The organism is Rhizobium sp. WSM1274, assembly GCF_025200775.1.
Classification (GTDB): domain Bacteria; phylum Pseudomonadota; class Alphaproteobacteria; order Rhizobiales; family Rhizobiaceae; genus Rhizobium; species Rhizobium leguminosarum_I.
Window position 1 is genome coordinate 344,482 of sequence record NZ_CP104139.1, and the last position, 56,445, is coordinate 400,926.

Sequence of the window (56,445 nt, forward strand, 5' to 3'; positions counted from 1 at the left end):
CGAGAATCTCATCTTCCTGATAGCCAAAAATACGGCAAGCCCCGGTGTTCCAGCTGATGATCCGCCCATCTTGATCAAAGGCGAAGATCGCATAATCGATTGCACTTTTGAGAATAAGCTGGAGGCGTTCCTCGCTGGCGCGCAACGCTTCGTCCTGCTGAAGCGTCAGGGTCCGGTCCCGGACGATTTTGATCAAGCCGTAAATCCCGCCCACGTCGTTGCGAAGCGGCATCATCAACCCTGACGCCCAGAACATGCTGCCGTCTTTTCTGACGTGCCACCGATTGTCGTCGGCGCGACCGTTAGCTAGCGCAAGCCGCCTCTCTTTGAGCGGTGCTCCGGCGAGCTGATCCTCGAACGAAAAGACGATGATCCCATTTTGCCCGATCATCTCGGATGCCGAATAGCCGAAGAGTTGTTCCGCACCAGCACTCCAGGTCGCCACAGTGCCATCGAGATCCATGGCAAAGATTGCGTAGTCCAGCGCGCTCTCGACAATGTGGCGATAGATTTCAGCTTCGTCGCTCGGGAAGGAATATTGATCCATACCAGTGCCCCCCAGCCGGATTACCTTAGGTGAAACTTTAGCACCTGCTAAAGGAATTTCTCGACGCGTCCGATTGCGTACCAAACCCGGTCGGCGACCCGCGTGCTGAAGAGGCGCCGTAGGTCAAATGTATAGCAATTGGCCATCCTTCGGGGTTCGTCATCGCCCAGCAGACTTCATGGCGCTCGCGGCTGGGAGACCGCGTGCTCTTGCCAAACAAGGCGGGCAGAGCGATGCAACCTTTCAAAAGCGAAAATCTCATCCTATTGCGGTTGGCGGATCCGGTACTTCCGGTTCTAGAGAGCATTCTCGAGTCAGTCTCTCTCCCGCGCGATTTTGGCCTTGTCGGTTTCAGGAAGCCGGTAAGCCACTATTTCCTGGGCAGCGGTATCTGTTCCATGGTCGCGACGACAGAAAGGCGGGGATCGAGGTCGTTCTCGGCCCGCGAGTAAACTCTCCTTTTTCAGTTTGTGCGGCGGATTGACCTACAACCAAGCGATGTTACCTGTGTTGGTCAGGCAGTTGACGAGCTTGCGGCTTGAGAGAAGCTGGCTAGCGAGGCCACGATGTTTTCGCGCCGATTTCCTCGTCGGGGCAAGGTCGGTCTCGGACAGGGGAAGTTGATTGGTCATGCCGAACCTAGACCTTCGCCGTCTCGCCCACCTGTCGCAGCGAGAGAAACTTTTCCGTGACAGCGACCAGATTGTCATTGAGCCATTCAGCCATTGCCAACTCCTCGTTCAGATTTGCCCGAAGCCCAGTCATGGCGGCGCCATATCCACCTGACTCGGCAACCACCAGCAGCGACTTGTAAGCTGCCGCTTCGTAATTTTCGAAGGCGAAATTGGCGAACGAATTCTTCAGGATTTCGTCGCCTGCAACCGTATGGCCGAGGGCTGCCATGGACCCTGTGAAGGATAGCGCCATATCTTTCAGCGTCGACTTGTCCTCGTTCAGACTATCAAGGATCTCCTCCAGACGGACGATCTGCCCGTCGGTTTCCCGGATATGCGCGTCGAGCCGTTGGGCAACCTCCGGGTAATTCTCTATGCGTTTGAGCTGCGGTTTCATGATGCTGAGCGCCTGGTTTTCCATGGCGTGGGCATTTTTCAAACCGGCGATGAAGACTTCCCTAATCTCGGTTCCTGGCAAGTCCTCCTTGTTGGTTGACGCCTAACCACGATTAACCGCCCTGGTTCCGCACCTCGGCCCGAAACACGGTATCCAATTCCCGGATATTTCCGAACGGCGGGAACTGCCTCTCAGATTTGTTGTTGGGGCAGCTTCTGAATGTCAGGTCCACTCGTCGGATGTGGCGAGCGCCCCTCAAGAAGGAGAGTTGAATGTTTTACACTGATGGAAAGCTGCAGTTCCCGGTGCGGGTCGAGACGCCCGATCCCCATTTCGCCCGCGCGCTGCAACAGGCGATCGGCGGGGTCGAGGGCGAGATCAGGGTTGCCATGCAATATTTCTTTCAAGCGTGCGGCGCCCGCGGCAACCCGAAGTTTCGGGACCTGTTGATGAACACGGCGGCGGAAGAACTCGGGCATATCGAGATGCTGGCGACCGCGGTGGCGCTGAACCTCGAAGGTGCGCCTGTCTCGGTTAAGGAAGAAGTTGCGGCAGACCCCGTGGCAAGCGCGGTTCTCGGTGGACTGAACATGAAAAGCCTTCTTTCGTCCGGTCTTTCGGCCATGCCCGTCGATTCGGACGGCGTCCCGTTCGACATGTCGCACATCTATGCCAGCGGCAATATCGCAGCCGATATGACCGCGAATGTCGCTGCGGAATCCACCGGTCGTGTGTTGGCGACGCGACTGTTCAACCTCACCAATGATCCCGGGATGAAGGAAATGCTTTCCTACCTCATCGCCCGCGATACCATGCACCAAAACCAATGGATGGCGGCACTCGAGGAGCTTGGCGGGCCATCGAAGGTCTTCCCGATCCCCAACAGCTTCCCTCAGGAGAAAGAGCTGCAGGAGTTCAGCTACGCCTATCTTGGATTTCAGCAGGATGGCAGCGAGCCGGTACCGGGACGATGGTCCAACGGCAAGTCGATCGACGGCAGGGGAAGCTTCAAGACGATGGTGCCGCAGCCCATGGGACAGAAGCCCGTTCTTGGGCCGGCAAAGCCTGATAGCGGCGCACAAGCCGAGCAGAGTTGAGCCGGAAAGTGGGCGGGCGATTGGTCCTTCGCCCGCCTTCGCCCTGCGCACTTGGAGAATAACGATGAAGCTCAAATTCAATCTTTGCTTTCTTTTGCTGATCGCAACGCCCGCCTTGGCTGCCGATGACGCTGCCCGTCAAAAGGCAGTGGATTTCGCCACCCGCGCCGCGATGTCAAACATGTTCGAACTCAAAACCGCCGAGATTGAAGTCGCCAGGGGCGCGGCCGAAGATGCAAAGCAGTTCGCCGGCGATATGTTGAAAGATCATGGGCGAGCCGGCCCTATTCTGGCGGACGCCGCCAACGAAGATGGAGTCCAACTGCCAGCTGCCCTCGACGATGAGCACAAGAAGAAGCTCGAAGCGCTGCAGCAAAGCGACCGGGAAAACCTGGACCAAGCCTATCTTTCGACGCAGGTGACTGCGCATCAGGAGGCCGTGGGGCTCTTTTCAGATTATTCGAAAAATGGCCCGGATGGGGCATTGAAGCGGGCCTCGCAGAAGATTCTGCCCGATCTCAGAATGCACCTGACGAGAATAGAAGGGCTGACCTCGAAGTGAGAGGAGCGACGATCCGGGACGAAGCAGGTGAGGGGACACTGTCCTTCACCACGCAAGAACTTAGCCGCGCCCGAATGTTTAATGCCGTCCTCGGAATTCTTCCCCGTTATCACGTTGATCGGCGCTGGAACGCTAAATGCGTTCAAGCGATGACCAAGGCGGTGCAGTCGCTGGTGCCCGATCGAGCGATCCGCCACGGCGAAGCGGTCAGCCGCTTCGCTGCCGCCAACGGCAGGAAAATCGGCTTAAGGCTGATCGTGCCGAAGGGGGCCCCTCATGGCCTCTATGTCCATTTCCATGGTGGTGCCTGGGTGATGGGTAATGCCCGTCTCGACGACGGCATTACCCGCCCGATCGCAGGGCGCTGCCAGACTCTGGTGGCCGCCGTCGATTTTCATAACGCCGTCGATGATCGGCTCGACGACACTGTGCACGACTGCAGGACGGCAGTCGATTGGCTCGTCGAGCATCTCGCCGAGCTTCAGGTCGAGCGCATCATCCTCGGTGGAGAGTCGTCCGGCGCGCATCTTGCGGCCGAAGCGCTGCTTCATCTGCGCCAACGCGGCAAGGCGGAAGCCGTTGCTGGATTCATTTCCATGTGCGGCGGCTTTGATCTGACGGGCTCGGAAAGTCTGCGACGGTCAACGGGAAGAAGCCTTGTCATCGACGGGCCATCGGCGCTTCGAAACCTTCAGCGTTTGACGCCGAGCCTTTCCGGACGTGAGGCTCGCGGCCCCCGGTTCGCCGATCTGTCCAAGCTTCCACCCGCATTGTTCATCGCTGGGGCACTTGATCCGATCATTGATGACAGCCTGTCAATGAGCCACCAGTGGCAACAGCAAAACGGTAACGCCGGCTGCGTCGTTTTCCCGGAGGCGCCGCATGGTTTTAATCGATTTCCCACAAAGTTGGCGGCAAAGGCAAATGGCCTTGTCAGGGAGTGGATATCGCGCCGCCTTGACAATGGTCAGGCTAAATCTCCCCGAGCGGGTTAGGCATCAATCCCCGTGGCGCCGGTCTTTCGAGGTCGGGCTCCTGCATCAAACCGTATTCGTCCGCGGGGAAGAGTTAGCCGCCGCTTCGTCTCTGCCGCCTTCGGCGGCATGGTTTCTCCGCCGAGCGCACCGGACGTGGCCATGACTCGTCCCAAGGAGCCTTTTTGCGCGGCGCATTGACGCACCCCTCGGTGAATGATACCGGTAGATCAATTGGTCAGGCCAGTTGACCAGCTGCGGGATTTGAGGAGAAGTCCGCCGGGGAGGCTATCATGTTTTCGCCTGTTGAATCACGCCGCCTTTACCGGCAGGTCGCAGATCAGATCCGGTTGATGATCGCGAGCGGCGAACTTGCTGTCGGTCAACGGCTGCCGGCCGAGCGCGACCTGGCAGAGCAACTCTCGGTTTCACGTCCCACCGTCCGCGAGGCATTGATCGTCCTGGAGGTCGAAGGTCTTGTCAACATCCGCATGGGATCCGGGATCTATGTGATACGCCAGAATGCCGCAATCGTCGCAGGCGCCGAACGTGAGCCTGTAGAGGGACCATTCGAGCTGCTGCAGGCGCGCGCCCTCATCGAATGCGCCATCGCCGAAGAAGCTGCAGGCCGCGCCAAACCGGATGACATCGCTCTGCTCGATGAAGCTCTGACGCGTATGAGTGGCGTGGTCAACGATGCAATCGCGGTGCTCGATGCCGATCGCGCTTTCCACACCGGAATTGCTGCCATCGTCGGAAATGCGACATTGATCCGGGTGACGGGCGAGATGTTCGACATGCGCATGACCCCCTATTTCGCAAGGCTTGCTAGCCACTTCGAGGGGCCGACGACCTGGCGCAGGGCATTGGACGAGCATCGGGCCATTCGCGACGCGATCGCAGCCGGCGATGCCGCTGGCGCCAAGGCGGCCATGCGCGCCCATCTCACCATGTCGCAGAAGAGGTTTTCCGAGAGCTTCGGGGAGGAGTTCTCGGAGGAAGAGGAGCGCGGACGCAACAAGCGGCCGCCGAAAGGAACTGCCAAGACTTAACCCAAGCTCGGGAGGAGAGAGCAATGAAAAGCAGACTCGCAACGATACTTTGCACTGCAGCCGCGATCATGGCGAGCAGCGCGATCGCCCATGCCCAGACAGTGCTGAAATGGGCGCATGTCTATGAAACGTCAGAGCCCTTCCACACGGATTCCGTCTGGGCCGCGGAAGAGATCAACAAGCGCACCGACGGGCGCTACAAGATCGAGGTCTATCCGGCCTCGCAGCTCGGCAAGGAAGCCGACATCAACCAAGGCCTCAAGCTCGGGACGGTCGACATCATCATCTCGGGATCGAGCTTTGCGGCACGCGACTACAAGCCGATCGGCGTAACTTACTTCCCTTATATCTTCCGCGGTCCCGATCACCTGATCGCCTACACAAAGAGCGATGTCTTCAAGCGTCTTGCCAAAGGCTATGAAGACAAGACCGGCAACCACATCGCTGCCGTCAGCTATTACGGCACGCGCCATACGACATCGAACAAGCCGATTGCCAAATGCGCCGATATGCAGGGCCTGAAGATCCGGGTGCCTGACGTTCCGGCCTATCTCGCCATGCCGCGCGCCTGCGGTGCCAACACAACGCCGATCGCCTTTGCCGAAGTCTATCTCGCTTTGCAGAACGGTACGGTCGAGGCGCAGGAAAACCCGCTGACGACAATCGAGGCGAAGAAGTTCTACGAAGTCCAGAAGAACATCATCCTCACCGGCCACATCGTCGACCACCTCAATACCGTGATCTCGAAGACGCGGTGGGCGAGCCTTTCCGACGAGGACAAGAAGATATTCGGCGAGGTCATGCAGGAGGCCGCCGAGCGCACGAGCAAGACGATCGCCGGCAAGGAAAGCAGCCTGATTGCGACCTTCAAGGAAAAGGGCCTGAATGTCACTGAAGTCGACAAAGCCGATTTCGAAAAGACCGTGATGGAAAAGGTCAAATTCGAGGATTTCGGTTACGAGAAGGCCGATTGGGAAGCAATTCGCGCGATCCAGTAAAGCCCGTAAGCCACCTTTTCGTGATGCCCTCACCCTAACCCTCTCGCCGTTTAGACGGGGAGAGGGGACGTGCCAAATGTCAGCGCTGAGGCTTGAAGACCGGCGCGGCATGTCCCTTCTCCCCGCTGGCGGGGAGAAGGTTGCGGCAGCCGGATGAGGGCAGGAATGGCGCTCACCGAGCCGAGGTCACGCCGAGCAAAGGACGATGTTTGTCGACAACTGAAGGGCGCGGCCACGCGCGCTCCTTCTTCCCCAACCGGAACAGGCCGATCATGTCGCAAGAAATTCATACGCAAATCACGGCCGAAGAAATCGGTCACGAGTTCGAAGGGCAGGCGCCGACCGCAAACGTCTCGGATTACGCCATCGAGGACTGGATCACGCTGCTGGTCTTCTGGCTGATGGCCGGCTGCGTCTTCCTGCAGTTCTTTACGCGCTATGTCCTGAACGACAGCTACGCATGGACCGAGGAGATCGCGATCAACTGCCTGATCGGTGTCGTCTTTCTCGGTTCCGTCATGTGCGTACGCACGTCGCGGCATATCCAGGTGGATGTATTCTATCACTATATGCCGGCAGGTCTGGCGCGCGTGCTCGCCACTTTCGTCGATATCGTCCGCATCGGCTTCTTCGCCTATGGCTGCCACCTGATGTGGCGTTACGTCGACATCGTCGCGGACGAGCAGATGGTCACCGTCGACCTGCCGCGCAACATCGTTTTCTACAGCGTTCTCGTCGCTTTCGTGTTGATGCTGATCCGTGCGGTCATCGTCTTCATCGCCAACATGCGCCGCGGCTACTCCGTTCTGGAGCGCCCCGAAGAATTCCAGACGATCGAGGGTTGAACCGATGCTGCTGCTTCTTGGCTCGTTTCTAGTTCTGATGCTGATCGGGGTGCCCGTCGCCATTTCGATGGCTGTCGCATCGGTGCTCTACATCGTCCTTTACGGCGTTGCCCCCGACATCATCGTTGCCCAGCGGATGATTGCCGGCGTCGAAAGCTTCCCGCTGCTCGCTGTGCCGTTCTTTATCCTCGCGGGCAATCTGATGAACTCGGCCGGTGTCACCGGCCGCATCTATTCCTTTGCGGTGGCTCTCGTAGGCTGGATGAAGGGTGGTCTCGCGCAAGTCAACATCATCGGTTCGGTCATCTTCTCCGGCATGTCAGGCACTGCGCTCGCCGATGCGGCCGGTATCGGCACGATCGAGATCAAGGCGATGAAGGACCACGGCTATCCGGTTGAGGCGGCGGTCGGCGTAACGGCGGCGTCTGCCACGCTCGGCCCGATCTTCCCGCCGTCGCTGCCTTTCGTGATCTACGGCATGATGGCGAACGTCTCGATCGGCGCTCTCTTCATGGCGGGCATCTTGCCCGGCATCGTTATGACGCTGCTAATGATGATCACCGTCGCCGCCTTTGCTTATAAGAAGCGCTGGGGCTCGGACGCGCCGTTTAATGTTAGAGAACTCCTGTCGGCGGGAATGGAAATCGTCGTCGTCCTGGCGGTGCCGCTTGCCATCTATCTGCTGATGCAGGCGGGCGTATCGATGAATGTTGCGGCGGGCATTGCCCTTGTCCTGCTTCTTGCCCTCGACTGGTATTTCCGCTTTTCCGCGGTCATGGCGCTGATGACGCCCGTCATCCTGATCGGCGGCATGACGATGGGCTGGTTCACGCCGACGGAGGCCGCCGTCGCTGCCGTCCTCTGGTCCCTGTTCCTCGGTCTGGTGCGTTACCGTACGATGACGCCCTCGACGCTCGCCAAGGCAAGCTTCGATACGATCGAGACGACGGCATCCGTTCTCTTCATCGTCACTGCGGCTTCGGTCTTCGCATGGTTGCTCACGGTGAGCCAGGCGGCACAGCTGCTGTCCGATGCGATCCTGTCGATCACCGACAACAAATGGGTTTTCCTGATCCTCGTGAACCTCTTGATGCTCTTCGTCGGCTGCTTCCTGGATACGATCGCGGCCATCACCATCCTCGTGCCGATCCTTCTGCCGATCGTCCTGAAATTCGGGATCGATCCCGTCCAGTTCGGTCTCATCATGACGTTGAACCTGATGATCGGCCTGTTGCACCCGCCGCTCGGCATGGTGCTTTTCGTGTTGTCGAGGGTTGCGAAACTCTCCGTCGAACGCACCACGATGGCGATCTTGCCCTGGCTGGTGCCGCTCTTCCTGGCGCTGATCCTGATCACCTTCGTGCCCGCAGTATCGCTGTGGCTGCCGCAGCAGCTTGGACTGTTGAGATAGGATGGACACGATGCGGACACGTCTGGCACGGCTTTACCAAAAGGGCGATCTCAGGATCGAGACCGAAACGGTTGCGGCCCCTGGTCCCGGCGAGGTGCTTCTCAAAATGGCCGCGGCAGGAATTTGCGGCTCCGACCTGCATTATTATCAGGATGGCGGCTTCGGGCCGGTCAGGGTTCGCGAGCCGATCATACCCGGCCACGAGGCATCGGGAACCGTGAGCCAGGCGGGCGAGCGGGTCGACCTGAAGGCCGGGACGCTGGTGGCGGTCAATCCCAGCCAACCCTGCGGACATTGCGAATACTGTCAGAAAAACATGCCGATCCACTGCCTGGAAATGCGCTTCATGGGCAGCGCGATGCGCCTGCCGCATGAGCAGGGCATGTTCCGGGAATGGCTGGTGGTGCCGGCCAAACAGTGCTTTGCGGTCGGAGCAGCGACAACTGCTGCGGAAGCGGCTTGCAGCGAGCCGCTATCCGTCTGCCTGCACGCGGCATCGCGCGCTGGAGATATCACCGGCAAACGGGTGCTGGTCACCGGCGCCGGCCCGATCGGCGCCCTAATGGTTGCCGCCGCCTCCTATCATGGCGCCAGCGAGATCATGGTGACCGATCTCGCTGATGCGGCGCTGGACCGGGCAAAAGCGATGGGCGCCACCCGCACGATCAATGTTTCCAAGGATGCCCCCGCGCTTGGGGAATTCGAGGCGGGAAAGGGCTATTTCGATCTCGTCTTCGAATGCTCGGCCGCCGCCCCGGCCATCCGTGGCGCGATTGCCGCCATCAGGCCGCGCGGAACCATCGTGCAGGTCGGCGTCACAGGAGACGTGCCGATCCCTCTCAACGCGATCGTCGGCAAGGAGCTTCAACTCCACGGAACGCAGCGCTTCCACGAGGAGTTCGGTACTGCCGTCGCGCTGATCTCCAGCCGCAAGATCGACGTGCGGCCGATCATCAGCCACAGCCTGCCGCTCGAAGAAGCCACCGCAGCCTTCGCTCTCGCGGGGGACCGTACGGCCGCCTGCAAGGTGCAACTGACTTTTTAGAGCGCCGCACCGGGCCGGTCCGTCGGCGGAGCGGATCAGAAGATCGGTTCTTATTGGCAGGCGGTTTGGTCGCCTTGTGATCGCGGTTCAGCGCCTGCCCCTCGTGCGTGTCGCCAGAACATTGCGGATCGAGAAGCTGGAATGAATCCTGAGGACGCCGGGCAAGGTCGACAGTATCTCCTTGTGGATCCGCTCGAACTCGCCGGCATTGGCGACCTCCACGCGCAGCAGGTAGTCCGAACCGCCCGTCATCAGAAAACATTCCCGGATCTCGGGATGCCGGCGAACCGCCGCCTCGAGCCGGTCGAGATAGTCCTCCGTTTGCCGTTCGAGAGTGATGTTGATGATCACGGCGATCATCTCATCCGCATTGCCGGTGTCTACCAGCACCGTATAGCCGCGGATCACGCCTGATTTTTCCATGATCTTGATGCGCCTGAGACAGGCCGATGGAGAGAGACCGATCTCTGCGGCGAGCTTGGCATTGCTCATGCGAGCATCGAGGCGCAGCAGTCTCAGGATATTGCGATCGATCGCGTCGAGAGCGGGCATGAGAGATCGTTCCAATTTCTTATCGATTATGCGGATAACACGCACATTACGCAATAATCGACTACTAAATGATCGGCAATTTCGCTCATTATTTCATAAATTCCTTGAAATCAAAAAGGGGTGGACATGGATAGCGATATTTTGGTTTCCCGCACACGCACCGCGACGATCGCGCAGGGAGCCACGGGCTATCTGACGATCGATCTTGCCGCCCTCGGCCGTAACTATCGCAAGCTCGTATCGATGCTGGCACCGGTCCGCGCGGGGGCCGTCGTCAAGGCCGATGCCTATGGTCTTGGCGCTGAGCGGGTCGGAAGAACGCTTTACAGTGAAGATTGCAGGCATTTCTTCGTCGCCCAGTTTGTCGAGGCCTTGAGGCTCCAGCCTGCCCTTGCGCACGATGCCCAGATCTTCGTGCTGAACGGCTTGCAGCAGGGCAACGAGATCGCCTGCGCCGAGATGGGCATCGTCCCGGTTCTCAACTCGCTGGCGCAGTGGCGGCAGTGGTCAGCGGCTGCGCGCATTCTGAAGCGCTGCCTGCCGGCCGTCCTGCAATTCGACACCGGCATGTCGCGGCTCGGTTTTCCAAAGGAAGAACGAGCAGAGTTGGCGGCAGCCCTTCGCGACGGCAGCAATGTCGAAATCCTGTTCATCATGAGCCATCTGGCTTCGGCCGATGACGTGGACAGCGAGCAGAACGGCGAGCAGTTTACCGAGATGTCCCGCATCGCCGACGAGTTTCCCGGCTTCGATATTTCCTTGGCCAATTCCGGCGGCGTTTTTTTAGGCGAGGCCTATCACGGCGTGCTCGCCCGGCCCGGCATCGCGCTTTATGGCGGCGCTCCGAATGCCGGCGAGAAGAACCCGATGGAGCCGGTCGTCAGCCTTGATGTCGCCGTCGTGCAGACGCGCACCGTGCCGGCGGGGACGAAAGTCGGTTATGGCGGCGCGCATGTCACACAACGGGAAACACGTCTCGCCACTATTGCCGCAGGCTATGCCGATGGCCTGCCGCGGAGCCTCAGCGACCGTGGCGCCGTCTATTTCAAGGGCATCCGACTGCCGATTGTCGGCCGCGTGTCGATGGACAGCACGACCGTCGACATCTCAGCACTGCCCGAAGGGGCGCTGACCTTCGGTAGCCTCGTCGAAGTTCTTGGCCGCCATCAGACGCTCGAAGACATTGCGCGTGACGCCGGCACCATTTCATACGAAATCCTAACCGGCCTGGGCGATCGTTACGACAGGCAATATCGCTAAGAGCCGGCGGCTCCATCATTGGGAACATCATGAAAGTCATCGTTCTAGGAGCCGGCATCGTCGGCGTCACATCCGCTTATCAGCTCGCCAAATCAGGCCATGAGGTCACGGTCGTCGACCGGCAGCCGGGTCCGGCGCTGGAGACGAGCTTTGCCAATGCCGGCGAAGTCTCCTTCGGCTATTGCTCGCCATGGGCCGCGCCCGGCATTCCCATGAAGGCCATGAAATGGCTGTTCATGAAGCACGCGCCGCTCATCCTGCGCCCGAAACTCGACATGGCCATGCTCTCCTGGATGGTCAGGATGCTGTCGAACTGCACGTCCGAGCGCTACGCGATTAACAAGAGCCGCATGCTGCGCCTTGCCGATTACAGCCGCATCGCACTGGCCGATCTTCGCGCCGAGACCGGCATTGCCTATGACGAACGCATGCAGGGTACCCTGCAGCTGTTCCGCACTGACCAGCAGCTCGATGCCTCGGCAAAGGATGTCAAGGCGCTGGCTGCTGACGGCATTCCCTATGAGGTGCTGGACCGAGACGGCTGCATCCGCTTCGAACCGGCGCTCAAGCACGTGCGCGACAAGATTGTCGGCGGCCTGTTGACGCCGAAGGACGAAACCGGCGATTGCTTCAAGTTCACCAATGCGCTGGCGGCCAAAGCCGAGGCACTCGGCGTCCATTTCGCTTACGGGACGACGATCAAGGCGCTGGATGTCGAGGCCGGCCGCGTGCATGGGATCATCACCGATCGTGAGCGAATGAGCGCGGAGGCGGTGGTGGTCGCGCTCGGCAGCTATTCGCCGCTGCTGCTCAAGCCGCTCGGCATCCGGCTGCCGGTCTATCCCGTCAAGGGCTATTCGCTTACCATCCCGATCGCCGATGCGTCACGCGCGCCGGAATCGACCGTCATGGACGAGACCTACAAGATCGCGATCACACGGCTCGGCGACCGCATTCGTGTCGGCGGCATGGCTGAAATATCAGGCTATACCAACGATCTTGGCCTCGCCCGCCGCAGTACGCTGGAATATTCGGTCACCGATCTCTTCCCCGGAGGCGATATTTCCAAGGCCTCCTTCTGGTCCGGCCTGCGTCCGATGACGCCCGATGGCACGCCGGTCATCGGCGCGACCAAGATTGCCGGCCTTTATCTCAATACCGGTCACGGCACACTCGGCTGGACCATGAGCACCGGTTCGGCGCGCCTCATCGGCGATCTCGTCAGCGGAAGTCAGCCGGAAATCGACGCGAAGGATCTCGCAATTAATCGCTATGGCTGAAGCTGCCTGGTAACGCAAACAAGATGAGCATGATTGCGCAAATCCGCTATCATTGTGTCCATCGGAGGTCCCGAATGTCGGTCAATTCTCGTATCCGGAACAACGGCGGCCTCACCCGACAGCTGGCGGAGCAGGGTATGTTAATTCGGGAGACGGCACACAGCGGAACAGACCCGGACGAGCTCTCGGAAATATTGTCGACGCCGAACTCCCCGATCAAGGTTGCCGCCGAAGGCAATATGCCGATTGCATATCGCTGCAATTTTGTCTCCGTCGGAGAAGAGGTAACCGTAGCCGACTGCACCTACGAAGGCACAATCCTGATCAGGCGGGAGGCGCCCAGCGACAGGATGATCGTTTTTCTGCCGATGGAAGGAACCGCGTCTTTCGAAGGCATGCGGGAGCAAATCTATTCGGTTCCAGCCCGTGGTACCATTCTGGAGGCAGGTCGCGCCGCCGGTGCCCGCCTGTTTGGGCCGCGCCGTCATTTCGGCCTGTTCGTCGATCAGGCTAAGATCGTCAGTCACCTCACGCATATGTTTGAGAGAACGATCAGCGGCGACATCGATTTTCATCCGCACATCGATCTGACGAGCGGCCCGGGGCTTGTATTGCAGCAAATTGTTTCGAGCTTGCATCGTGGTCTCAGCGGAAACGGACCGCTGAAACGGGCGCCTCTGGCCGCCAGCTTACTCTGCGACGCGGCGATCTATCTGCTTCTGGAATCTTGCCCCAATCGTTATTCCAAAGAGCTTGCGCTTCCTGCTCCTGGGCCGGCTCCGCGCCATGTGAAATGGGCCATCGACTTCATGCAGGAACACATCGCCGAGCCGATTTCGCTCAACGATATCGCGTTGGCGGCCAAGGTCAGCGTTCGGACCTTGCAACAGGGCTTCCGGCAGTTCAGGGAGACGACCCCGATGTCCTATCTGCAGGACCTTCGGATGGCCGCCGCCCATCGCGATTTGCTCAGGTCCGACGAGAGGCAGGCCATCGCCGACGTCGCGCTGAGATGGGGCTTTACGCATCCGGGGCGATTTGCCGCCGAATACAGGAAGCGTTTCGGCCTACTGCCGTCACAGACCTTGAAGCGCTGATCTCCATCTCGCTGCGCCGGATGTTTCCGTCGGGCGGTGGACCAGACATCCGATCGCCGACGGAAGCTGCACTCGGATCTATGCCGCACGCTTCAGAGCATCACCGAGGATCGAAACGATCGTGTCGATCTGGGTTTTCTCGATAATGAGCGGCGGGGAGAGGGCGATAATGTCACCGGTCACCCGGATCAGCAGGCCCTTGTTGAAGCAGTCAACGAAGATTTCGTAGGCGCGGGTCCCCGGCGCGCCGTCACGAGGAGCCAGTTCGACAGCGCCGACCAGTCCGAGATTGCGGATGTCGACGACATGAGGCAGGCCTTTCAGCGAATGGAGCGCCTCCTGCCAATCCTCGGCCAAATCGGCTGCGCGGGTCAACAGGCCTTCTTCCTCGTAGATCTCCAGAGTAGCGAGTCCGGCGGCACAGGCGACCGGATGGCCGGAATAGGTGTAGCCATGGAAGAGTTCGATCGCGTTTTCCGGTCCGACCATCAGGCCGTCATAGACCTTGCGGTTGGCAAAGACCGCGCCCATCGGGATCGTACCGTTGGTGATGCCTTTTGCCGTGGTGATCAGGTCGGGCACGACGCCGAAATAGTCGGTCGCAAAAGGGGTTCCCAGGCGTCCGAAGCCGGTGATGACCTCGTCGAAGATCAGTAGGATGCCGTGCTTGTCGGCGGTTACCCGCAGCTTCTCCAGGTAGCCTTTCGCCGGCAAAACCACGCCCGCCGATCCCGACATTGGCTCGACGATAACCGCGGCGATTGTTTCGGCGCCGTGCAGTTGCACCAGGCGCTCGAGGTCGTCAGCCAGTTCGACGCCGTGTTGGGGAAGGCCCTTTGAAAACGCATTGCGCCCGACGTCGAGCGTGTGGCGCATGTGGTCGGCCGGTATCTGCGGGAAGACCCGCCTGTTGTTGACGAGACCGCCGACGGAAATGCCGCCGAACCCGACGCCATGATATCCCTTCTCGCGCCCGATGATCCGCGTTCGGGTGCCTTGGCCGATCGCCCGCTGATAGGCGATGGCGATCTTGAGCGCCGTATCGACCGATTCCGAGCCCGAGCCGGTGAAGAAGATCCTGTCGAGCTTGGCGTCAGGACCGCCCGGCGCGATCGCAGCCAATTTCGAGGCGAAGTCGAAGGCGATCGGATGCCCCATCTGAAAGGTCGGCGCATAGTCGAGTGTTGCAAGCTGTCGCTCGACGGCATGGGCGATCTTCTTGCGGCCGTGGCCGGCGTTGCAGCACCAGAGCCCGGCCGTGCCATCAAGCACCTGATGTCCATCGACGTCGGTGTAATACATGCCTTCTGCGGCTGCCAACAGGCGCGGCGTCGCCTTGAATTGCCGGTTCGCGGTGAACGGCATCCAGAAATTTTCGAGTACGGGCGCGTTCGTTTTGCTGAGCTGGTCCATCCTGGCCTCCTTTGGCGTGGCGCCGAGAATGGCAATTTCTCCCTTTCAAACAAGTCCTTTTCTTTGTCGGTACAAGCTATTGAAATTAGACAAATTGAAAGCTAAAATTTTGGATATTCTGGACAACACAAACGAACCATAGCATGTCAGTCGACATCGGCAGCCGCCTTCGCCATCTCCGCATCGCCCATAAGCTTTCCCAGCGTGAGCTCGCAAAGCGCACGGGCGTGCCCAATTCGACGATCTCGCTGATTGAATCGAACGCCTCCAACCCGTCGGTCGGGGCCCTGAAGCGAATCCTGGACGGCATCCCCATCGGCCTGGCGGAGTTCTTCGCCTTCGAGCCCGAGCGTCCAAGGAAGGCCTTCTATGCGGCCGAGGAGCTGGTGGAGATCGGCAAGGGCGCCATTTCCTACAGGCAGGTTGGAGAACACCTGTTCGGTCGCAGCCTGCAGATCCTCAAGGAATGCTACCAGCCGGGCGCCGACACCGGAAAGGTTCCCCTTGTTCACGAGGGAGAGGAGGGCGGGATCGTGCTCTCGGGAAGGCTCGAGGTGACGGTCGATGACGAGCGGCGGATCCTTGGCGCGGGTGACGCCTACTATTTCGAAAGCCGGCGCCCGCACCGCTTCCGCTGCGTCGGACCGGTACCCTGCGAGGTCATCAGCGCCTGCACGCCGCCGACTTTCTAGTTCCTGCCCTCGATCCGGGCAAGGACACCATCGAGTGCGGCGGTCAGCGCGACAAGGCCTCCCATCTTCTCGAAGTCTGAGAAAACCTGCTCGTTCAGTCCGCCCTTGGTCGCAAATTCGCGGCTCAGCGCGCTGAACGGTTCGTTGCCGGGGCTGTTTGCTTTCTGCGCGAGGCTTGCAAAGAGCGGGGCAATGTAGGCCTGTCCCTTCACCTTTTCGAGGCCGCTTTTTTCCAGCCAGAGCGCAAGTTGCTCCATGATGCCGAAATAGGTCGACATCATTGCGCTCGCGGCCGCGAGAAGATCATATTCCTTCCTCGACTGGCATTGGACAGCCGTTCCGAGCGTATCGAAAAGCGCTGCGACAGTGGTATCAGGCGGATAGACGGCGGTGACGCCTTGCCTGCCTGCGACGAAGGGTAGGGGGATTGCCTGCACCAGATGCACGTCGGCGCCGATCCATTCGGAGAGTGCCCGGCGCTCCGTCGCCGCAACGAGGCTGACGACCATTTGGCCGTTTTTGAACGATAGCGCGCGCACGACCTCCTCAGCGACCTGTGGCCTTATTGCCAGGAACACCATGTCGCTGCGCTCGACGACGTCCTGGTTGTCCTTGGCAATTCTGACAGTGGCAAATTCGTCGGCCAGCGTCGCGGCGATGTGAGCGCTTCGTGGAGATACGTGAATCTCGGAGGCATAGGCCGGTTCGGCCAGAAGGCCGCGAACCATGGCCTCGGTAATTGCGCCGGTTCCGACGAAGCCGATACTGTCGATTTTCATTTCATTACTCCGCAGCCCGAGCGGGCCTTAGGCGACAGCCCAGCGCCGAGCCAAATCGCGCCTATTAGACGACATAGGGCGGGGTTGCCGCCTGCAACCAGAACCTCGCCAGCGACTATGCACCCGACAGCCTCCGGGTCAATGCGGTCTGTCCCAAAGCCGGGTATAAGCGCCGGTCAGACGATTGCCGTTCTCGATAAACTCGCGGAAGCCGTGGTTGGAAAGGGACGTTGAGCTCACTGGCTGCATGCCGGACTGATGGAACGGTCGATCCGTAAAGGCTATAGTGATCATCGCAGCAGCGCGGGCCTCCAGCCCATTCGAAAGACCCTCGAGCTTATTTGTAAGTGATCTTGTCGCCGACCCTCGGGCGATTGAAATAATGGCGATCGAAGCTGTAGCCATTCTGCCCGGTGAAGTTTGAAAAGAATGCCGAGACCGGCGTCGTCAATGTGTATTGCACCCTGGTCAACACGACCTGTACGCCGTCATCCTGGATCTCCGAAGGGACCTCGATCGTGCTCGCCGAGCCGGTGTTAAGGGCGGAGGTGTTGAGCGCTGCGGACCAGTTGACCGTCGCGCTGCCGCTCGTGGCGATATCGTCCACGGCCAGCGTGATCGTCAGCCCAGTCGTCTCATAGGGCTGCAGGATGAAGCTGGCGCCAGAGAGAAGCTTGGCGACGTCGGACTTCGTCCAGGAGCCCTGCTGCGAAATCATGTCGCCGGTTGAAGAGGCAATCTCGTCTATCTTCCGGCTGACGGTCAGTGCGTGGCCAAGATCAACTGTGCCGAACAGGAGCATCACCAGGATCGGCAACACCAGCGCGAATTCCACGCCCGAGGCCGCCGAGCGGTTGCGCATGAGATCACGGGCGCGGGATTGGGCGAAGCGGAAAAAGGACCGTCTCATCATGTCAGAAAGGCTCGTTGCGGAACAGAACGGAAGATCCAAGCAGGTAGCGGCCGTCCGAAAGCTTGGCGCTCGAAAGGCTGAAGAAATTGACGACGGCGGTCCATGGCAGGAACGTCTGAACCAGGACGTAGTCGCTGCCCTTGCCGATGTCATAGGTCTCGGTGACGGTGAGATTGCCGCTGTCGTCGATGGGGTCGGTGCTGGCGGCGGAAGAGAGGTCGGAAAGCACGATCACCTTGACCAGCAGACCGCTGGAGCAACTGAACGACAGAAGCATGTCATTGCAGATTCTCGCCTTGAAATCGGTCAGCGTGATCTTGGAAGATGCAACCTCGCCGGTGCGAATCATCCGGGAGATCTTGTGCACCGAAGCGTCGAGCGCCGAGTTGACGAAGAACATCAGCGACACTTCGATAATGCCGAAGATGATGATGAAGAGCGGCAGAGCCAGGATCGCAAATTCGATCGCAGCGACCCCTTTGCGGTCGCCAAGCAGGCGGTGCAACGATGTGAAGCGTTTTCCTCGCCTCATTGGGTCAACCTGACGGATGCGAGGTATTGGGTGAAAAGCGCCGACAGGCCTGCGGTGATCTCGGCTGACGACGATGCTGATATGAACAGGCTCTTGGACGATGCGCAATCGGAAAGCGCATAGGGGATGTAATCCCGTCTCGTGATGCTGGTCGACACGCCACTTTGCATGGTGCCACCATAGGTGCCCTTCCAGTTGGCGCTGGCCATGGTCGAACCGACGGTTGCGTTGTAGCCCCAATCCGAGGTGAGCGGCAGGTATTCGGTGTAAAGCACGGCCATCGTGGCGGACTGGTTTTTGACGTAGGCACACCAGTCCGGATTAAGCGGCGCCACTTTGTTCCAATATGGCCCGGATATCGCCTGCCCGTTTTTCCAGGTCACCTTGTCGGTCACCCATTCGCGCTGCGACTGGACGCCATCCGTCAGCAGGAGAACCAGTTTGAGCGGCGAGTTTGAGGTGGTCCCGTCGCCGCCGGTGCCGACTTTCTGCTTGAGCGTTGCCAGGGAGACGTCGAAATAGGTGGCTGCCTTCGAGGTCGCGCTGGTGAGGCCGTAGCTTGCGTCCGCAAGGCGATTGCGCGCCGTGTCGGTGCTGAGCGTCGGGGTGAGAACTTCCGTGAGGGTATCGCCGAGGCTATATAATCCGACCTTGATACGTTGATGATTGCTGTCGGACGTATCGATCAAGGCAAGTACGTCCTTGACGGCGTCGCCGGCGACATCGGCGCGCAGCTTTATGTTCTTGGCCGTGCTGTATTCGTAGTTGTTGGCGTATTTCGTCTTGCCGACGGTGTGCGCATCGCCCGTGTGGCAGGCGAACTGGCAGCCGATGCCGGAATACATGGTCGACTGGCCGGCCGTAGTTGCCGCCAGAAGCATCGACGGGGAAGTGTCGATGACAATATAGACATTGAGATAGGAGGTGGCCGGCCCCTTGACGGCGCTTGCCACACTCACGGGAACGGTGTCGATGTTGGCGATCTTCATCAGCGTCGTCGGAACCGTGCCGCTGGCCGTCGCCGTGATCTTATGGTTTGATGTATCGATGTCGATGTCGCCGAGCGTATAGCTGTTTTCCACCTGCGCGTGGAACCAGTCGGAGACCTTTTGCTTGAGAGCGACGGCGTCGTCGGTATCGATCTCTTTGACGGCCGCAATCAGCGCCGTGTCGAGGTCGCTCTGCATCCTCTGGCGGACATTGTAGGTCCTGATGTAGTCAAAGCTCGCGCCGACTGCGACGATCATCGGCACCAGGGTGAGGGCAACGACGATGGCGACATTGCCGTCCCTGTCCCTTTCGAGACCGCGAAGGGCGTTGAGGACCCGAGTAAGTGAATGCGAAAGACCCCAGCGCAAAAAGACCACCGTCACAAAAAGTCATACTTATGTGCAAGAAGTATCCAAACTGATTAAGTCTCTGTTAATTGGTGCGTTTTCCGGGCAAATGCCGACTGGCGACCCCGTGTTTCCTGCGCAAATCGTATATGTCTGCGAGTTATGGATATTTGCGGGCCGACATATCAACCGTCTCTCTCTCTCTCTCTCTCTCTCTCTCTCTCTCTCTGCTGACATGGCAGTCTCGCGCCGTTGGGGTTCAGCGGACGGCACTGACCAAACGCGCGGGTCAACGTTTCAGGGCAGCCGGTAGGCTTGAACCTTCCGATCGCCAAGACTTTCCCGCTGATTGAGACTTGATGCAGCGACCGACCGTTCACTCGGCCTGGCCTGGAGCCGTCGGCCAGACCAAGGTTGGCAAAAGTCGGCGCGAAGAGCTTCTTTGATACCTGGGTGCGCGTGCGGCCGCCGTGCACCTTTTGGCGCAGGTGCACGACGGCACCGATTTCTACAATGGTGGCAATGTGAACGTGCGCTCATCCAGGCTCGTTCGCCTACCGTCCATGCGGCCTTCGCGAGGCTGGCATTCGAGCAACTGATGGGAGTCCTTCGCGTGACACGCCCCACGCACGGACCTGATAAACGATGATTGGCAGTGCAAGAACCGCGTGCATCTTCGCCTTGACGATGTCGTGCGACCGGTTCGGTTGAAATGCTGCGGAGGAAAAAAGCGACGTGGGCAAGCGTCAACCGGTGGCGATCACCTGTCGCCGAGATATCCAAAACCCGCCCATATTCTGATGGTTTGCGCCTGATTACCGGATGACATGACTTGGGCTGGGTCATGACATCGAACAGACCGATGAGCGAGTTCTCGGGCGTTTCGCCCTGAAACTGGCATCGGTGGCGCAGCATGTCGAAAACAATTTGCTCCCCGAAGAGCCGGGCTACCTGTTCGATTTGTCAAGAACGGGCCGAGGCGTTGCAATTATGTCTCGGCCCTCCGGTGTCTTCTCAGTTGGTTTAAGACGATCATATTCGCCAGTTAAATCCGTTTTCACCCGGCTCCGAACGAGCTCAGTTTCTCCAGAAGCGCTTCTGAGATCTCGAACTGACGGGCCGTTCCACGACCCATCGAGTTCTTGACGATCGTCTCGTCCAGCATTCCCCGTTTGACCAGGAGATCGACCGTTTCTTTGACACCGCTGCGAGTAAGTGCGGTAATTTCCATGATATTGGAAAGAGTTAGCTTCTGATGCGCCTGGTTCATGCTGTACAGGACCGTCATCATGCCGACCTGTTTCAGCCTCGCCTGAGGCGTCTCGTCTTCGAGCGGATGATCGAGGATTTCGTGCAGGATGAGACCCGAGAAAGCCAGATTGCGCCATTGGGTTGTGAGTGCTCTTGTCATGCTCGTTTACTGTGTTATATAAATCAGTATAAACGCGTTTACAGGCAAGTCATCTCTTTCGCAATGGGATGTCCTCTGGAGGGTCGTACTCATGAAAAACCTTCTGCTCAATTCGGTCGTTGCCGCCTGCTGCATATTGCCACCCTACCTTACTTCACCTCGCCAGGCGCAAGCAAATGAATGGGGCTGCGAGGTTATCCTGTGCCTTTCCAACCCTGGAGGTGCGACGCAGTTCGCGGCATGCCACCCGCCAATTCAGAAGCTGTGGCGGGAGCTTGCCGAGGGACATTCATTCCCGACATGCAGCGGCGTCGGCTTTACCAGTTCGCGCCCGGGCTATGAGCCCTATTACTGCGAAGCGGGTTACCGGTTGGAAAGCGATTATGGTCCGCGCGGACAGGAAACTACCTGCGTGTCGACCTCCCTCCAGCCGGTAAGCGACGCATACTGCCCCAATGTTGGAGAAGGCTACAATTTCAACAAGCATTCGGTGCGATCACCACGCTGGCAGCGAGAGGATGGGCGCCGCCAGTGCATGGGCTATTCGACGGCGCGCCCGAACGTGCGCCCGCAGCCCCACTATGTCGACGTCACCATTGACGGGGCAGCCACGCAGCGGGTCTGGTACTGAACGATGGCCGCCACCTTCCTGGATCTCGCGCAAAACTGCGCCCCCATTGTGGAGGTCAGAACGCTGGCCGCCGTCATCAGTCTCGAGAGCGGCTTCAAGCCTTTCGCTATTCGTGTCAACAGCGGCCCGCCGCTCGAGCGCCAACCCGCGTCGAAGGCCGAGGCAATCGAACGCGCGACCTCCCTCATTGCCGCTCGGCAGGACTTACAGATCGGCCTTGGTGGTATCGGCATGGAAGAGCTGCGCAAGCTGAAGCTTTCGATTTCGGATGCGTTCGATCCCTGCCTGAACCTCAAGGCGACGGCCACTCTGCTCGACAGCTATTATCGCCTCGCATTGCATGCCGGCGGCGATGCGATTCAAGCCGAAAAGGTCATGCTGCAGTCCTATTATGGCCGGAACGATCCGTCGGTCGGCGAGATGGTCAAATACGACGAGCAGGTCCGCCATGAAATGGTCCGCCTGCCTTCCAGCCTGGCCTCTGTCGCCATCGGCGAACCGCGTGAAGACATCCCTCTTGAAAAACCGGCAGACAGCCGGGGGGCGCCAGCAATCACAGAATCCATTCCGCAGCCTCATGAAGCCGCATCATGGGACGTCTTCAATGCCCGTCGGCAGACCCAGGTTCTCGTATTTCAGAATGATCGATCGGAGCAAAGCCAATGATCTCAACAGCAAACCTTCGCCCTATCGCGGCTTCCGCGTTGATGGCGGTCGCCATCGTGGCCTGCCTGGCAGAACCGGCTTTTGCCCAAGCTGCCGGCGTCGAAACCGTGTTGCAGAACATCGTCGACATGCTGACCGGCAACATCGCCCGGCTGCTTGCTGTCATCGCCGTCATCATCATCTGCATCGCCTGGATGTTCGGCTACATGGATCTGCGCCGCGCCGGCTTCTGGATCATCGGCATCGGCGGGATTTTCGGGGCGACGGAACTCGTCAATACGATCGTCGGAAGCTGATGACATGGTGACCACTGCCGCCATCGAGAAAGACACGCTGTTTCTTGCCTGCACCCGCCCGGCGATGATCGCCGGCGTGACGATGGAGGCGATGGGTGTGAACGTGATGCTGACGACGATCCTTTACATCACCGCGGGATCGATCGCCTACGCATTGGTCGGCGTCGTCTTTCATTTCATATTCCGGACACTCGTCAAGCACGACCACAACATGTTCCGGATCCTGATCTCGTGGATCGACACCCGCGGCCGGTCACGCAACACCGCGTATTGGGGCGGCGCCACGCTCTCGCCGCTGACGCTCATCCGGCACTATGACCAAAGGGATCTGAGCCTTGCCTAGCGTCGCAACGCTTCGCTCACGCGAACTCGGCCCCGAAACCTTCATTCCGCACGTCCGCCATGTCGACGAGACAACGATTGCGCTCAAATCCAGGGCGTTGATGGTGATGCTCGCACTCGATGGCATATCCTTCGAAACCGCCGATGTCCTGGACTTGAACAGCCTCCACCGCGACCTCAATACGCTCTACCGCAACATTGCCGACGAGCGGCTTGCGCTGTGGACACATATCATTCGCCGTCGCGACAACGCCTATCCGGACGGAGAGTTCGCCAATCCTTTCTCAGAGCGGCTGAACGCAAAATACCGCGAACGCATGATCGATGAGGATCTGTTTCGAAACGATCTTTACCTCTCGCTCGTCTGGCATCCGGGCCGCGATCCCGCCGAAAAGGCCGCCAACCTTATCTCACGGCTGCGCGAAGCGCGCCGCGCCGGCGTCGAAGTCGACGAGGATGGCTTGAAGCACCTGAAGGACAAGGTATCCGACGTCACCGCGGGCCTGAAGCGCTTCGAGCCTCGAGTGCTCTCTCTTTACCAGCAGGACGGCATTCTCTTTTCCGAACCGAGCGAGGTGCTGCATCAGATCGTTGGCGGCCGGCGGGAGCGCGTCCCGTTGACGGAGGGCAGGATATCGTCGGCCATCTATTCGGATCGGGTAATCTTCGGGCGCGAAACCATCGAGATTCGTCATGAGGCCGATAGTCGCTATGCCGGCATCTTCGGGTTCAAGGAATATCCGGCGACGACCCGCGGCGGCATGCTCGACGGCATCGTGACGGCCTCCTTCGAGCTCATCCTGACGCAGTCTTTCGCGTTCGTATCGAAGGCCGATGCGCGCACGATCATGGGGCGCAAACAGAACCAGATGGTGAGTGCCGGCGACAAGGCAGCCTCGCAGATCGAAGAGCTCGGCGATGCCCTGGACGATCTGGAGTCGAACCGGTTTGTCCTCGGTGAGCATCATCTCGCGCTGTCGGTCTTCGCGCCTTCAGTAAAGGAGCTCACCGACCACATGGCCAAAGCGCGGGCGTATCTCACCAATGGCGGTGCGGTGGTCGCCCGCGAGGATCTCGGGCTCGAGGCAGCCTGGTGGGGGCAGTTGCCGGGCAACTTCCGCTATCGGGCACGGTCGGGCGCCATCACCTCGCGAAATTTTGCAGCACTCTCTCCCTATCATTCGTATCCGACAGGCAGGAAGGACAACAACGAATGGGGACCGGCCGTCGCCATGCTGAAGACCGCGTCCGGTTCACCCTTCTATTTCAATTTCCATCATAGCGATCTTGGCAACACCTTCGTCTGCGGACCATCCGGCACCGGCAAGACGGTGTTGTTGAACTTCATGCTCTCCCAACTCGAAAAACATGATCCCCACATGGTCTTCTTCGACAAGGATCGGGGCGCTGACCTGTTCGTCCGGGCAGCGGGCGGCACTTACCTGCCGCTTCGAAACGGTATTGCCACCGGCTGCGCTCCGTTGAAGGCGCTTGAACTCACCCCCGAGAACAAGGTGTTCCTCGCCCGCTGGGTCGGCCAGCTGGTCGGATCGGCGAAGCGCGAGTTGACGGTCCAGGAGCTGCGCGACATCGCCTCGGCGATCGACGGCCTGGCGGATCTGCCGGTCACCAGGCGCTCCATCGGGGCCTTGCGCACCTTCCTCAACAACACCGATCCCGAAGGCCTCGCCGCGCGGCTGAGGCGGTGGGAAAGGGGAGGGCCGCTCGGCTGGGTGTTCGACAACGAGAGCGACGATATCGGCATCGGTGCCAAGTTCATCGGCTACGACATGACCGATTTCCTCGATAACGAGGAAATTCGCACGCCATTGATGGCCTACCTGTTCTTCCGCATCGAGCAGCTGATCGACGGGCGGCGCATCATCATCGTGATCGACGAGTTCTGGAAGGCTCTGCAGGACGAAGGCTTTCGCGACCTCGCCCAGAACAAGCTGAAGACGATCCGCAAACAGAACGGCCTGATGTTATTTGCGACCCAAAGCCCGCGCGATGCGATCGTCTCGCCGATTGCCCATACGATCATCGAGCAGTGCCCGACGCAGATCTTCCTGCCCAATCCGCGCGGCGATCGTGGCGACTATGTCGACGGGTTTAAACTAACGGAGCGCGAGTTTGAGCTTCTCTCCCGCGAGCTTCCGGTGGAAAGCCGCCGCTTCATCGTCAAGCAAGGGCACAACAGCGTCGTCGCCGAACTGAACCTCAGGGGTTTCGATGACGAGCTCGACATTCTCTCCGGCCGCACCGCCAGCGTCGAAACTGCGGAGGCGATCCGCAAGGAGGTCGGCGACCGGCTCGAAGACTGGCTACCGGTGTTTCAGCAAAGAAGGAGAACGGATTGATGCAAAGAGTGAGAATAAGGTTTTCTCTGGCGATGATGGTTGCACTGTTGCCGGTTGGAGCGGCATTCGCACAGGGCATTCCGGTCATCGATGAGACGGCGATTGCCAAGCAGATCGAGAGCATCACGCAGCTGAAATCGCAGCTCGACACGCTCAATCAACAGCTTCAGCAGGCACAACAGCTTTACGCATCGCTGAACAAGGTCACCAACATGGCCGATGTCGCCGGTCTGCTGAACAACCCTTCGATCCGCAAGGCGTTGCCGCAGGACTTCAATGCCATCGAAGGGCTGCTGAAAGGCTCGGGCACCGGGGTCTTCGGCAGCTCCGCCTCGAAATTCCTTGAGAATAATTTGACCTATCGCACCGATGCCAATGACTTCTACGCGCAGGAACTGGCGCGCGCCCAGAACCGCAATGCCGGCCAGATGAGCCTCGGCCAGCAGATCTACGATGCCGCCACCAAGCGCATCGACGGCATCGATCAGCTGCGCCAGCAGATCTCCAGTGCTGCCGATGCCAAGGACATCGCCGATCTCCAGGCACGGCTGCAGGCCGAAACCGCCTTCCTGCAGACCGACGTGCTGCGCATGCAGGCTCTGCAGATGGTCCAGCAGGCACAGGTTCAGGTCGACGACCAGCGCAAGGCCGAGGATTGGCGCAAGCGCCTGGATGCCATGGGAGAGGCGCTGAAATGAAACATCTCCTGCTTGGCACCATCGTGCTCACCCTTTCTGGCTGCTTCGGCGACGAAGACAGGATCTACACCGTCGACGAGCTGATGGATGATCAGGTCCTGCTGGCGAAGATCACAAGTGAATGCCGCAACAACCCCGGCGCCTTGCGTCAGACGCCCAATTGCCAAAACGCGGAGGCGGCTGACTGGAGGGTTCGGCTTCATCTTCCGCGTAAATCGCCAGGAGGCTGAGTGATGTACCAGGTCTTCAGCTTCGTCGATGGCCAGTTCAAGGCGCCACTGGAAAATTTCATCTCGTCGGGCACATCGAACATCGCCAGCTGGATCAGCGGCCCACTCACCGCGGCGCTGACGCTCTACGTCGTGCTTTATGGCTACCTTGTCCTGCGGGGCTCGGTGCCGGAGCCCATCCTCGAATTCGCGTTTCGGGCGATGAAGCTTGCCATCATCGTCATGCTGGTGCGCAACGCCAGCGAATATCAGACCTACGTCACCAACATCTTCTTCGAGACGCTGCCGCGCGAGATCTCGCAGGCGCTGAACTCCGGGACGGCGCCCAGCGCTTCCACCTTCGACAGCCTGCTCGACAAGGGTCAGAAATGCGCCAAGGAAATCTGGGCGCGTGCCACCTGGCCGGCCGACATCGTCACCGGCATCGGTGGGATGATGGCGATCGGCGCGAGTTTCACCGTGGCGGCGATCGGCTATATCGTCTCGCTCTATGCCCGGCTGGCGCTCGCCATCGTGCTGGCGATCGGCCCGATCTTCGTCGCGCTTGCGATGTTCCAGTCCACCCGCCGTTTTACCGAATCCTGGATTGGTCAGCTCGCCAATTTCGTCATTCTCCAGGTCCTGGTCGTCGCCATCGGTTCACTGCTGATCAGCTGCATCGACACGACGTTCACGGCGGTCGAAAGCTACACGGATGTCATGATGCGCCCGGTCGCCCTTTGCGCCATCTGCCTTGCTGCCCTTTATGTCTTCTATCAGCTGCCCGGCATTGCCTCCGCCCTTGCAGCGGGCGGGGCATCGCTAACCTACGGCTATGGTGCCAGCCGAGACGCCCATGAAAGTACGCTTGCCTGGGCCGCCTCGCATGGCACCAGAGCAGTTGGGCGAGGCGCCCGTTTCGTCGGCCGCCGCCTCAGATCTTGACGGGCCGGAAAACGACTTCTCCACGACAAAACGTTTCAGAGGTTTGCATTTCAATGATCCGCATTATCGTCTCGCTCCTGCTTGCCATGGAGCTCACTGGCTGCGCATCGAGGTTCCACCCTTTGCCCAAATGCGATGGCTATTCGCGCCGGCCGCTCAACCGCGCCATGTGGCAGTGGGAGGACAACAAGCCCGCCAGTCAAAGCGGCAATGACGCAGTCCCGGCGACGGCGACCGGCCAAGTGTCTTCCTATGTCGAAGAGCCGCTGACGGAGGAACCTGCCGCCTTCACGCATTTCGACGTCGTTGGTTCCTATCGGTCATGCCAGGAGGGATGAGATGGTGAGTGAGGACAGTCTGAAGAGCTATTTCGAAAAGGCCCGCCGCTTCGATCAGGATCGGCTTATCCAGGTGGAGCGGTCGGCACGCATCGCCTGGTCCGTCGCGATCGCCGCAAGCGTGCTTGCCACCACCTCGATCGTTGCCGTTGCCGGCCTCACGCCGTTGAAGACGGTCGAGCCCTTCGTAGTTCGGGTCGACAATTCGACCGGCATCGTCGACGTCGTATCGGCGCTGACCTCGACTGCCGGCAGCTATGACGAGGCGGTGACCAAGTATTTCGCCGCCAAGTATGTGCGCGCGCGGGAAGCCTATGTCTGGAGCGAGGCCGAGGAGAATTTTCGAACGGTCGCGCTGCTCTCGACCCAGCCGGAACAGGCGCGTTTTGCGGCGATCTACCGAGGCGGCAATCCGGACTCTCCGCAGAATATCTATGGCCGCGGCGCGACGTCGCGCATCAACGTCGTCTCGATCTCGCTGATCAACGCGAATGTGGCTTCGGTGCGCTATACCAGAACGGTCACCCGTGGTGACGACATCAGGACCACCCATTGGGTGGCGACGCTCACCTTCTCTTATGTCAACGCCCCGATGTCCTCGACCGACCGGCTGACCAATCCGCTTGGTTTCGCCGTCAGCCAATATCGCGCCGATCCGGAGGCCATCAATTGAAGCAGAGTGTCCTGATCGCCCTTCTTGTTGCCGGCCTCTCTACGACGGCGTCAGCGCTTGATATTCCGCGCGGCGCATCGCAGGATAGCCGCATCCGTTTCGTCGACTACCAGCCCTATAACATCACGAAAATCGTCGGCACCTTGCGGTCCTCGGTGCAGATCGAGTTCGCCGCCGACGAGGAGATCGCCCACGTCGCGCTCGGCAACAGCGTTGCATGGGAAGTGGCGCCGGCCGGCAATATCCTGTTCCTGAAGCCCCGCGAAAACCAGCCCGTGACCAACATCTCGGTCGTCACGACCCAGCGGGACGGATCGACCCGCAGCTATCAGATGGAGCTGACGGTTCGCGACGGCACCGTCGAGGCCGGGCAGAACACCTACTTCTATGTGAAGTATCGCTATCCCGCCGACGAGGCCGAACGGCGCAGGCTCGATGCCGCTGCTCGTGCGCAAGCGGCTCAGGCCGGCGAAGCGGACAAGGTTCTTGCCCTTCACGAAGCCTATGGGCCACGCAACTGGCGCTATTCGGCGCAAGGGTCGGCGGCACTCGAACCGCAGGCAGTCTACGACAACGGCAAGGTCACGACCTTCGCCTTTGCAGGAAACCAGCAAATGCCGGCGATCTACATGGAAAATTCAGACGGCAGCGAGAGCCTCGTGCCGAAGTCAGTCGAGAACAACCTGGTGATGGTGCACGCGATCAGCCGCAAGTTCATACTGCGCAGGGGAAGCGACGTGCTGTGCGTCTTCAACGAGGCCTATGATCGGATCGGCATCAATCCGGACACCAATACGACCTCACCCTCGGTCGAGCGTGTTGTGAAGACGCAGGCAGCGAGCGGACAATAGGAGGACGTCATGGAGGAAGACAGCACCCAAATTCCTGGTGAGCGGGCGGAAACGTCGACAGGCCGCAGCCTCGACACCAATCCGACGGTGAGACGCGGCGTCGTGGCGCTGGCAATCATTGCCTTCGTCGGCTTTGCGCTCTGGTCGATGCGCGGACAGGACAAGCCCGCCGACGGGGTCCAGCCCGAACGCGTCGTGATCCGCCAGACATCCGATTTCGAGCCAGCGAAGGAGCCGGCGCAACCCGTCGCCCCACCGGCGGAAACAATCCTGCCAACGCCCGGAATGCCCGAGCAGGACGGCGAGGATGCTAAGCTTCTCGATGCTGCCCGCCGCGCGCCGGTCATCGCCTTTGGTGGTGAAAAGTCCCGGCAGTCTCATCCCCGAGAACAGGATGCCAGCGCCGATGCCGCGTCAAATTATGTTCCGCTCGCAAGCAGGCAGGGCGGGTTCAGTGCCGAGGCCGAGAACGAGGACCAGCGTTTCAATCGCATGCTGGCGCCGACACAGCTGCAGGGCTCGCGCGCCGGAACCCTTGGAAATCGCGACTTCATCGTCGCCATGGGGACCTCCATTCCTTGCGTCCTGGAGACGGCGCTGTCCTCAGACCAACCCGGCTTCACGAGCTGTGTCATCAACCGTGACGTTCTGTCGGACAACGGCCGCGTCGTCCTGATGGAGAAAGGCACGCAGGTCGTCGGCGAATATCGTGGTGGTCTTCGCCGCGGCCAGAAACGGCTGTTTGTGCTCTGGAACCGGGCAAAGACACCGAAGGGCGTGATCATTACCCTGGCGTCGCCGGCGACCGATGCCCTTGGGCGTGCCGGTGTCGACGGCTATGTCGATGCCCATTGGTGGGAGCGTTTCGGCAGCGCGATCCTGCTGTCGATCGTCGGCGACGCGACCTCCTATGCCAACAGCCAACTGCAGGACAGCGATGTCGAGGCAGACAACACGACGAGCGCCGGCAAGCAGGCCGCGACCATCGCCGTCGAGCAGTCGATCAACATTCCGCCGACCCTGTTGAAGCATCAAGGAGAGCTGGTCTCGATATTCGTGGCGCGTGATCTCGATTTCTCGAGCGTCTATCGGCTTCGCGTGAGCGAACCGCGCAATCGCATCTACGATCGGGCGCTTCTTGGCGACTTCAGCCCAGCTTCGACCCTTGTCACGAAATAGCCTGGCGATGACAGAGGGAGCCGACTCCGGCGTCGTGCGAGAGTTGCTGGTACCGCTGTTGCCGTTCCTGCGTGACAAATCCCTCTACGAGATCATCATCAACTGGCCAACCCAGGTGATCACAGAGGGCACGGCCGGCTGGCAAACACACGATCTGCCGGAGCTGTCGTTTGACAAGCTGATGCGCCTGGCGCGGGCTGTCGCAAGCTATTCCAACCAGTCGATTGACGAAACCCGGCCCATCCTTTCGGCAACGCTGCCGGGCGACGAGCGCATCCAGATGGTCATCCCACCGGCGACAACGAAGGGAACAGTCAGCATCACGATCAGAAAGCCCTCGTCGGTGTCGCTGAGCCTGAACGACCTCGATCAAGGCGGCTTGTTCGCCGAGGTGGCACGGGAAGACGCGGACATCCCCTCAGTCGACCGTAGGCTCCTGGAATTTTACCAAAATGGATCCTACCAAGCCTTTCTTCGTGAAGCGGTCCATGCGCGCAAGAACATCATCATCTCCGGGGCGACCGGCTCCGGCAAGACGACGCTTTCCAAGGCGTTGATCCGCCATATCCCTTCGAGCGAACGCATCATCTCCATCGAAGACACGCCCGAGCTCGTCATCCCGCAACCGAACCATGTCCGTCTCTTCTATTCCAAGGGCGGCCAAGGGCTGGCGAAAGTCGGGGCGAAGGATCTGCTTGAATCCTGCCTGCGCATGCGTCCGGATCGCATTCTTCTCCAGGAACTGCGCGACGGAACCGCGTTCTACTACATTCGCAACGTGAATTCAGGCCATCCGGGTTCGATCACCACCGTGCACGCCGATTCGGCCAGGCTGGCATTCGAACAGCTGACACTGCTGGTGAAGGAATCCGACGGTGGGCGGGATCTGGAGCGAAACGATATACGCGAGATGCTGAAGATCGCGATCGACGTCATCGTCCAATGCAAACGCACCGATGGCCGGTTTCGGGTGACCGAGATCTACTATCGGGCCGCTGAGGGAACCAAGACCGTCGATGTTGCTCGTGGCGATCGGCACGCTGGCTGACGGCGTAAGTCCTTTGCGCCAACACTCAGCTTGAGTTGGTCCGCCGAGTTACAGGTGTCTGTTGGTCTCGTTCTTTCGCCGTTGCGCTGTTAGTGGCAACTCGCAGACGTTACGTCTTCGGCGTTCGGCTCAACCCCCTGGTTGCCGCCTGGACCGCTCACTCCAGGTCGATCGACTGTTTCAGTTCGTCGATTCTTTTGGACGCTTCCGCCTTGGTCAGATCCTCGGCATAGGCTTCGGGCTTGTGCGCCTGTTCGGACAAGGTCTTTAGATAAGACCGCTGCGCGCCGGTCATCGGCTCGTCGCCGCTGACCCAATCGTCGGGGTCCTTCTGTGTGTTGGACGTTGTCGCTATTTTCGGATTGTCAGTCATAGCGGCCTCCTGAATGCGTTCTCTAAACGTTCCAGGTGGTTCCCCGGTTCCAGCCTCATTTCGATCGTCGCGTTCGGCTCGATTGTCGCCCCTTCATTTGAGCGTAAAGGCCGCACGCCATCAACCGAGGAGAGTGCATTCAATGCAATAGTCGCTCGGTGAATGCGGAAAACGGTGTCCTATCACTTCGCTCGAGAGACCAGCGCGTCGACCGATACTCGTAGTGCGAAAAGCATTCGAGACCGAGTCGCCGATCAAGTCGACTGCTCGCACCTATCACGCGCGGGGTCATCTGGGCCAACGATTACACCGATTGACACCATTCGCCGTGCTACCCCGGCTGTTAGTGGCTGTCGTGTTTGAGCTTTTCGAGATGCTCGAAGCAAACGGCTCTCACCAATTCAAGCAGCGCGGTCGTCCGTTCGCCGAGCCAGGTGAGGGCCTCCTCGCTGATTTCGTAATGTTTCGAATAGCGCGCCTTCACATATGCTTCGTTCAATGTGTTGAACCAAGCACGTTCCCGGTGCTGATCACGCGGGAGGGCTTCGGCCAGCCGACGGTCCTGCTCCTCGGCGAGCGAGCGCAGGAATTTAATGTTATGCGATGGTTGTCCGTAATTGGTGAGAGTGAGTAGAACGCAGGAATAGGCTTGCTCAAGCGATTGATGAAGTTCGAAAGCCGCATTCTCTACATACCCCCGATCTATCGCCACGCGGCCCATTTCCAGGAAACGAGTTGCCGCTCGAAACCTTTGCTCGAAGTGCTCGGTCGCAACGCGGAGCCGATCCTCCATCGAAAGCCTTCCTGGTTCCGCCAGAGGTTCATCATCCAGTTCGTAAAGAACAATGCCTTCCTTGCGAATGTCAGAGAAGAAATACTGCCCCTCCTTGAGGTAGGTATTCACCTCGCGTCTCGAATGCACGATGAAGCTGACTGGCGTTTCGATCGCGGCTTCGTGGGTCAGCCGGTCGGCCGCCTTGTGCCAGTACTCGGCGAACTCGCAGAGCTTGCGGTTGTTGACGATGATCAAGAGATCGAAATCGGAGCGATACCCCTTCATCGTGAAAGGTTCATCGACCCATCCGCCCTTGGCGTAGGAGCCGAACAGGATAATCTTCAAGATCCTGCCGCGCTTCTTAAAATCGGCCGTGCCTTCCTTCAGCGCATCCTCGAATTCCTCGTGGAGGATTTCGAGAACTCGGCCGAGCTCTCTCTGCTTGCGAAGCGGCATATGTTCAAGCGACGATTTCATAAGCAATCGATAGGCGAAAGATTGTGTGTCGTCTACTCGCAGTTTTGAGAGGAAACCTGTCGGACAAATCACATAAAGCCACCGGCTAAGCCGATCAGCAGATCAGGAGCCAGGCCCTATCGGGCAGGTTGCGCAGCGTTCCGTCATCGAGCGCCTGCAGCATGGCGATCAAACCGTCGCGCAGGGTGGCTTCCTTCTGGCGGGAAGGGGAGGTGTGCTTGTTGCGTATGCCGGCCATGACAGCGGCGATCGCCCGATTCTTCCGGTCGAGCACCATGCCGCGCTGCGTGCAGTTCCAGCCGATCGCCAAAAGGCGGCGCTCGATGGTGGAGACTGAGTTCGGTTTGTCGCCGTGCGCAGCCGTGCCAACAGCACCGCCGGAGGCACAGGCGGTGCTTCGTCGGCCATGATCACGCCGCGTGGACATCGGTTTGAGTGAAGTCATTGCCTTTGAACAGCAGCGGCTCGCCAGACGCTTTCGTCAGAGCATAGGCAAAGCAGTCGCCAAAATTGAGGCCGGCTTTGTGACGGCCTTTGCCGAAATCGAGAAATGCCTGTCGGGCTAGCTCGCCATGCTCGAGCGTGACCGGCTCGATGATGATGCCGGCGCGCCGGAAGAAAGCCTCGGCCTGGCGCACGCCATCGGCCCCGAGCTGACCCTCGACCACCATCGACAACTCAACGTAATTGGCGACGCTGATCCGCGTGAGTTCCGCGTCATGGATGATCTTAACGAAACTCGCCGCTTCAGGCTCGCGGTAAAGGATTGCGACCAGCGCCGAGGTATCGACGATCATTTTGGCAGGCCGTTCTCGTCATAGAGGAAATCGGCGTGATCGACATAGGGGTGTTTGACGTGCGCTGCGGCGCGATCGGCGATCGCCAGAAGCTCCTCGACGCTGGCGCGCCCCTTTCGGCGTTCGATCTTCGCGAACCGCTCGCGCAGCGCCTCGGTGACGACGCGGGTCATGCTTTCGCCCGTTGCGTGCGAGATCGCCTGCGCTAAGCGGTGGGCTTCCGGATCCTTGATGCTGAGGCTCATCGGTGAACATTTCCGTCTAGAATAATATCGTTCTTTCTAGATTTCTACACGAGATTTCCGTCCTTTTCAAGCATGTGAAAGAACTTCCGACGCCAGATTGCAGTGCGTTTAGCTAACCTCGGCTATAGCATTCTAGCGGCGCGCCCGCTCCGAGGCGTTGCGTTATTGTAGTAGCTCTATGCTTGCTGAGCCGACCGGTGGCGCGACTGCTCCATGGCCTCCGGGAGACGAATTCCGCGGTCTGCTGCCTCGGTCAGATATCCCGAACGCAAGCCGTGCGCGGAAAACTCCGCCCTATCCAACCCAGCCACTTCCACCCGCTGCTTGATGATCGCGTTGACGGACTGCGGGTCGAGCGCCTGACACGACAAAGTTCCCCACCGCCCGATCCCCTAAACACGCTGCCGCTGTCGATCTTGGCAGCCGCCATCCAGGCATCCAGTGCCGCGCCCGGCCGACCGGACAGATGACGTCGTCCGCCTCGCCGCTGCTGGTCATAGTCCGACCGAGATGGATGGCGAGAGAGGGGAGGGCCATCCGGTATCTTGATCGGCGCCTCGACAGTCAGCTGCTCGCGCCGCAAGCCGGCGATCTTACCGCGCCGGCCGCCTGCGGAGGCAAAGGCGATCATCAGGATTGTCCGGGCCGGCATGCCGTGATCTGGATCGGTCTCGCGGTGTTGCGGGTGCGACGAATTTCAAAAGCAGCGCCTCGGGCGCGCCGGTCAGCGTAGCGATTTTTGGTTGGCCGCCAACCCCCAGGCCTCGAGACAGGCGAGATCCGAAGTCAGGGCGCGCAGGGTGTTGGCGCCCATGCCCTGGTTGACGAGATGGCGCAGCGTCTCGACATCGTGATCGTTCAGGAGCTCGGCGAGCTCGTCGCGGCGCTCGATCGGCAGCACGGCGGCGATGGTGTCGAGCTCTTCAGCGCTCCGCTCCACCGCGGTCAGGGATGTCTTGGCTTTGGCCACGGACCCTCCAAAATCGTGGTTTAGACGGCCTTGAGGCCGTGATTTGCTGCAATTCTTGCTGATTTGGGCCGCCAAATCAATCAACCATCGATAACCAGTACTTATCGATGGCCAGGCGTGGCCTGGAGCATCATAAGAAGTGTAGAAACTAAACTTGGAGATAGGTTCCTTTAGCAAACCATTTACCATGATTTCAAAGGCTTACGATCTCGCGAAAATCAGCATGACAGCCCTGATGGAGCCGGCGTTCGACGCCGGCATCGCTCTGACGCGCTTGGACGAGCGCATTGCCCGCTCGCCGGTCGGCCAGGGATGGATCGAACGGTCTCATTTCGCTGACGCCTGCGCCTCCTTGTGGATCGACGGCGAACTCGTCCATCTCGAAGACCTCGTCCTCCACGACGCCACCCGCGATATCCGCACACCCACCCACGAACTGACCATCGCCCGCGACGTGTTGCGCACCCGCCGACGCATTGCTGCACAGTCACCGGACTGGGCCCTCTCGGCGAATGGTATCCGAACTTTGCGACAGACGTCGGACACAAATCCGGTCGGCGCTACCGCGTTGGAGCCGGCCGGCGTCATTCGGTCCGCCGTCGTCATCGATCCGGAAGGGGAGGGGGACGACCGTGATGACGCGGCGAATCCACCCGGCGTCGACTATGCCGCCATCGATGCGCTGCTCGCGCGCTCTGACGCCGCGATCGAGAACGCAACACGGCCGGGCCACGGCCGGATCCGCGAACGCGATGCGTTGGTCTATGATCTCGACTGGGACGAGGACGCCCGGCTGGACGAGTGGCGCGGCGTGCTGCGGCAGGCAAACGATCTGCCTGCGGTGATGCAGGCGATCGTGACCCTGGATGCCTGGAACGAATTGTCCGTCCTGCAACATGCGCCCTGGCTCGGCCGGCTATTAGTTGCCTCGGTCCTGCGCCAGGCCGACATCACTACCGGCGCGCATCTGGCCGCCATCAATCTCGGCCTGAAAACCATTCCCGTCGATCGGCGCCGGCATCGCGATCGTGAAACCCGGCTGCTCGCCATCGCCCACGGACTTTTGGCGGCCGCCGAGATCGGCATGAAGGAGCATGAACGGTTAACGCTGGCGAAAACGATGATGGACCGGAAACTGGAAGGGCGCCGAAAATCTTCAAAGCTGCCGGAGCTGGTCGAACTCGTCATGGCAAAACCGTTGGTGTCGGCAAAAATGGTGGCGAAAACGCTCGAGGTCACGCCGCAGGCGGCGCGGCGGATCGTTTTGGAACTGGGCTTGCGCGAGATGACGGGGAGGGGGAGGTTTCGGGCATGGGGTGTCACTTAGGGAGCGATCGGCTGGCGGCGACGGGCTCAGTTCCGCGTGGAAACCAACCGAATGCGCTTGGCCCTGCCTGTTGTCGACAGACAGGATTAGCCTCGGCCCCACCCGCCGCAACTTTTGGCAGCGAACTTCGATCGCTCATGATGCCGCTGGTGACACCGCCCGCGAACGTGTCCTTACCGATCAGCCGTTCGGCCAATCGGTAGGAACCAACATCTCGTCATTCCACCAATCATGCCTTAGGTGCCGCATGAATTCCTTGTCGTCTTCGAATCTTGCGTGGTCAGTGACGATGATCTGAATACCGCCTTCCATGTCGGCCGCCACCTTGAACAGCCAATGGTAGATGCGCTTGACCTCTTGCCAGTCCTCTTTGTCTCTCGCACCCGCGACCGACGGGAAGTAAACCTGTGATGGCTGATCAAGAACGATAAACGAGGGTACGGGTCGATTGTTGCCGCGGAACCACGCGTGGAGTGCCATATGGCCCAGCAGATGGTACCAGACCCAATTTCGGCCGCTTCCGAAGCGAGAGAACGGAACCGTCTCGTCGGGAAGCTGACTGACCAGCCGCGGGCCTCTTATGTCGAAAGTCAGAAACCCGGCCGAATACTCCAGTTTTTGCTCACGAGCCCATTCGGTGAGCGTGTTGCCGATGGCGCCGAGGAACATGGTGGTCTTGGCGCGTACATCTCCAAGGTTCGTTTCGTCTTCGAGCACCTCGATGTCGGAGATCAGGGCATCCCGGGCGCTCTCCAGCGCCGCGTTGCCGTTCGTGTCAGCCGTCACGACGAGCTTACGGAACATCTGAAACATGCCGGACAGCCGGGAGATCTCGTTTCGCTTTTCGAGAAGTGCCCGGATCTCTTCCTGTTCTTCGTTCAAGCGAGCGACCTCGCGGCGAACTTCCGAGATCTGCTCGTTGATTTCGGTGAGCTCGGCGCGCTTGGTGGAAAGATGCCGCCTTAGATCGACGCGGTCGCTTCCAACCACGCTCAACTCTGATCCGAGCTTTACCAGTGCCGATCGCATGTCGGCAGCGGAAGCGGTGACGGTCTCCAGTTGGCTGTCACAGACGGGGCATGTGGCGGCATCGTGCCAGGCGGGAAGGACCTCGATCGCCTGGAGACGTCTGCGCTGCTCGTTCAAGGCGACATCGACGACATCCTGATCGCCGTCGAATTGTTCGAGAGCGTCGATCTGTTTCTTGAGATCGGCGCGTTCGCGGGTTCTCTTGATCAGTTCGGTGTTCAAACGTGTCAGTGTATCGACACCGCTGCCTGCGCCGACCACAAAGTTTGTTTGTGCGAATTGCTCGGTGAGCATGTCCACGAGCTTGATAGGGGAGGTATCCGGCGACGGGGGGTGGTCTAGTAGGCCGAGCCTTACGCTATCCGCGATAAGGGACTGGATCTCGCTATCTACCCGCTCGGAGACCGACGAGTTCTTCTGCAACTCGCGCTCGATCTCGCGCAACCGCTTCTTCATGAGCCGCAGCCGTGCCTGGTTCTCGATGATAGTCGGGGAGATTGCGCCAAGGTAGTATGGCAGGGTGTCCCTGATAGTTTGGACCAGTTCGCTCTGGCGATGGAAATACAGGTCTGGGTTGGCGATTTCATTCTGCTTCTGCAGGCAATAGATCAAGCCTGACCTGAAGGTGAGCTTTTTCTTGTCCGCCGTACCATCGGCGCGTGGCAGCAGGGTCTCGCCAACACCGAGCCGACCGCCGATACGGTCGACCACTTCCTCTCGCGTGACGTTGGAACGCAGCTCGTCGAAGGTGGGCGTCTCATCTCCCGCTAGATATACTTGGTGGAATTCTGTGCTGGCTTTCTTTCCGGTTTTCACGCCGCGCCTGGCGACGAACATGATTTCCGTCCCGATCGCCAGCTTGACGGCGAACCAGGACACGGCGCTGGAGATGAAACCAGCGGGGACGTCGAAGCTTGACGATCCAAGGCAGTAGTCGATGACACTCAAGAGAGCGGACTTGCCTTTACCGCTCGGACCACTGAGGATGTTGACAGCTCCAAGCTCGAAGGGAAGCTCGCGTACCCGCCCGTCGTGAGAATAAAGGATAACGGATTTGATTTGCATCAGGGCCTAACCCCTATCTTGATATAGATATCCTGTTCGGTGCCCGCTCGAGCCAGCCATTTGCCGACGAACGTGGCTGCCGAAAGATCCTGTTCGAATTCGGCGGCGATCGGTGATTTCCCCAATGTCGGCGGTGTGGATATTGTCAACCGTCCGCCGGGAGCGGCAGCGATCCATCGCGACCTGAGCGCGGTCAGCGCGCCCTCCTTGATTGAAGGAACCAGCGCGCGCATCGAAGATGCAAGATCCACGCGGATTTGGGGATCGTCCCTCAACCATTTCGGCCAACCCGTAGCAACCGTCTTGGGGAGCGAGGATCGGATGCCCGGATGCAGCACCATGGTAGTAGCCGGAAATACCAAGGAAAAGGGCATGGGTTGGGCCTGCTTCTCATAGGCCTTGACCGTTGCCTGCATAAGTAGCGCCAGGTAACCGGGGTTGAAGCAGTTGGCATGATCGGGTTGGCGGTGAACCCACTGCTCGAGCGGCATGTCAGTTTTCCCCCTTGAAGATCGACGACCACTGTGGATGCCAGCCGATGGACGGCTTGTTCGCCATCATATGGAAGACGCCGCGCCGGAGGTAATCGAGCGAAAGGCCCTTCAACTTGGCCTGGCTGCCCTGAAGCGTTTCCTTTAAGGCAGTCCTACCTAGCCCCTGATGCTTTTTCTCGGAATCTGGATCGTCCGTCAGAAATTGGGCTTCCGCCTCAGCCGTGGCGAAGTTGGTCGCCCAATGGCCCGTCAATTCTTCCTCGAAAGTCGCAAGATCTTTCGGTTCAACCTGAAGGTTTTGGACCCACCGCTTGATGTGGCCGTCCGCCTTGTAATAATCGGTCATCGCGCTGGAGACTGCAACCATGCCTCCGGTATGTCCGATCGCTGCTAGTTGCTTCACGAAGAGCCTGCGCCGTAGCACGTTGACGTCGTCGTCCCCGGGCTTTCCGATGTCTTCGAACATTGGAAGCGTCATCGCGGCGTACTGGACCACCAGGCTCGAAATCTTTTCCTGAAGCGCCTCCTTCGAAATCATCTCGCGCCCCGGCGTCCTCAGCCGCTGTATCAGGGCTGTGTACCACCAACCCGCTATCGCTTCGGTAAACTCCTCCAGGTTTTCGGCTGTCGCGCCGCTGAAACTCAGACGTTTCAGGATTTTCTTCCTGAGTTCTTCGATAACGGGCATGTTGGAGACGATCGTAATGTTCGACACCAGAGCTTTGCGATGGACCTCATCGAGAGCTAGGAACGGCCCAGCCCGCTTGCGATTATCTTCAACGTTGCTGGCGGCCATCTCTTCGGCGATAGCGACCATCAAGTTATATGCTTCGGTGACGTTGCGTTTCGACCCTTCGCCGGGGGCCAAAAGATGCTCTGCCAGCATAGACGAGGTCGAGCTGGGAGCGGTCGTCAGGAGGAAGAACTTGGCGTTTGCCGCATCGACCGCTCCCTTCTGTATCGCCATCGACCAAGCCCGCACGGTCTTCCAGACATCCTCGCTCTTGTCCGTCAGCGATTTCAACTTCTTCTGATCGTGATGCTTAAGCTGAATCAGCTCAAGCGCGTCCAGGCCTTCCGCCGTGACATCATCCAGCGTTTCGATCATGACGCCCTGCGCATGATCATCGGGATCTAGAGCGCGGTATAGTGCGTATTCGCATTGATAGACGTAGCCGATGAAAGAATCTGCTGCTGAAAAATTCGATGCTTCTGACAATCTGCGGACCTGCGTTCAAAATCGATGCGCCCGGCGATTCGGCACAAGTTAATCTGAACATTCGCAATTGAAAACGCAATTTCCAGTTTTGGAAAAAGGCGACGAATCCACGGCGCAGTGGTTTGTCATTTGGGGTACTAGGCATCACTTCTTACGTTGTAGAGCTTCAGGAGCGCCTGGATGGGAGGATTGCTTCGGCCTTTGGGTATCGCGACAACGTCGTCCGGACGAAACGCCAGAGCATCTACGTCTCGCGGTCCGATTTCCCATGCGTCCCTGAGGTATAAGGTCTTCTTTAAAATCGCCAGTTCCTCGTGGATCTGAAGTTCCCCGGATACATCGCGTGAAACGGGTGTCAAAAGGTATGCCCCAGATGATCCGAATTTTTCGATGAAAGAATCGCGCCCAACGGTGTTCGGCGGATCCATGGTCGTGTTCATCGACATGACGCTTTTCTGCGAAACCGGGATCCTAGAGCTCCCAGTCTCGTTCTGCCGGATGTGGATGCGGTAGGAGTTGGCGGATCTGACATCTATGCCTTTGATCAGAGCAACCCTAATTTTCTCGTCTACGTCTTCATTTCCGAGAATGGCCAGCCGCCCCAACAGGTCCGCGGAGACAGGCGAAGTCGAAAGCGAAGAAATGCTGGAAGGCTCCTATTGATGCGTCGTGTTCCAGCACGGATCGGCGAACTCTACGACATTGAAAAAGCCATTTGTGGTGGGCCGCCAGATGTGCGGAAAGCTGCGCGGCAACATGGCAGCGGTCCCAAGGTCGAAGCCTTGTGGCTATGGCTGGACGACAATCCGAACGGCAGCCGCAAAAATCCGGGACAGCGGAAGCCATCCGATACGCGCTTTCCCGCTGGAAATCGCTTTGCCGCTTCCTTGCAGACGGCACCATCGAGATCGACAACAATACGGCTGAACGGGCGATTGCGCTCGGCCACAAGAAGTGGCTGTTTGCGGGATCAGAGAGGGACGGCGACCGCACCGCTGCAATCCAGTCGTTGATCGAGTCCGCACCGCTCAACGGCCACGATCTGGAAGCCTACCTGCGGGAGGTTCTCACCCACATCGCCGATCATCCCATCAACCGGATCGACGCACTCCTGCCGTGGAAACTGCAAGGTCCGTCAGAAATGGCCTGACCGAACGCTTACAAATCTTGCGGCTACGACCCCGAATAAAATGGACACGCTCTAAAGCCGAAGCGGAGCTTCACCACCCGGCCCAGCCGGTCGGATCGGATGCTAATTATTAGAGCCAGTGTCGGGTTTCTAACTGGCTGGTGACGTCGCCTCTCTATTCAGCTTTCACAAGGGCGCGAACCATGTCGCCTCCGAAAGCGACAGGAAGCATATTCCCGCGATAGCGCGCAGGATGTATTCGGAAGGCCAACGTTGCAAGATTCTCTCTATCCACAGATCTGTGCGCCTGTGAGCGTGCCAGCCGCCGCAAGCTCGCCTAGTATGCTAGTCATCTTTGGGAGAGAACGCGATGCGAACGATCTTGAAAATCGGACTGGCCGTGATCTCGGATGGCATGATCCTTTTGGTTCGCAAGAGGGGCGGGGAGCATTTGATCCTCCCAGGTGGAAAGCCGGAGGGCGATGAGAGCGACATCGAGACACTTGAGCGGGAACTCGTCGAGGAACTCGGCTGCGGCGTCGAAAGGGGATCACTTACTTTTTCGGGGTGCTTCGGGGACCAGGCTGCTGGCATGAACGCAACCCGCGTCTTTGTGCGTCTGTATACGGGGTCCCTGGAGGGGACGCCGCGCCCGCTTTCAGAGATCGAAGAACTCTACTGGCATCCCGTCCGGAATTCCGACGATCCCGCGCTCGCGCCCAGCCTGCGAAACTTCATCCTGCCGTCCCTTGCCCAATCACAGTCCACCGCGGGACACGAAGTCGGCGAGCGCCCGAGCCAGTTCATCGATTGAGCCTTCATTAACGATCCGGGTAGTCGAGCGGCTGAACACATGCTCGATGTCCAGTTGCTGACGCTCCGTTTGGTCTCTGTCATCGACCTGCTGCAGCGTCATCGAACGCTTCCCGCGATTTTCCAGCCTCGCCGCCCTAACGAGCCGACTTGCATCGATATGCAGCAAATGGATGGGGCATTGCATGTCATATTGCAGGCAATCGAGCTCGGCCGGCGACATCACGGCGTCCACTAGGGCGATCTGTTGGTCCTCGATACATTCTCTGATCTGATCGATATTTCTACGTACCATGGCTGCGGCATCGCTCGCCCTCAGCTCCAGTCTGACGCGCTTCTGATTTTCCGGCGCGTGATCGATGCCCTGTCGGTCGAGTTCATCGAAGATTGCCTTCCCAAGGTAGATTTCCCTCCCATTGATGGTGACCTCGAGAATATTTAGGGCAGTGGTCTTACCAGCGCCCGTCAGCCCGCAGATGCCGACCACACATGGCATCAGTTATCGCTCGCAACCGGTTTAATGCTCAGGATGCAGTAACCCTCGCTCAGGCCTTCACCAGACAATGCGCAGGGAAATTCCGCCGAGGTTACGTAGGTTATGCGCAGCTTCAGTTCCCTGCCAGTGTAGGCGCCCGAACCGGGTTCGAATTCCTCAAGGCACAGGATATCTCCGACCTGATAGTCACGATCGGTGGCGCGACGCATGTCATGGGTCTTGGCACCGCTGAGGGTCGCTTCAAACAGATGCGGCCATGACTTCACCCTGTGCACCAGAGGCTGCCGCGGTTCCTCGCCCCGAGAATGGGCACTGGATTTCTGCGAATTTGCCGATGTCAGTCTTTCCATTTCAAATCCTGATCTTTCTACTGCTTTTCGCCTACTGGAATGAAGTCCGAATATTCCAGATTGAACTGCGAATCCGCCCTCATGCGCGCAAGCGGGACAGGAACAGTCTCAAGGGCATGGCGGACCTCTTCCGGGATCTCGACGGCTGTATGCCATTTACTCGGTGCGCGCGCCAGCTCACGATTGGAGATGTGATCCACGTCCCTAAGTGCATTCCGGTCGAGATTTCCTGCAAAGCCTTCCATCATATTGAGCACCACCTGCAGTCGATCACCATCCAGAAAAAAGTCGTCAGCCCTGCTGTCGATATATAACACACCGATGACGGGGTTGCGACCATGGGCATCCTCGGAGGCAAGCATCGGCAACGCTGCGACGAAGCGGACGTCGGGCGCCATACTCCTAGACGCCTGACTGAGATTGAGGAACTGCATGGCAGCCGCAAGCTCCTCTGCTTCGATTCCCTTCCGCGACCTTATCACCGCGTGAGTCTTGTACGCCAGACCGATCGTCGCATTATCAGCGGGAAATGTTCGGCCGGCCGGGCTTTCGCCGCCTTCGTCCACATCGACACCAAAATACTTGCAGCACTGCTGAAGCACCTCTTCACGACCGAAGCTGACGGCGCGGTGAAAGGTGACCCTAAGGCGCTGCCCTGTGGGATGGCTCGACGAAAGGAAGCTCGCAACCGCGGCACAGAACGTCGCGGCGACAAGTGCCGTCGCCCCAGGAAGATACTCCTTGCGCCACTGACGTCTGATATCATCACCCGCATCCTGGGTATCGCCCAACCGTCCCGTGAAGCCAAAATAGCCACCGTCCCAGCTCGGTTCGTCTGTTTGTCTGAATTTTTCCCTATTCCTCGAACCTAGTGTGGCAAACAGCGAATCCGAGAGGATGTTCTTGAGCTGCATCTCCCGCTTAGTCCCGTGCCGCCGGATGACCCGCTCGGGAGGAATTGCGTGCTGACGCACAAGGACCGTTTCCTTCTCAGTCGATGGTACGAAGCCTCCGGATTTGTATAGAGCATAAACAAGGACTCTGTTCTGAAACGAGATCCTCACACCGCCATCAAAAAGATCGGACAGCTTAGGCTTCTTCAGTCGCAGGATCACATCGGTATCACGGCGCAGTCTGCTACTCAGTCGTCGGCTTACCTCGTCGAAAGCGTCCTTCATGTCCAGGGAAAGCTTCTCGAGGCTCTGAAATGTTTCGCTTTCGCGACCTTCCTCGTCCTTCTTCTTGATCTCGCGGATCTGCTCGAGGAGCAGGTCGTTGTGGCCAAATAGTTCCGAGAGGATGCGATCCTGCCGGAAGTGAGAAATTCGAAGCCGCAGCAAATCGATCATTGCGCCATCACCCTGGCCGGAAAGCAGGAATGTCAGGCGAGGCTGCTCCAGGTTCGGCTGGCCGACCATGTCGTTGCGCCAGTAGGAGAACCTGCTCGCCGTTTCAATACCGAAGCCGGTTGCCGTAATCACGACATCGAAGTCGCAGGTCTGGCCGGTGCTTCCTCCGGTCGACCCCTCGGCGACGTTTCCGCTACGCGGTTCCCGTTTCTCACCGATCCATTCGATTGTCAGTTTCTTCGGCGCCGCCGCCTCGTGTATCTGCAAATGGCGCGTATTGCAGAACAGCTCTATGCGCGGATTCTTAATCTTCTCGATTAGCGTATTCCAGGCCGACAGAACTTGGACCACGACATCGGAGGCGCGTGCTGCGGTCCATGTGAGAAGTGGAAGGTTGGCCGCACTGATCTCGCTACCCTCCGCCGGCCAGTTGTAGATATGAGGGTGTAGCCATCTCGTGTCGCTACCTTGTTGGAGAGGCAAGAGCGTGTCGCGCTGCTCGAAGACTACAATGTCGGCTTGGACTCCTTTCGCCAGGAGCCCAGCAGCAACGGTTAGACCGGCAAAGCCTCCTCCGATAATTGCAATTTTCCTCTGGACCTTGTCCGGCGCCGGTTTTCCGGCATGGGTCACTGGAACGAACCCGCATTCTACAAGGCCATAAACCAGGTTCAGAGCCCGAACTTGCTGGCTAAGGACTGTAACACCGTTGTCGTACGTTCCTACCGTATAGAGAGGATGGTCCGGTATCTTGTAGGTTTCCGCAATATCCGATGGAGTTCCATGGTTCATGTCTTCGTTAGCGGTCATTGGCGACTATTCTGTTCCCATCATCGGTTCAAACGAGCGCGTCCGCTCCTCATCGGAATGTCAGCTGTTCCGACAGGCTTGTCCATAGCTCTTGTATACTTGTAACCCCGAGAGGGCGGCGCTCAGACGTTGCGTGTTAGGGTCGTATATGACACTCTTCCTGTCAGCCAGCATCTGCGCAGCGATCAACGTTGTTCTGCTTCGACTTTCTAGTCGAGCTCAACTGGACGTAGCGCTGTCGCGTATCAATCCCTCCACAATGTGCATGAACAGACCCCGGCATCGGATTGATTTCGAAATCCTTGACGCGGTGTCGGTGTGAGTTAACTTTGAACGAACTCGAGTCTTGATCGCTATGAAATTCAATATCGGATTCAGGACGAGACGTGCTGCGTGCAATTTGCAGGAGAACCGTTTCTGGCCGGGTCAACACACTGAGATAAGACGATTCCATTCGTTCATGGGTTTCAAAAGAGCTGGGCCAAGGGTTCATATACCTTGAAGGCCTGAGAGGCAGCCGTGAAACAAGGACCACCTTAACATCTCAGGAGCCGACGTTTAGGCCACACGGCGCCAGCTGAAGCTTCTCCCGTCTGCGGTGGAAACCAGGCCCATACGGTAGAGCGAGGCGAGCACAGCTGCGACGGCCGGGCGCACCTTCTGGCCCTGCTTGAAGCGGGCGGCGATGGCACCGGCGTCTGCAAACCCACCGGTCTCGATCAGCGCATCGATCACCAGTGCAGTCTGTTCGCTTTCGGCTGACGGGAAACTCGGCTTCGGCCCGGCCTTGGCAACCGCCGCCTCGCCGAAATCGGCCTCGATCTGCTCGGCCTTTTCCTTTTCGGAGCCGAAGCGGGGGATCTGGTAATCGGGACGCAGCCAGCGCACCAGCCCGCGCCGTTCCTCCTTCGCCCGCTCGTGGTTCAGCTCGACCAGGCGGGCAAGCAGTTCATCCTCGGGAAGATCGACCGGCCAGCCATAGGACTCCGACACCGCGACATCCAACTTGTCATGCAACTCCTTCAGGATCAGCACCAGGCCGTCATCGAAGATGCGGCGCTCTTTTTCGTTCAGATCATCCGCGTTCGCACCGGATTTCAGCCGCTCCAGCACATTGTAGAGCCCGGTCAGCGTCAGATGCGCCTGCTCGGAAAGCACACGCTTGCGGTGCGCATCGAGCTCCTCGGCGATGGCGCCGATGGTGGCCTTCTGCTGGTCGGTGGCGGCGGGGAATGGGAAGGTGTCGAAGCATTCAGTGTGGTTGTAAGTGTGGTCGTTACCCACACCGAGCCAGCCTCCAAGGCTGAGGGAATAGACAACATGGAAACGAGAGGAAAGCACCCCGATGTCATAGGGCGTTTCCAAGCAGATCATGACGATCTTGCTTTCAGCAATGTGATTGCTGTCAAGGAACAAGAAGATGCGATGCCGTGCGGTGCGGGTAGTGCCTATGAACCGTCGCAGGTCAAGGGTTGCTGAACGCTGGTTCTCATGCGTACGGCCAAACCATCCCCAATGTTCCTTTCTGAACGGCTCATTGTTCAAGTCGCGCTCAGGTTTCACCTTCATAAGAAGGTGGTGATAGATATCCGGGAACTGTTGTCGAATCTCGTCAAGGGCCATTGGATACATATCTATGGCGCAACGGTTTTGACTCTTCTGTACTAAGTCACGTCCGTTCGAATATGGTTTGATATGCCTCCTAGTATCGGAACTCCTCTTCCAGAAGTATTCGGCTTCCTCCCGTTCAAGAACAAATCCCTGTCCGTGAAGCTTGTAACCCATGTATGCGATCGCTTCATTCGCTCTTAGCCGAACCGCACTCGTGACATCCACGCCAACGGTCAAATCCGCGTTAATCTTGCCCTGTTTCTCCGCAAACAAAGTCACTGGGCTGTCCGTTTCCAGCGCTTCCTCCTTCGTCACCTCCAGCAGCCGGCCCTTGTGCTTGCCGGCCTGCGCCACCGTCATGGCGATGCGCACGGCGGCGCTGTCACGCGTCACCTTGGTCCACGGGTGATCGGCCACGGCCATGGTGAGCGAGAGCGGCTTCTTGGCGTTCAGATGCGGCTCCATCACCCGGCGCTGGAAGACCTGGCTGATGGAATTGGTGGTGACGAAGCCGAAGCGTTTCAGGCCGCTCTTGGGCTTGAGCAGAATTTCCGCCGAGTGGTCCCACCAGTACATGACGAAATCGGCGCTTTCGTTCATATGCTTGTGCGCCTTCCACAGCGCTTGCGCATAGCCTCCGCCCATGCGGGCGCGAATATCCTTGCCGCCGACAAAGGGTGGATTGCCGACGATATAGTCCGCCTTTGGCCAGTCCGGGCGGCGCGGGTTGGGATAGGTCTCCTGGCCGTCCACCACCTTCGGCATAGGGTAGCCATCCCATTTGAGGACCGCATCCATGCACTGGATGTTCTTGAACGCCTTCAAGATGGGTTCCGACGGTGCCGCGCCCTTGTTGCGGAAATGCCATTGCAAATGGCCGATCCACAGCACCAGTTCGGCGATGGCGGCGGCCCGCGCATTGACTTCGAGCCCTAAGAACTGGTGCGGGTCGACCGTATGGCTTTCGAGCGCCAGTCCTTCCTGTCCACCGAGATTGACCAGCGCCTCCAGCACTTCGCCCTCCAGCCGCTTCATCAGCTCCAGCGCGACATAGAGGAAATTGCCGGTGCCGCAGGCAGGATCAAGCACGCGGGTTTCGCAGAGTTTTTCGTGGAAGGCGGCAACTGTTTTGATCGCGGCTTCCGCCTTGCCCTCGGCCTTCTGCCGGTCGGCCGTGGAGCGGGCATTGTCCCATTCGGCGCGCAGCGGATCGATGACAGTCGCAATGACGAGGCGCTCCACATAGGCGCGTGGCGTGTAATGGGCACCGAGCTTGCGGCGGTCGGCGGGATCGAGCGCCTGCTCCAGGAAGGTGCCGAAGATTGCCGGCTCAACATCCTTCCAGTCGTGGTTGGCGGCGGCCAGAAGTTCGGCGATCTCTTCCTTGGCGAGCCCCAGCGCGCGGCGATTCTTGAAGAACTCGCCGTTGAATTTTTTCACCTTCTCGCGGATTGTCGCGGTAAAGCCGCCTTCGTCCATGGCCTTCCAGAGGTCTTCCATCATTACGGGGAAGATCTCCGGCTTCGCCGCGCAGTCCTTCAGCAGTGCCTTGAAACAGTCCTTCGGCAAAAGCTCTACATCCTCGGCGAACATGGTGAAGAGCATGCGCATCAGGAACATGGCCACCTCTTCCGTCGGGTAGCCGGATTTCTCCAGCGCCTGGCTGACGCTGGCGATGCGGGTGGCGATCTCGCGCGTCACCTTGGCGGCATGTCGGGAGGGATCCAGCGAGACTGGATCAGTCCAAATGGCGGCAAGCCGTTGGCGGATCTTCTCGTCGCGCAAGTCTTCCAGGTAGATGCGGAAGGAGCGGCGATCGGGAAACTGATCGTAGGCCTTCCCGTCGCGCCGGAAGTTAGCATAAACCTCTATGGCGTGGCCGACGTCGCAGACCAACACGAAGGGCGGCGGCTCATGGGCGGCCGGAAGCAGGCGGACATAATTTTCGGCTTGAGCTCGAGCGTTCATCATGAGCACGTCCCAGGCGCGGTTCGCGCTGGCACGGCGACCGCGTGGGGCGCTTTCCATGCCCGGCGGCTGCGGCACGTCGCCGATTTTCTTGTCGCCGGTGATGCGGCTCTGCTTGGCCTCCAGCACGAAACAGTCGCGCTTGTAGAGATCGATGCGCTTGTAGGAGACGGTCCCGTCGCGGGCCGTGTCCTTCAGCACCCGCTCGAAGACATAGTCGTTGCTCTCATGGCTAACCCTGGCTGTATCGGGATGCGACAGGCCGAGGAGATCGCAGAGCTCCACGAGAAACATGCCGTAATTGGCCCGTTCCTGGCCGCCTTCCTGGCCCTGCCATCGCTTGATGAAAGCTTCTACTCGATCTTGCGTGTCTTTTGTACTCACTCACGTCCCCTTAGGCTCCTTGGTCGCGGAGCTACTCAGTCTAGCCCTTGATATTGCAGATCGGCTAATTTTAGAACGGAAAGTTCGTCAAGCGCAGCGAAGATTCAGGTAGTTTCAACATGACCCTCTCGCTTGAGCGAGTATATTCAGTTCGTTATCGCTTCCGCAGTTAGGCTGTGCGGCGCCACGGGAGAGGTGATTGCGGTTTATGGGACGATGAGGCTCCCCTTAGGCGGCTTTGGATGCGGAGGGCTTATTGTCACGTCGCGCATCGATCAGGACGACGTCCGGGCTATCTGCCAATTTGAGATCTTTCAGGATCTTCTTGACCTTTGCTAGCTCGGCTGCCGTGAAATAAATAATTGCCTTGATGCCAGTCCCGGCATCGCTAGCCTTCTGATAGATCTCGACTTGTTTTTCTAGGTTCTGAGCGAGCTTAGAGTTTTTCGCCAGCTTCATTTCAACGAGCGTTTTCTCCGTCCCCCGGCTGATCTTGAAATCGACAGGGCCGCGCCCATCGTTTGCTTCGGCGCCGAAATCGGATGGTGTGCCGAACCAGACGAGCCGGTAGAGGACGTGGAGATCCTTTTCCCGCTCGATCGGCACACCTTTATCGTCGTAGAAGAAGCGATGGCCGCCCTTATTCTCGATCACCTCTTTCAAGTAGGCAAGACGGGCGTGCGCCTCTTCATAGGTGGATTTGCCTATTTCGTAGAACTTGGTCTCTGCAGCCAAAGAGGCCTGCAGCGATCGTAGCTGTGCGATGAACATATACTCGATGGCGAGAACCTTCTCGGCACTAACGTCCGATGCATCATCGCCATTCTCTTCCTTAAGCTTGATGTAATAGTCGATGATCTCCGGAAACTTACGCATCGTGGACACTGCAGCCTTCGCACGCTCCTTCTTTGTCGGCTCGGGCTGCTTTTTGCCTGGCTGCTTGGGGCGGCGCTTTAGCTCCGTTTCGAAGTAGTTGAAGACGGATGCACGCAATTGTATGTCGGGGATCGCGGTGGGGATGTTTTCGAACCCCTCAATCAGATCATCCTTATTGATCCAGTTCTCGTCGCGGGTAAGCATGTCCTTAGGCGACAGGATCACATAATCCCCGTAGACCCATGGAAGCCTGTATTTCGCTCGCGCCCACGCTTGTGTCTGGAAGTTGAAACGCGCCCGCTCGACCCAAACCTCTCGTACCGCCGTCGGCGGCAAGTGCTTAGCGGCAAACGTCTCCGTGTATTTGCAGAGAAAGTCTTTGATCAGGTTAGTCGTGAAGTCGCTAATGTTGTCGCGCCCGACGCCGTCCGACACCAGGCAAACCTTCTCGATATGGCTGCTCTCGGTAATCTGTTCGTCGCCAAAGTTGGCGAAAATTACATTGAGGTTGACGTGTAAGTTTCGCGCGAAATCCATGCCAAGGCCAGCGCCTCCGTTTCCCGAGACCGAAAATCCGAGCCAGTTCTGCTTTACCTCTTTGAAACAATACCAGTTTCGGAGGTCGCCATCGTTAACGCGGCCGGCGGCGGCACGGTCGCGGAGGAAAATGAGATAATTGATGATCGCTTCATGTAGCTCGACGTATTCTGGTCTGTCGCTGTGAAAAAGTAGAAAGGGGTCGATAAAAAGCGGAAGGTCGTTGACGATCGAGATATTAAGGGCGCCGTACTCCTCGAATACTTCCGCTTCCACTCCGAAATAGTCGCTTATGAACGTTGCCATCATCACCCCCTTATAGTTGAGGCTACAGGGGAAGTTGCGTCGTCGCAATAATCGCGCAACGCGCTCTGTTCAAATCCTCATGGGCCTCGGGTGTCCACGATTTCAGTTGTTTGGGTGCTGTAGTGACTGAGAATTGACAGGGCCGTAAGTTCGATTCCTCTCAAGGCGACCAAATTGCTTCTGGGTCGGATTCGGTGACGGCCGCGAGAAAAATTCTCGGGAGCTCAGGAACACTCGCGATCTTCCCTAGAGAATCGATCACCACTCGCTCCTAGAAATCGAACGGCTCAATCCTGCGTCAAGCGCCATGCGCTGTTGAGAAAGCCCGCGATTAACTGATTTGTGACCCGGAATGCGAGAAAGAAAGTTCGTGTGTCAGTCTGCCTTGCCTGCGAAAGCCAAGGCCGTATCAAGCTTGCTGTCTTGTTTGACGCTTTGCCTTCGTATCCAGAGGTGATTTCGTTCCATCATGTATTGACCTAATCGTCGCATCACTTGGCAGAGAAAGGCATTGAATGGCCGGATGGTACTGAACGGCAAGATGTGACTCTCATAGCGACGAAACAACTCGTCCTCGAGCGAAACAATTGCCTCGAAACTCCCAGGGTCGCCCTGACGGGCACATCTGCCGAATAGCTGGCGATCGATCCGGCCGGACTCGTGGTACTCCGTCAGTATCACATGCAGGCCGCCGCGCTTGACGACGTCAGCGGAAAGCTTGATGTCGGTTCCCCTCCCGGCCATGTTTGTTGCCACTGTTACACTTCCAGCACTTCCAGCGGCGGTGACGATAGCGGCTTCACCGGCATCTTGCCGCGCGTTCAGAACCGTGTGCTGAAGCCCCTGCGCTCTCAAGACAACGCTGAGTGCTTCGGACGCTTCTACGGAACGCGTGCCGATGAGCACGGGGCGGCCGCTTTCGCTGACTTCGCGCACGCGGCGGGCGACATGTCTCCATTTTTCACCGGTCGTGACGCAAAGACGGGCGCCAAGGTCCTCGCGCCGCACTGGGCGATGCGTCGGAATCCTGATGAATTTCAGGTCGTAGACCTCGTCCAGTTCGGTTGCGATTTCCGCAGCTGTGCCCGTCATGCCTGCCAGCCAAAGATAACGCCGGAAGAACCTTTGATAGGTTATCTGTGCGAGGGTTTCACGACGTCCCGACGGTTTGCAGTCTTCCTTGCTTTCAATCAACTGATGCAAGCCACGCTCCCAGGAGCGGTCCGCCATGACGCGCCCAGTATATTCGTCGACGATCTGCACCTTGCCGTCGACAACGATGTAGTGCACATCCCGCTTGAACAGATGAAGGGCAGAGAGGGCCTGTTCGACGAGTTCGAGACGAGCCCTTCGCGCCGCCCACAAGCCTCCGGCGGGCGATGACGCATCGGCCACGATCTTACGACCGAGCGGCGTCAGGTGAATGGTCTTGTCTCGTGTCGACAAGCGATAATGGTCTGCGGCCTGCAGATCCTTCGCAACGTCAAGGGCTGCGCGGTAGGTTTCGGCGCCGACGGGATCTTCAAGTTCGCGGGAAATGATGAGGGGCGTTCGGGCTTCGTCGACAAGAACGCTGTCGGCCTCGTCGACGATCGCAAAGTGAAGGCCGCGTAGGTACAATTGCGGACGATCACGAATGTCGCCGATCGTTTGATCGAGCAGGACGCGCGCCTTGCTCCTTTTTCCACGCAGCGCGATCGTGTCGCGCAGATAGTCGAACGCCAGTTCCTTGTTCGTACAGTAGACGACGTCGCATGCGTAGGCAGCCCGTCGAGTGGCTGGATCCTGGCCGTGCTCGACCAGGCCGACGGAGACCCCGAGCCTGTCATAGACCGGTTTGAGGTGGTCGGCGTCCCGCTTGGCAAGATAATCGTTTACCGTCACGATATGAACCGGCACCCCGGCGAGGGCTGCGGTCGCTGCTGGCAGCAGGGCCGTGAGAGTTTTGCCTTCGCCGGTATTCATCTCGGCAAGCCTGCCCTGCAGGAGCATGTAGCCGGCGACCAACTGGACTGGATGATGTCTCATGCCAAGCAGGCGATAGGACGTCTCTCTCACGAGTGCGAATGAGCGTGCGATATTCTCGGCGGTCAGTCCTGTGTGTAAGAACTGTCGGCGAAGCTCGTCGGAGATTAGTGCATAGTCGGTCTCGTCCATGCCCTGCAATTGGGTGGCATACCGCTCGACCCTTTCCAGAAACGGGCCGAGGCTGACCAGTGTCGCCGTCGATCGTCTTTTCAATGTAGCCTGAAACCGCGCCAGGATGCTGTCAATTGCCCCGGCCGTCGGCGCTCGCCTCTCGGGAAACGGCATCATCTTGAGGTCGCTGAGCTTCCAGGGATGAACGAGTTCGTCAAGCATGGAGCTGAGCCAGGAACAGTTGCCGGACGCGGCGCGCGATCTGCGTGGCCGCCGGTTCCCATTCGTGTTCGAACCGCACGTAGACCCGGCTTCCGAATGCCGGAGGGGCGGGACTTTCTGAAATATCCAGATCGATCTGGAACCAGCGCCTGAGGGATTTCAGTCCTTCGGTATCACGTGGATCGGTGGTAATCGGACCGCCGCTGACCGACGCGAGGGCCTTGCTCGGGAGATGGTCGATGGCTGCGGGTGCTTCATGCAGGATCTTTGCCGGCAGTGAGATCTCAGCTTGTCCCGGAATGCGCACGCTGACCCGCACGAGCCGTTTTCTGACGAGGTCGATGTCGTCCTGGGAAACCACGACGCGGACTGTTTGTCCGTGTGCTGGCGTTACATAACCCAGCACGTCTCCCTCCCGAAAATACCGCTCCGGCAAATCGCTGATACGGTCGACAACGAAGGTCCCTGCGGTTGCACTGTGGGCGATCAGACGTCTTGATCGCTCTCTTGAACGTTTGAGCTCGGCGCTCGCCTCTTCAAGCTCCCTGGACGTCACCTCGGCTTGCGCTCGGTTCGTAAGCCACTCGGCTCGGAATTGCGTGCCGAGTTCTCGAACGCGGGCCTCGAGGATCGATAGCTGCATGGTGAGAACAGGGTCCGAGGATTGAAACAGTGGCGCACCTTTTTCGACATGCGATCCCGCCGGCGCGGCAACCTTCTCGAGGAAGCCATCCGCTCCCGCTCGCACATAGGCCTCCTCCGGGAGCCAGATCGTCCCCTGGGACAGGGTGTTGAGAGGAAGGGGAACGAGCAGGACGGGACCGGCGACAGCCGCAAGCGCGAGAGAGGTGATCCCAATGGCCCTGACGCGGTGGCGGCGCAGCTGAGGACTTGCAACGACATGCCACAGCATCTTTGCGGCCGGCATCGCGATGCCGGAGAAAAGCCCCCACAGCGCCAGCAGGATCCCGATAACAAGATAATGGGTCGCGACGAAAAGCGATATCCCGAAGAGAACGATCATCCGGTAGACGTAGGAGGCCGGTGCAAACACGAGCAGCCAGACATGCTCCCCGAAACTTAAAGGGTCGCTCTTCTTCTCCACGCCGAACACCCGGCGCTCGATCAGGCTTGCCCAGTATTTGGTCGATCGCGGCGCAAGATTCGGCATCTCGATGAGATCAATCAGCACAAAATATCCATCGAACTTGAGAAGCGGATTTCCGTTCACCAGCACCGTCGACATGCCGGACACCAGCATCACGTCGAAGGCGACAGCACGCACCGGGCCGGCCTCCACGGCCAGCCACAGGTAGAGGCCACAGGCTGCCAGGAATGTCTCGACCATGATTCCTGCCCCGGCGACGGCCGCACGCTGGTATTTGCTGCGGAAGCCTGCCGAAGCGGACGCATCGACATAAGGAACCGGAAAAAAGACTAGAAACATCAGGCCCATCTGATGCACTTCGCCTCCGAATGCCTTTGTTGCAAGACCATGTCCGAATTCGTGCAGCAGCTTGACGATCGGATAGACCAGCGCAATGAGGAGCAATCCTTCGGCCGCAAAGACGCGGTCGGATAGGTTTCCAGCCAGTTCTTTGGCGTGGAGTGTCGCAAGATAGATCGCCGGTGCGACTGTTGCGAGCCAGAGGAATAGGCCGGTCCGGCTGAACAGGGGACGAAAGAGCGGAAGCATGCGCTTCAAAAAGAAGTCGGGATCCCAAAGGGGCAGGGTTATCGACAGCGGGCTCTTGAGATTGCGCTTCAGAAGCGACTGGCTCTGCCGCGAATAACGGTCAAACAATTCCAGGGCGTCCGGCTGGGTGTCGAGGCGCAGAAGGTCGGCTGAGTAAAGCTGCGTCAGCAACCGGATGACGTCGTCCTGGCTTGGTGCCTCATTACCGAAGGTTTCGGCCATTTCGTTCCAGACAGCATCGACCGAAAGGCGGCCGTCGATGCTTGCTATGAAATAATAGGCGATCGGCGTGAAACGGTGGGATTTGCCGCTTGCCGCATCCTGGAGAACGTACCAGACGCTGCCGCGGAAGCGATGGCGATGGATAAGCACGTGCGGTCGCAGCCGCGGCCTGAGATTGCACAATCTGTACCAACTCTGGCTGAGGAAGGGTTCCACTATGATAACCTCGCTGCGTTCAAGGGATCCAGGACCAGACGAACAGCCTGGTCCGCTCGATCAGACTGCGCGTGGCGACCCACAGAAGCGATCGTTGGCCGATATCGATCTTGCCGATCCCTTCCATGCCCGGTCGCAGGGGCAGGTCGTTTTCGAGAAGGTCTGCCTCGACACGGAAAAAATTTCGGCCTTCTTCGGCCGCGGCAACCGAGGTCAACCGCGACACACGGAACGGCACGGTCTGACCGGCCGCACCGGTGACGGCAAGCTGCCCTTGCTGGCCGAGGCTGACGTGCCGGATGTCCTCCTCGTCGACATGCAAAACCACCCGGTAGGAATCAAGCGGAGCCACTTCGAAAAGAACCTTTCCCTGCTGCACGGGCGCCCCGAGCATCTGGCTGAGGTCGCCGCTGACGACAAAACCGTCGATGGCGGCGCCAATCCTGCTCCTGGAAAGTTTGTCGGCGGCTAGCGCTCTCTGCGCCTCGGCCTGGTCGATCTGCGCTTGAAGGAGCTGCATGGCCAATCGGTCGTGCTGGGATTGTGCGTCACGATATTTCTGCTGGAGCTTTCGAACCTCGATTTCCCATCGCGTCCGTTCGAGCGTGAGGTCGCGGTCCTCAAGGACCGCCAGGGTCTCCCCCTTGCGAACAAGATCGCCGGGACGAACAAGCGCCTGCGCCAGGAATCCATCGAACGGCACAACCGCTGCCCGTTGCACCGAGCCTTCGAGAACCGCTTTACCGGATACCCGAAATTCGCTTTTGGCAAATGACAGGAACCCGATGACGCACAGCGAGGCAACCACCGCGAGCTTGACCGCGGGACGGCGCGGACCGAAGACGGCGGCAAGGCCGGAGCGTGCATTTGCGATCGCTCGCCCCGTCAGCAGACGTTCGGCACTACGCTGGAGTTCGAGGACCGGGCCGGCGAGCGACCCCAGGAGTTCAAGGGTCTGTAGCGTTTCGATGTCGAATGGTTCTGACGTTCGCCGTTCAAGCGTTATGATACCGGCGACACCGTTGTTTCCGGAAAAAGGGACCGAAACGGCGCTGCCGATCGGACCGCGCGAGACAAGATCCTTGTGAGCAATTGCGATCCGCTTTTGGGTTCCCGGTATCAACGGGTAGGATGTGGACTGCCGTTGATCGAAGGCCTCATCCATTGCGCTTTCAATCCTGCCGATCAGCTCGGCCTTCCGCTGAAACCACGCCGAATGCGACATGGCCCGCAGCCGCATGCCGCGCCGTTCATGGAAGCCGAGCGAAACGCGCTCGCAGTCGTAGCGTGCGGCAAGCTCGTTGACCAGCGCGGTCGCCGCCACCTGCAGTCTTGCGTGTTCCCCTGCGACCGCGAGCAGATCGAGAGCCGCGTTTGCCCGAGCGAGACTCGATGCATCGCCGGAATTTTGCCGGCGCCGTAGGGCGGCCTCGAGCCATCCTGAAC

At 59.2% G+C, this 56,445-nt stretch carries 54 protein-coding genes and 2 pseudogenes (2 of these 56 cut by a window edge); 29 read left to right on the forward strand and 27 right to left on the reverse strand.

The window, feature by feature from the left end; all coding sequences use genetic code 11:
* Positions 1-547 carry the beginning of a sensor histidine kinase gene (locus N2600_RS25860; RefSeq protein WP_260299306.1) on the reverse strand. Its footprint begins 839 nt before the window's first position, so the window shows 547 of its 1,386 coding nt (coding positions 1-547); the start codon lies at positions 545-547; the stop codon falls past the left edge of the window.
* A 639-nt stretch (positions 548-1,186) separates the two neighbouring features.
* Positions 1,187-1,699, reverse strand: a complete 513-nt coding sequence (locus N2600_RS25865; protein ID WP_162118918.1) for a ferritin-like domain-containing protein — start codon at positions 1,697-1,699, stop codon at positions 1,187-1,189.
* A 191-nt stretch (positions 1,700-1,890) separates the two neighbouring features.
* On the opposite strand from N2600_RS25865, the gene N2600_RS25870 reads away from it, so the two are divergent.
* From N2600_RS25870 to N2600_RS25905, 8 genes are all read left to right on the forward strand, one after another.
* On the forward strand, positions 1,891-2,715 hold the full coding sequence (locus N2600_RS25870) for a manganese catalase family protein (protein WP_260299307.1): 825 nt from the start codon (positions 1,891-1,893) through the stop codon (positions 2,713-2,715).
* Between the two features lie 64 nt (positions 2,716-2,779).
* Positions 2,780-3,277 (forward strand): DUF4142 domain-containing protein, encoded by a 498-nt coding sequence (locus N2600_RS25875; protein ID WP_170255511.1) that lies wholly within the window; start codon positions 2,780-2,782, stop codon positions 3,275-3,277.
* A gap of 74 nt (positions 3,278-3,351) precedes the next feature.
* The gene (locus N2600_RS25880; protein ID WP_260299308.1) at positions 3,352-4,272 is read left to right on the forward strand and encodes an alpha/beta hydrolase; all 921 of its coding nucleotides are present in this window, start codon (positions 3,352-3,354) and stop codon (positions 4,270-4,272) included.
* Positions 4,273-4,544: 272 nt separating this feature from the next.
* Entirely contained in the window at positions 4,545-5,303 is a 759-nt protein-coding gene (locus N2600_RS25885) for a FadR/GntR family transcriptional regulator (RefSeq protein WP_162118921.1), read from the forward strand.
* Between the two features lie 23 nt (positions 5,304-5,326).
* The gene (locus N2600_RS25890; RefSeq protein WP_260299309.1) at positions 5,327-6,301 is read left to right on the forward strand and encodes a sialic acid TRAP transporter substrate-binding protein SiaP; all 975 of its coding nucleotides are present in this window, start codon (positions 5,327-5,329) and stop codon (positions 6,299-6,301) included.
* Between the two features lie 272 nt (positions 6,302-6,573).
* The gene (locus tag N2600_RS25895) at positions 6,574-7,146 is read left to right on the forward strand and encodes a TRAP transporter small permease (protein ID WP_017967794.1); all 573 of its coding nucleotides are present in this window, start codon (positions 6,574-6,576) and stop codon (positions 7,144-7,146) included.
* A 4-nt stretch (positions 7,147-7,150) separates the two neighbouring features.
* Complete coding sequence (locus tag N2600_RS25900) at positions 7,151-8,557, forward strand: TRAP transporter large permease (RefSeq protein ID WP_017967795.1); 1,407 nt, start codon at positions 7,151-7,153, stop codon at positions 8,555-8,557.
* Between the two features lie 10 nt (positions 8,558-8,567).
* Positions 8,568-9,602, forward strand: a complete 1,035-nt coding sequence (locus N2600_RS25905) for an L-idonate 5-dehydrogenase (protein WP_260299310.1) — start codon at positions 8,568-8,570, stop codon at positions 9,600-9,602.
* Between the two features lie 87 nt (positions 9,603-9,689).
* Here N2600_RS25905 and N2600_RS25910 read toward each other — a convergent pair whose 3' ends face one another.
* A complete protein-coding gene (locus N2600_RS25910; RefSeq protein WP_003550368.1) occupies positions 9,690-10,154 on the reverse strand; it encodes an Lrp/AsnC family transcriptional regulator in 465 nt (154 codons plus the stop codon).
* A gap of 126 nt (positions 10,155-10,280) precedes the next feature.
* Between N2600_RS25910 and alr the strand changes: the two genes are divergently transcribed.
* The 3 genes from alr (at position 10,281) to N2600_RS25925 (ending at position 13,791) form a co-directional block, all read left to right on the forward strand.
* On the forward strand, positions 10,281-11,414 hold the full coding sequence (alr, locus tag N2600_RS25915; protein WP_260299311.1) for an alanine racemase: 1,134 nt from the start codon (positions 10,281-10,283) through the stop codon (positions 11,412-11,414).
* Between the two features lie 29 nt (positions 11,415-11,443).
* Positions 11,444-12,694 (forward strand): D-amino acid dehydrogenase, encoded by a 1,251-nt coding sequence (locus N2600_RS25920; RefSeq protein WP_260299312.1) that lies wholly within the window; start codon positions 11,444-11,446, stop codon positions 12,692-12,694.
* 74 nt (positions 12,695-12,768) lie between these two features.
* Positions 12,769-13,791, forward strand: a complete 1,023-nt coding sequence (locus N2600_RS25925) for a helix-turn-helix transcriptional regulator (protein WP_170281507.1) — start codon at positions 12,769-12,771, stop codon at positions 13,789-13,791.
* A gap of 78 nt (positions 13,792-13,869) precedes the next feature.
* Here the strand turns inward: N2600_RS25925 and N2600_RS25930 are convergent, their stop codons facing one another.
* Complete coding sequence (locus N2600_RS25930) at positions 13,870-15,204, reverse strand: aspartate aminotransferase family protein (RefSeq protein WP_260299313.1); 1,335 nt, start codon at positions 15,202-15,204, stop codon at positions 13,870-13,872.
* 143 nt (positions 15,205-15,347) lie between these two features.
* On the opposite strand from N2600_RS25930, the gene N2600_RS25935 reads away from it, so the two are divergent.
* Positions 15,348-15,896, forward strand: a complete 549-nt coding sequence (locus tag N2600_RS25935) for a cupin domain-containing protein (protein ID WP_170276202.1) — start codon at positions 15,348-15,350, stop codon at positions 15,894-15,896.
* Here N2600_RS25935 and N2600_RS25940 read toward each other — a convergent pair.
* Positions 15,893-16,675: a pyrroline-5-carboxylate reductase gene (locus N2600_RS25940; protein ID WP_260299314.1), complete on the reverse strand. Its 783-nt coding sequence runs from the start codon at positions 16,673-16,675 to the stop codon at positions 15,893-15,895. The two genes, N2600_RS25935 and N2600_RS25940, sit on opposite strands and share 4 nt — an antisense overlap.
* An 83-nt stretch (positions 16,676-16,758) precedes the next feature.
* Between N2600_RS25940 and N2600_RS34655 the strand changes: the two are divergent.
* Positions 16,759-16,879 (forward strand): annotated as a pseudogene (locus N2600_RS34655) (short-chain dehydrogenase); the annotation flags it as partial.
* A gap of 133 nt (positions 16,880-17,012) precedes the next feature.
* On the opposite strand, the gene N2600_RS25945 reads toward N2600_RS34655, so the two are convergent.
* From N2600_RS25945 to N2600_RS25960, 4 genes are all read right to left on the reverse strand, one after another.
* Positions 17,013-17,588 carry a TadE/TadG family type IV pilus assembly protein gene (locus N2600_RS25945; RefSeq protein WP_260299315.1) on the reverse strand — a complete coding sequence of 192 codons (576 nt, stop codon included), beginning with the start codon at positions 17,586-17,588 and terminating at the stop codon, positions 17,013-17,015.
* A gap of 1 nt (position 17,589) precedes the next feature.
* Positions 17,590-18,120 carry a TadE/TadG family type IV pilus assembly protein gene (locus N2600_RS25950; protein ID WP_222281789.1) on the reverse strand — a complete coding sequence of 177 codons (531 nt, stop codon included), beginning with the start codon at positions 18,118-18,120 and terminating at the stop codon, positions 17,590-17,592.
* Positions 18,117-19,478 carry a TadE/TadG family type IV pilus assembly protein gene (locus N2600_RS25955; RefSeq protein WP_260299485.1) on the reverse strand — a complete coding sequence of 454 codons (1,362 nt, stop codon included), beginning with the start codon at positions 19,476-19,478 and terminating at the stop codon, positions 18,117-18,119. Before N2600_RS25955 ends, N2600_RS25950 begins: the two co-directional genes overlap by 4 nt.
* A 1,036-nt stretch (positions 19,479-20,514) precedes the next feature.
* Complete coding sequence (locus tag N2600_RS25960; protein ID WP_170281502.1) at positions 20,515-20,868, reverse strand: MarR family transcriptional regulator; 354 nt, start codon at positions 20,866-20,868, stop codon at positions 20,515-20,517.
* Positions 20,869-20,959: 91 nt separating this feature from the next.
* Between N2600_RS25960 and N2600_RS25965 the strand changes: the two genes are divergently transcribed.
* The 13 genes from N2600_RS25965 to virB11 are packed head-to-tail and all read left to right on the forward strand — an operon-like array spanning position 20,960 to position 31,104.
* A complete protein-coding gene (locus tag N2600_RS25965) occupies positions 20,960-21,499 on the forward strand; it encodes a hypothetical protein (protein ID WP_260299316.1) in 540 nt (179 codons plus the stop codon).
* Positions 21,500-21,502: 3 nt separating this feature from the next.
* Complete coding sequence (locus N2600_RS25970; protein ID WP_260299317.1) at positions 21,503-22,165, forward strand: lytic transglycosylase domain-containing protein; 663 nt, start codon at positions 21,503-21,505, stop codon at positions 22,163-22,165.
* Positions 22,162-22,461 (forward strand): TrbC/VirB2 family protein, encoded by a 300-nt coding sequence (locus N2600_RS25975; RefSeq protein WP_222281786.1) that lies wholly within the window; start codon positions 22,162-22,164, stop codon positions 22,459-22,461. Before N2600_RS25970 ends, N2600_RS25975 begins: the two co-directional genes overlap by 4 nt.
* Positions 22,462-22,465: 4 nt before the next feature.
* Complete coding sequence (locus N2600_RS25980) at positions 22,466-22,804, forward strand: type IV secretion system protein VirB3 (protein ID WP_260299318.1); 339 nt, start codon at positions 22,466-22,468, stop codon at positions 22,802-22,804.
* Positions 22,797-25,163, forward strand: a complete 2,367-nt coding sequence (locus N2600_RS25985; RefSeq protein ID WP_260299319.1) for a VirB4 family type IV secretion/conjugal transfer ATPase — start codon at positions 22,797-22,799, stop codon at positions 25,161-25,163. The genes N2600_RS25980 and N2600_RS25985 overlap by 8 nt, the downstream gene beginning before the upstream one ends.
* 32 nt (positions 25,164-25,195) lie before the next feature.
* Positions 25,196-25,861, forward strand: coding sequence for a P-type DNA transfer protein VirB5 (gene virB5, locus N2600_RS25990; protein ID WP_260299486.1), 666 nt, complete (start codon positions 25,196-25,198; stop codon positions 25,859-25,861).
* Entirely contained in the window at positions 25,858-26,091 is a 234-nt protein-coding gene (locus N2600_RS25995) for an EexN family lipoprotein (protein WP_222387198.1), read from the forward strand. Before virB5 ends, N2600_RS25995 begins: the two co-directional genes overlap by 4 nt.
* 3 nt (positions 26,092-26,094) lie before the next feature.
* Positions 26,095-27,015, forward strand: coding sequence for a type IV secretion system protein (locus N2600_RS26000; protein ID WP_260299320.1), 921 nt, complete (start codon positions 26,095-26,097; stop codon positions 27,013-27,015).
* Between the two features lie 53 nt (positions 27,016-27,068).
* Positions 27,069-27,353: a hypothetical protein gene (locus N2600_RS26005; protein ID WP_260299321.1), complete on the forward strand. Its 285-nt coding sequence runs from the start codon at positions 27,069-27,071 to the stop codon at positions 27,351-27,353.
* A 1-nt stretch (position 27,354) separates the two neighbouring features.
* Positions 27,355-28,026 (forward strand): virB8 family protein, encoded by a 672-nt coding sequence (locus N2600_RS26010; RefSeq protein WP_260299322.1) that lies wholly within the window; start codon positions 27,355-27,357, stop codon positions 28,024-28,026.
* Positions 28,023-28,877 (forward strand): P-type conjugative transfer protein VirB9, encoded by an 855-nt coding sequence (gene virB9 / locus N2600_RS26015; RefSeq protein WP_260299323.1) that lies wholly within the window; start codon positions 28,023-28,025, stop codon positions 28,875-28,877. Before N2600_RS26010 ends, virB9 begins: the two co-directional genes overlap by 4 nt.
* Positions 28,878-28,886: 9 nt before the next feature.
* Complete coding sequence (gene virB10 / locus N2600_RS26020; protein ID WP_260299324.1) at positions 28,887-30,056, forward strand: type IV secretion system protein VirB10; 1,170 nt, start codon at positions 28,887-28,889, stop codon at positions 30,054-30,056.
* A gap of 7 nt (positions 30,057-30,063) precedes the next feature.
* Positions 30,064-31,104, forward strand: coding sequence for a P-type DNA transfer ATPase VirB11 (gene virB11 / locus N2600_RS26025; RefSeq protein WP_260299325.1), 1,041 nt, complete (start codon positions 30,064-30,066; stop codon positions 31,102-31,104).
* 157 nt (positions 31,105-31,261) lie between these two features.
* Here virB11 and N2600_RS26030 read toward each other — a convergent pair whose 3' ends face one another.
* The 6 genes and pseudogenes from N2600_RS26030 to N2600_RS26055 all read right to left on the reverse strand — a co-directional run bounded on the left by N2600_RS26030 (position 31,262) and on the right by N2600_RS26055 (position 34,741).
* A complete protein-coding gene (locus tag N2600_RS26030; protein ID WP_260299326.1) occupies positions 31,262-31,477 on the reverse strand; it encodes a DUF3072 domain-containing protein in 216 nt (71 codons plus the stop codon).
* Between the two features lie 343 nt (positions 31,478-31,820).
* Positions 31,821-32,729 carry a nucleotidyltransferase and HEPN domain-containing protein gene (locus N2600_RS26035; protein ID WP_222387190.1) on the reverse strand — a complete coding sequence of 303 codons (909 nt, stop codon included), beginning with the start codon at positions 32,727-32,729 and terminating at the stop codon, positions 31,821-31,823.
* A gap of 94 nt (positions 32,730-32,823) precedes the next feature.
* On the reverse strand, positions 32,824-33,156 hold the full coding sequence (locus N2600_RS26040) for a hypothetical protein (RefSeq protein WP_445944952.1): 333 nt from the start codon (positions 33,154-33,156) through the stop codon (positions 32,824-32,826).
* On the reverse strand, positions 33,140-33,526 hold the full coding sequence (locus tag N2600_RS26045; protein ID WP_260299327.1) for a type II toxin-antitoxin system VapC family toxin: 387 nt from the start codon (positions 33,524-33,526) through the stop codon (positions 33,140-33,142). The genes N2600_RS26040 and N2600_RS26045 overlap by 17 nt, the downstream gene beginning before the upstream one ends.
* On the reverse strand, positions 33,523-33,771 hold the full coding sequence (locus tag N2600_RS26050) for a type II toxin-antitoxin system VapB family antitoxin (RefSeq protein WP_162118950.1): 249 nt from the start codon (positions 33,769-33,771) through the stop codon (positions 33,523-33,525). Before N2600_RS26050 ends, N2600_RS26045 begins: the two co-directional genes overlap by 4 nt.
* 176 nt (positions 33,772-33,947) lie before the next feature.
* A pseudogene (locus tag N2600_RS26055) lies at positions 33,948-34,741 on the reverse strand (hypothetical protein).
* A 187-nt stretch (positions 34,742-34,928) separates the two neighbouring features.
* Between N2600_RS26055 and N2600_RS26060 the strand changes: the two are divergent.
* Positions 34,929-36,068, forward strand: a complete 1,140-nt coding sequence (locus tag N2600_RS26060) for an RHE_PE00001 family protein (protein ID WP_260299487.1) — start codon at positions 34,929-34,931, stop codon at positions 36,066-36,068.
* A gap of 180 nt (positions 36,069-36,248) precedes the next feature.
* Here N2600_RS26060 and N2600_RS26065 read toward each other — a convergent pair whose 3' ends face one another.
* From N2600_RS26065 to N2600_RS26080, 4 genes are all read right to left on the reverse strand, one after another.
* Entirely contained in the window at positions 36,249-38,162 is a 1,914-nt protein-coding gene (locus N2600_RS26065; protein ID WP_260299328.1) for a DUF3732 domain-containing protein, read from the reverse strand.
* Positions 38,162-38,653, reverse strand: a complete 492-nt coding sequence (locus tag N2600_RS26070) for a three component ABC system middle component (RefSeq protein WP_260299329.1) — start codon at positions 38,651-38,653, stop codon at positions 38,162-38,164. Before N2600_RS26070 ends, N2600_RS26065 begins: the two co-directional genes overlap by 1 nt.
* 1 nt (position 38,654) lies before the next feature.
* A complete protein-coding gene (locus tag N2600_RS26075; protein ID WP_260299330.1) occupies positions 38,655-39,875 on the reverse strand; it encodes an ABC-three component system protein in 1,221 nt (406 codons plus the stop codon).
* Between the two features lie 137 nt (positions 39,876-40,012).
* Positions 40,013-40,321 carry a hypothetical protein gene (locus tag N2600_RS26080; RefSeq protein WP_260299331.1) on the reverse strand — a complete coding sequence of 103 codons (309 nt, stop codon included), beginning with the start codon at positions 40,319-40,321 and terminating at the stop codon, positions 40,013-40,015.
* 344 nt (positions 40,322-40,665) lie between these two features.
* On the opposite strand from N2600_RS26080, the gene N2600_RS26085 reads away from it, so the two are divergent.
* Entirely contained in the window at positions 40,666-41,025 is a 360-nt protein-coding gene (locus N2600_RS26085; protein WP_260299332.1) for an IS66 family transposase, read from the forward strand.
* Positions 41,026-41,374: 349 nt separating this feature from the next.
* On the forward strand, positions 41,375-41,818 hold the full coding sequence (locus N2600_RS26090) for an NUDIX hydrolase (RefSeq protein WP_260299333.1): 444 nt from the start codon (positions 41,375-41,377) through the stop codon (positions 41,816-41,818).
* Here N2600_RS26090 and N2600_RS26095 read toward each other — a convergent pair.
* From N2600_RS26095 to N2600_RS26130, 8 genes are all read right to left on the reverse strand, one after another.
* Positions 41,762-42,313 (reverse strand): AAA family ATPase, encoded by a 552-nt coding sequence (locus N2600_RS26095; protein WP_260299334.1) that lies wholly within the window; start codon positions 42,311-42,313, stop codon positions 41,762-41,764. The genes N2600_RS26090 and N2600_RS26095 overlap by 57 nt on opposite strands.
* Positions 42,313-42,663, reverse strand: coding sequence for a DUF3850 domain-containing protein (locus tag N2600_RS26100; RefSeq protein ID WP_260299335.1), 351 nt, complete (start codon positions 42,661-42,663; stop codon positions 42,313-42,315). Before N2600_RS26100 ends, N2600_RS26095 begins: the two co-directional genes overlap by 1 nt.
* Positions 42,664-42,680: 17 nt before the next feature.
* The gene (locus N2600_RS26105; protein WP_260299336.1) at positions 42,681-44,822 is read right to left on the reverse strand and encodes an FAD-dependent oxidoreductase; all 2,142 of its coding nucleotides are present in this window, start codon (positions 44,820-44,822) and stop codon (positions 42,681-42,683) included.
* A 558-nt stretch (positions 44,823-45,380) separates the two neighbouring features.
* A complete protein-coding gene (locus tag N2600_RS26110; RefSeq protein WP_260299337.1) occupies positions 45,381-48,785 on the reverse strand; it encodes a class I SAM-dependent DNA methyltransferase in 3,405 nt (1,134 codons plus the stop codon).
* 228 nt (positions 48,786-49,013) lie between these two features.
* Entirely contained in the window at positions 49,014-50,504 is a 1,491-nt protein-coding gene (locus N2600_RS26115; RefSeq protein ID WP_260299338.1) for a hypothetical protein, read from the reverse strand.
* Between the two features lie 375 nt (positions 50,505-50,879).
* Positions 50,880-52,865 carry a preprotein translocase subunit SecA gene (locus N2600_RS26120; RefSeq protein ID WP_260299339.1) on the reverse strand — a complete coding sequence of 662 codons (1,986 nt, stop codon included), beginning with the start codon at positions 52,863-52,865 and terminating at the stop codon, positions 50,880-50,882.
* Positions 52,858-54,933, reverse strand: a complete 2,076-nt coding sequence (locus tag N2600_RS26125) for a PqqD family peptide modification chaperone (protein WP_260299340.1) — start codon at positions 54,931-54,933, stop codon at positions 52,858-52,860. The genes N2600_RS26120 and N2600_RS26125 overlap by 8 nt, the downstream gene beginning before the upstream one ends.
* Positions 54,934-55,018: 85 nt before the next feature.
* Positions 55,019-56,445 carry the 3' portion of an efflux RND transporter periplasmic adaptor subunit gene (locus N2600_RS26130; protein ID WP_260299341.1) on the reverse strand. 115 nt of this gene lie beyond the right edge of the window, so 1,427 of the gene's 1,542 nt are visible here — the last part of the coding sequence; its start codon lies beyond the right edge, outside the window; the stop codon is at positions 55,019-55,021.

What these genes read in the sequence shown, in the direction of transcription:
- N2600_RS25870 (WP_260299307.1), top strand. Translation starts at nt 1,891, where the DNA reads ATGTTTTACACTGATGGAAAGCTGCAGTTCCCGGTGCGGGTCGAGACG.
- N2600_RS25875 (WP_170255511.1), top strand. Translation starts at nt 2,780, where the DNA reads ATGAAGCTCAAATTCAATCTTTGCTTTCTTTTGCTGATCGCAACGCCC.
- N2600_RS25880 (WP_260299308.1), top strand. Translation starts at nt 3,352, where the DNA reads ATGTTTAATGCCGTCCTCGGAATTCTTCCCCGTTATCACGTTGATCGG.
- N2600_RS25885 (WP_162118921.1), top strand. Translation starts at nt 4,545, where the DNA reads ATGTTTTCGCCTGTTGAATCACGCCGCCTTTACCGGCAGGTCGCAGAT.
- N2600_RS25890 (WP_260299309.1), top strand. Translation starts at nt 5,327, where the DNA reads ATGAAAAGCAGACTCGCAACGATACTTTGCACTGCAGCCGCGATCATG.
- N2600_RS25895 (WP_017967794.1), top strand. Translation starts at nt 6,574, where the DNA reads ATGTCGCAAGAAATTCATACGCAAATCACGGCCGAAGAAATCGGTCAC.
- N2600_RS25900 (WP_017967795.1), top strand. Translation starts at nt 7,151, where the DNA reads ATGCTGCTGCTTCTTGGCTCGTTTCTAGTTCTGATGCTGATCGGGGTG.
- N2600_RS25905 (WP_260299310.1), top strand. Translation starts at nt 8,568, where the DNA reads ATGCGGACACGTCTGGCACGGCTTTACCAAAAGGGCGATCTCAGGATC.
- N2600_RS25910 (WP_003550368.1), bottom strand. Translation starts at nt 10,154, where the DNA reads ATGCCCGCTCTCGACGCGATCGATCGCAATATCCTGAGACTGCTGCGC.
- alr (WP_260299311.1), top strand. Translation starts at nt 10,281, where the DNA reads ATGGATAGCGATATTTTGGTTTCCCGCACACGCACCGCGACGATCGCG.
- N2600_RS25920 (WP_260299312.1), top strand. Translation starts at nt 11,444, where the DNA reads ATGAAAGTCATCGTTCTAGGAGCCGGCATCGTCGGCGTCACATCCGCT.
- N2600_RS25925 (WP_170281507.1), top strand. Translation starts at nt 12,769, where the DNA reads ATGTCGGTCAATTCTCGTATCCGGAACAACGGCGGCCTCACCCGACAG.
- N2600_RS25930 (WP_260299313.1), bottom strand. Translation starts at nt 15,204, where the DNA reads ATGGACCAGCTCAGCAAAACGAACGCGCCCGTACTCGAAAATTTCTGG.
- N2600_RS25935 (WP_170276202.1), top strand. Translation starts at nt 15,348, where the DNA reads ATGTCAGTCGACATCGGCAGCCGCCTTCGCCATCTCCGCATCGCCCAT.
- N2600_RS25940 (WP_260299314.1), bottom strand. Translation starts at nt 16,675, where the DNA reads ATGAAAATCGACAGTATCGGCTTCGTCGGAACCGGCGCAATTACCGAG.
- N2600_RS25945 (WP_260299315.1), bottom strand. Translation starts at nt 17,588, where the DNA reads ATGATGAGACGGTCCTTTTTCCGCTTCGCCCAATCCCGCGCCCGTGAT.
- N2600_RS25950 (WP_222281789.1), bottom strand. Translation starts at nt 18,120, where the DNA reads ATGAGGCGAGGAAAACGCTTCACATCGTTGCACCGCCTGCTTGGCGAC.
- N2600_RS25960 (WP_170281502.1), bottom strand. Translation starts at nt 20,868, where the DNA reads ATGACAAGAGCACTCACAACCCAATGGCGCAATCTGGCTTTCTCGGGT.
- N2600_RS25965 (WP_260299316.1), top strand. Translation starts at nt 20,960, where the DNA reads ATGAAAAACCTTCTGCTCAATTCGGTCGTTGCCGCCTGCTGCATATTG.
- N2600_RS25970 (WP_260299317.1), top strand. Translation starts at nt 21,503, where the DNA reads ATGGCCGCCACCTTCCTGGATCTCGCGCAAAACTGCGCCCCCATTGTG.
- N2600_RS25975 (WP_222281786.1), top strand. Translation starts at nt 22,162, where the DNA reads ATGATCTCAACAGCAAACCTTCGCCCTATCGCGGCTTCCGCGTTGATG.
- N2600_RS25980 (WP_260299318.1), top strand. Translation starts at nt 22,466, where the DNA reads ATGGTGACCACTGCCGCCATCGAGAAAGACACGCTGTTTCTTGCCTGC.
- virB5 (WP_260299486.1), top strand. Translation starts at nt 25,196, where the DNA reads ATGATGGTTGCACTGTTGCCGGTTGGAGCGGCATTCGCACAGGGCATT.
- N2600_RS25995 (WP_222387198.1), top strand. Translation starts at nt 25,858, where the DNA reads ATGAAACATCTCCTGCTTGGCACCATCGTGCTCACCCTTTCTGGCTGC.
- N2600_RS26000 (WP_260299320.1), top strand. Translation starts at nt 26,095, where the DNA reads ATGTACCAGGTCTTCAGCTTCGTCGATGGCCAGTTCAAGGCGCCACTG.
- N2600_RS26005 (WP_260299321.1), top strand. Translation starts at nt 27,069, where the DNA reads ATGATCCGCATTATCGTCTCGCTCCTGCTTGCCATGGAGCTCACTGGC.
- N2600_RS26010 (WP_260299322.1), top strand. Translation starts at nt 27,355, where the DNA reads ATGGTGAGTGAGGACAGTCTGAAGAGCTATTTCGAAAAGGCCCGCCGC.
- virB10 (WP_260299324.1), top strand. Translation starts at nt 28,887, where the DNA reads ATGGAGGAAGACAGCACCCAAATTCCTGGTGAGCGGGCGGAAACGTCG.
- virB11 (WP_260299325.1), top strand. Translation starts at nt 30,064, where the DNA reads ATGACAGAGGGAGCCGACTCCGGCGTCGTGCGAGAGTTGCTGGTACCG.
- N2600_RS26030 (WP_260299326.1), bottom strand. Translation starts at nt 31,477, where the DNA reads ATGACTGACAATCCGAAAATAGCGACAACGTCCAACACACAGAAGGAC.
- N2600_RS26035 (WP_222387190.1), bottom strand. Translation starts at nt 32,729, where the DNA reads ATGAAATCGTCGCTTGAACATATGCCGCTTCGCAAGCAGAGAGAGCTC.
- N2600_RS26040 (WP_445944952.1), bottom strand. Translation starts at nt 33,156, where the DNA reads ATGTCCACGCGGCGTGATCATGGCCGACGAAGCACCGCCTGTGCCTCC.
- N2600_RS26045 (WP_260299327.1), bottom strand. Translation starts at nt 33,526, where the DNA reads ATGATCGTCGATACCTCGGCGCTGGTCGCAATCCTTTACCGCGAGCCT.
- N2600_RS26050 (WP_162118950.1), bottom strand. Translation starts at nt 33,771, where the DNA reads ATGAGCCTCAGCATCAAGGATCCGGAAGCCCACCGCTTAGCGCAGGCG.
- N2600_RS26060 (WP_260299487.1), top strand. Translation starts at nt 34,929, where the DNA reads ATGATTTCAAAGGCTTACGATCTCGCGAAAATCAGCATGACAGCCCTG.
- N2600_RS26065 (WP_260299328.1), bottom strand. Translation starts at nt 38,162, where the DNA reads ATGCAAATCAAATCCGTTATCCTTTATTCTCACGACGGGCGGGTACGC.
- N2600_RS26070 (WP_260299329.1), bottom strand. Translation starts at nt 38,653, where the DNA reads ATGCCGCTCGAGCAGTGGGTTCACCGCCAACCCGATCATGCCAACTGC.
- N2600_RS26080 (WP_260299331.1), bottom strand. Translation starts at nt 40,321, where the DNA reads ATGTCGATGAACACGACCATGGATCCGCCGAACACCGTTGGGCGCGAT.
- N2600_RS26085 (WP_260299332.1), top strand. Translation starts at nt 40,666, where the DNA reads ATGGCTGGACGACAATCCGAACGGCAGCCGCAAAAATCCGGGACAGCG.
- N2600_RS26090 (WP_260299333.1), top strand. Translation starts at nt 41,375, where the DNA reads ATGCGAACGATCTTGAAAATCGGACTGGCCGTGATCTCGGATGGCATG.
- N2600_RS26095 (WP_260299334.1), bottom strand. Translation starts at nt 42,313, where the DNA reads ATGCCATGTGTGGTCGGCATCTGCGGGCTGACGGGCGCTGGTAAGACC.
- N2600_RS26100 (WP_260299335.1), bottom strand. Translation starts at nt 42,663, where the DNA reads ATGGAAAGACTGACATCGGCAAATTCGCAGAAATCCAGTGCCCATTCT.
- N2600_RS26105 (WP_260299336.1), bottom strand. Translation starts at nt 44,822, where the DNA reads ATGACCGCTAACGAAGACATGAACCATGGAACTCCATCGGATATTGCG.
- N2600_RS26115 (WP_260299338.1), bottom strand. Translation starts at nt 50,504, where the DNA reads ATGGCAACGTTCATAAGCGACTATTTCGGAGTGGAAGCGGAAGTATTC.
- N2600_RS26120 (WP_260299339.1), bottom strand. Translation starts at nt 52,865, where the DNA reads ATGCTTGACGAACTCGTTCATCCCTGGAAGCTCAGCGACCTCAAGATG.